Raw genomic sequence first — 49,969 nt, 5'->3', positions numbered from 1 at the left:
ACAGAATTGAATATGCAGCGATAGCAATGCCGGAGGCATTCAATGTTTATAAAAATCCAAGAAAAAAACTTTTGCAGACCCCAGCGGGGTCTTACTTGTTGCAGCAATTCTTACTTTTAAGAAAAAAGTGTTACCAGCAAGCACGATCTTCAAATTGCTTTACGAGACGTTCCGTGCCTTTTGTATGAAAATTCCAAACCGATAATGGCTGAAAACATTGGTTAAAATATTTATTTTAAATTAATTCTCAAAATAAAGCAGCTATGTGCGTGAGACGTGCACTAAAACAAAAGTACGCACTAAAGGGGCTAAAAATAAAAAGCCCCCGGCAAATAAATACCGAAGGAGCTTTTTAAGACCTTTAAGTTGCTGCAGACAATTAAAGGAGAGTATCGTGAGTCATATTTTATTGCTGTATTGTGATTTGTTTTACGGTTTACTTTGTGGAAAGTTTCGGTACAAAATAAAAATTGATACAGCTTATAAAGAATTGAGGTCTATGCCTATGCGAAAACCAAAACTGGTACGCTGTTGGGAACTTAGGGCAGTAATAAAATCCACTCTGATCACTCTGAAGATATTTTCTATGCCTACATCAATTTCAAGATAATCCTTATTGGCTTCCGAATAAATAAAATGCGCCCCTCCTACCAATTGTAAATTTAGTTTTCTCACACCGGGAATTTTATTGAGTAGAAAACCATCAAAATTGTGTTGGAAATGTGCTTCTACAAAATCAGAGATGGTACTTAAACGATAATAATGCAGCATTTGAAAGCCATCCGCATAGTTTTGTCCAATAATGGTTCTGTTGCCATCAAAATGCTTGAAATCGGGGAATTCTACCCGGCTTTTATTGAGGAAACTGCCCAGTTTCACAAGATATTTTGAACGTCCAAAAAGTCCCATTTTCACTTCCTGCTGGATGTCAAACTCCAGGAAATCATAATTTTGAACACTTTCAAAAATTCCTGGTACCGATTTTTTATAAGTAAGGCCGAATGTGGGCCATTTAGATTGGAATATAAGCTTTTGATCTGGCCGTGAGATGTACTTCTGTCCGGGTCTGTAAGAAGCTCTCAAGCGTAAATTAAAGGTATTATGGTCCTGATATGCTCCCCCCCATTCATTGTTTACAGGCTGATTGCTGCTATAATCAACTCCTTTTCTATCTACAACTTTAAGGTCTGATGTGTTTTCTAAATAATTCCGCTGTCCGTAATGGACTTTGGAAAAAAAGAAAAAACCATTGAACAACTCTTGACGCCAGCCCAAATTGATATAGCGTTCCTCAAAAATTTTCAGGTAATTGACCTCATAAAAAAGCGAATAAAAAGTATTCACCAGCTCATTAACAGGTGCATTATTATTGTATTGAAAAACATATTGGCCAAAATCAAACTCTACTCTCCCAAATGTTTTTGGATTATAAGTAAAGTCAGAAGCCAGATGGGTATTGAAATGCGTATTTTCCAAGCCATAGCGGAAAACCGGGTTTAAATTCAAAACCCTGGCATTTTTCAATTCTTTGCGAATGTTTAAATCAAGCCGGAAATTAAAACCCTCTACTGTATTGAATTGCACCAAATCCAGTAAAGACTTGGTCTGCAATGTCCATTTTTTATATGAGCGCTGATAGGTATATCCCAATATAAGTGCAGAGGGCGTAAAGCTATTGGCCATTCGGTCAACTGAATCGAGATAGGTTTTTGACTTTCGCAATTCTTCTAATTTTTCTTTTTTGTAGTAGTCCTGCTTTTCGGTCTCAGTTAATGGAATAGGTCGGTATTCTTCCCAGAAATCTTCTTTGAGCTGATTGGCTTTATCTTCAATTCTTAGCAATTCATTACTAAACATATCATCAGGCAGATCAGGATTGATTTTATAATTGCTGAAAATTCCAATAAAATAACCTTCCGCATTGATTTTGAGGATATTAAAATTAAAATCGAAACGCTGGGAAAGTGGCATCCACAAGGTATCGTTCAACTCAAAATAGTTCTGCCTGATTTCAAGTGTATCAATAAACTTCACCTGATTGGCCTTGGTCAGCATCAAATCCAATGAATGTATATTCCAGGTGTCTTCAACAATATAGATATAGCCACTAAACACAGGGTCATTCTGCCGCTTTGGAATAACCTTTATTTTATTGATCAAATGACCATCTTCTTCAAAAAATCCTTCTAGGCGATAATCGTAATAGAAGAATGCATTATCAGAAATAGGGGAAACAAACAAGCGATCTGTAAGAAAATCAAACTGGAAATTATTTTTGTAAAAATTAAACTCCTGAAAACCTCCTGTGCTGTTCCAGGTAAATGTTTGACTACTACCGCTAACCTTCGAGGATTTTACAATTTCTTTGGTTTTATTGGGGGCTTTGTAATAAAAGTCTGAAATAGATTCAGAGAGGTAAATAATTCCTGAATTATTAGAATCCAAAACACCTCCGATATTGATGCTTTGCCCCATGATTTTATCAGGAGCGCTCAAAATACGCTGTAAGCCTTTTACATAAGCCTCTACCTGATAGGCTTGCACTTGATTTAAATGGTATTCGCGCTTTTCAATGACTTTACGCATAATTGCATAGGCTGGATCTTCTGCATCAGCACTTACCACCACTTCATTGAGCTGAATCTCTTCTTCATTCATTACAAGGTTCAGTAGTTTCATACTGCTGCCAAGCTCTACTTCAATTTCTTTTCTTTCAAATCCAATAAACTGAAACTGAATATTGTATGTCCCTGAAGGCAGTTCAATTTTATAATAACCATCCTCATTTGTGGTAGTGCCTTTTTGAAGTGATGGGATAAATACATTTACAAAGGCAAGCGGAGCACCGGTTTCATCTTTCACGTAACCCTGAACCCCTCCTGCTAAAAGCGATTCAATACTGAAAAAGAAAACAATAAATAAAAATAGAATTCTGATAGTCACAATGTAAATCTACTATCTGTATTGATAAAAAATAAAATTATCGTGGAAATTCATTATTTAGAAACAGGTAAAACAAAATTAATTCCTGCCTGGAACTGATAATTCAGACGAAGATCAGAATTGGCATTTTTCACAGAAAACTTAGGGAAATCTTCTTTTGATGAAAAAACTGCTGCTGATGCAGCTGCAGAAAGAGAGATGTTTTTATGCACAAACCATTCGTAATCCAGTCCTATATTCAGCGCCAATTGTGAAGGTTCAAAATACTGACTTGCATTTTCTATTTCAGTATCGCTCATTGTCATGCTGGCAGATCTCAATTGTGCATAAGTAATACCGGTACTGAGACTGATACCATGCGGCAACTTATTGATTCCATTAAATGCAGCATATCTGAATTTCAATGCAAAAGGAATTTCAATGTAGCGAGCATTTATATTTCCTTCAGTAAATATTTTATCGTATCGATTGTCCAGGTAATTTACATCTAAATCGGATCTGTAAATCCCGGTTTCAAATGCCAGAAAGCGCGTGAAATTCCAGCCTATTTTTCCACCATAAGTAAAAGCACGAGCACTGCTAAGTGTGACATTATCTCCCAAAAACGGTTCAAATTGTCCTTCTCTTCTCAGCAATCTATTGTATTGAACTCCTGATGAAACGCCTACATAAAGCCCTTTCATCAAATCATTCAGCTCCTCTTTTCTTTGGGTTTTGCTTAAAGCATTGAACTGTTCCTTGTCATTTAGAATATTGTCTGCCTCATTATTTTCTATGTTTTGAGAATTGGTCAAAACAGCGGTAGAATTTTCAATAAATGAAGGGGAAAGGCTGGCAAGAAAAACGGGCTCCTGCCCTACTGCATCTGTTAAATCATCAGCAGGTGGGATTGCTCTTGCTTTTTGCGAAGTTTTTTTTCGATTTGAGTTTTCAGCACCTGAAAATTGGCCACGCAAAGTAGTATTTTGATTTGTTGCAGTACTGCTATTTCCTTGTTCTGCTTTCTCTATGTTACTTGAAACCTGGGGAGCACTTTTTGAACTTGAAATTGCCCAGACGGGATTGCTTGATGAAACAAGTTCTTTAATTTCAGTAGCCTCCGAAGCTTCAGCTATTGGGTTGTCTGAAACTGTTTCGCTGAAAGCAAAGTCATTGTAATATTCTTCTAAATCGTAATTGATGAATACATTGGTCAAAGTAAGCGGCAATAAAATCAGAAGTGCAGCAAAATACCAATGGTTGTATTTTCTCTTCTTTATATCCGCATCTAAATCACCACTCACCCTGTTCCACAAATCCGGATCGGGAGTGGCATGCATATCCCTTAACCCATCTCGAAATGTATTGTCGAGATTTCCTTTGTTATTATTTGAAGGGCGTTTAAAGCGCATTTATTTTTGATTTAGTTCTTTAAGATAAGCTTTTCGATGAATCAGTTGCACCTGAATTCTAAGAAACTCCGTCCAAAGAAATTTTTTGAGTTGTGGTAATTTTTCTTTGCAAAACCTGTCTTGCTCTTGCCAATTGAGACTTAGAGGTTCCTTCGGTTATGCCCATTAATTTAGCTATCTCCTTATGCGAATAGCCTTCTATGGCATATAGATTAAAAACAGTTCTGTATCCAGGAGAGAGCTCCTGTACAAGGTAAAGCAAATCTTGTTGTTCGAGACTGTCAAAAACTGTGTGGTCGTGAATTTCTATAGCTTCTCCTGCATCATTTACTATAGGGTAAAGATTAACGGATTTGCGCAAATGCTCTATGGAAGTGTTTACAAAAATTCTTCTGAGCCATCCTTCAAAAGAGCCTTCTTTCCTGAACTTGTTGATGTATTTAAAAACTTTCACAAAAGCATCTTGAAGCACATCTTCGGCTGCGTGGTAGTCTTTTGCATAACGCAGACAAATACCGAACATCTTAGGGGCATACTTGTTGTAAAGCCCATATTGTGCCTTGCGATCTCCGGCTACACAGCCTTTGATCAGGTCATCGTCTGAAACAGCTCCTATATAACTGATTTTCATGATTAATTGGGTTTATAGCCTTTTGAGAAAGTTTGCTTTAAATTTACAAAAAATTGCTTTTATATTTATTTAATCGTCTTGTTTTTTTAAAAAATTCAGAAATGAGTTAAAAGCTCTGCTCCTATGAGATAAATTTATTTTTTCATTCGCTGTCATTTCTGCAAATGTTCTATACTGATTTTCCGGTATGAAAACAGGGTCATAACCAAACCCACTCACACCTTTTGGCTTTTCAGCAATGCTTCCATTCACAATGCCTTCAAAAAAATGATACTGAATTCCATCCCAATAACAAATCACTGTTCTAAAACGTGCGGTTCTTTCATTTATTCCTTCTAAATTTTTCAGCAATAGCCTAATATTGTCTGCTGCATTTTTACTTTCACCGGCATAGCGGGCCGATAAAACTCCTGGGGCACCATTCAATGCTTTCACTTCCAGTCCTGTATCTTCAGATATGCAGGGCGTTCCTTTTAGCTTTATCAGATAATCTACTTTGGCTTGAGCATTCTCCTTTAGAGTATCAAAGGGTTCTGGAATATCTTCTTCTATGCCCATTTCTTTCAAACTTTTTACAGAATAGACACTGCCTTGAAGCAAATGATTGATCTCTTTTACTTTATTCGGATTTCCGGTGGCAAATAAAATTTCTTGTTTGTTCATAACCTGTGAGTTCGATAATTATTTAAAAGCTGAGCACTAAAGAATTTCCAAACTCAGGTTCATACTTTTACTTCTGTCAGATTGCGCATTTTCTTCCATACCTTATTTTTCAATTCTGCATTGCCGTGAAACTCGCTAAGTGCATTGGTAAGCAAAAAACAAGACCCGTCAAAAGGAATAATATTGTTTTTAAAATTATTGGCCTGAATACCAATATCTGAGAAATTGATGCCAAAAAGAATAAAATTCTTTGACTCTACCATTGTTTTCAACTGTCTCCACAACAATGGGTTTTCATTATCTATCTCGATCATTGCAGTAGTTGCTACTTTAGTTTCCAGTGCTTTTCTCATATTCTGGAGCAATAGTTTATTATCAGGATTAGGCAAGCGATGGTCGGTTTTATCAACTAAAATGATTATTTTAGCTGTTCCAATTTGCTCGATCTGCTCCTTATAAAATGCAGAAAGAGTATCGTTAATTTGAAATAATCTCCGGGAATTAAGAAAAAGCATATTTCCCGGTTGAGCTTCTATCAAGTTATTTTGGTTCATGAAGTTTGATTTCAGTGTTTTAGCGAAAACCTAAAAATTTAAGCTATGTCTTACAAAATTAAGATAGAAAAGAACAGCGTTTCTAAAATTCATGAAGTAGATTTCAACAATATTCCATTTGGCCGGGTTTTCTCCGACCATATGTTTGTTGTTGATTTTATTGATGGTGCATGGAAAGATTCCAGAATCATCCCTTTTCAAAACCTTTCTATGCATCCTTCAACTTCTGCGCTTCATTATGGACAGGCTATTTTTGAGGGTTTAAAAGCCTACAAAGATCATTCTGGGAACATCCAGATTTTTCGTCCCGAAAAGAACATTCAGCGCATGAACAGATCTGCTGAAAGAATGGCCATGCCCCAAATTTCCGAGGAACTGTTTTTAAATGCAATGACTGAACTGATAAAGCTTGATCAGGAATGGATTCCCACAAGTGAAGGTGCATCCTTGTATATCAGGCCTTTTATGTTTGCTACTGATGAATATGTTGGAATTAAAGCTTCCGACAACTATAAATTTGTGATTTTCACTTGCCCTGTACAGGCTTATTACAGCCAACCGGTAAAAGTGAAAATTGCCGAGAAATATGTAAGGGCATTCCCCGGAGGTACTGGTACAGCCAAGGCTGCGGGAAACTATGCCGGCACACTTTATCCTGTGAATTTGGCCAAACAAGAAGGCTATGACCAAATACTTTGGATGGACGCTAAAGAATTCAAGTATTTGCAGGAAATCGGCACCATGAATATTTTCATACAAATTGGTGATAAAATAATCACCCCTGATTTAAGCCAGGGAACTATCCTGGAAGGTATTACAAGGGATAGTGTTCTGCAATTGCTCCACGATTGGGATATTGAAGTTGAAGAAAGAAGAATTACTATTGATGAAGTAGTTGAGGCTTATAATAAAAATGAACTGAAGGATGCCTTTGGCACTGGCACCGCTGCCACAATTTCACATATTTCAAATATTGGCTACAAAAACAAAAATCTGATTTTACCTGATCCCGAAAGCAGAATTATTTCAAACCGGATAAAAGATGAGCTGAATAAAATCAAACTATCTCGCGCAGAAGACAAGTACAACTGGATGTACAAAATCAACCTTGAAGCTACTGTTTGATATAATAGTTAAAGTCATTCTTCGGGCAAGAAATAGCCGTCAGACGGCTTTTCTAAAAAGTTTCAAATAATTCATTACGCATTGATAATTCTATAAATCAGCCGTCAGACCGCTTTTCGGGGCGGACTCAAATATTGATTGCATCCTGCTTGTACCTTTGTTCCAAAAAAGCCATTTACCCATTTCAATGACGATAGACTTCCAAACTCCGATTAGCAATCGGAATTAGACTTGGGAAGTCTTACAAAAAACAATCACACCTCAAAACCCATAAGCTGAATAATCTTCACTGAATTGATCAGGAGCAAACTGTGGGTTCACTTTCAGATCGTGAAATTCGTATTTTTCAAACTGCCCTTTTTCATCGTGCATAATTTGCACTATGGGCAGCATATTGCTTTTATCAAGGTATAAAATGGTCTTCTTGGCATAAGATGTAGGTAGCTTGACTTGCTCTCCTTCAGGAAAACTGTCAAACCATTTTACATTGTCGTTTTTATCTATCACCAGGTAGGCATTAATTCCACGCCTGTCGGCAAGTGTATTCAAATTATCACCAGGTTTCACTACATAATCTTCATAAGTAAATGTTGGATCATAGAGTACAATCTTATAGCAGGAAATGCCATTCCATGTAACATCACCATCATACACAAATACCTGGTTGATCTCATCAGGGGATTTGGCTTCTTTTGCTGCACGGTTAAGTGCTTTAGTGACAATTCCGCCCAGGTATTCAAAACCCGTATTAAAAATTGTGTGGTGTTGGTCTTTGCGCAGTTGACTACCGTAAGGATCGAGTTTTAAGTTGGGCAACCATTTTTTAGCATTTACCAGTGCTTTGCCATCGAGTTCATTTTCTTTGTATAAAACCTCAACACCTTCATTGGGCGGAGAAAAATTTTTGACATAAATTCTCAATGGTTGTTTTTGAAAATGGGTAAGCATCTCATTGTATTGTGTCTTGCTTCCATTATCAAGCCTTTCCCATGCTTTTAGCGTGTAGGTGAGTGTGTTGACTTTTTTAATGGATTGAAGCATTTTATTTAAAAGCTCCTGCCCGGTAGGCTGGTCTTGCGCTTGTATAAAATGGACTGAAAAGCAGAAGAAAACAAGTGAAAAAATCAATAGATTCTTTTTCATATTATAGTGTATTTAAAATTTGAATGGTAGTAAAAAGTACATTGTAAAAACGACAATGGAAAATCCATAATTAATTTCAACCGGGAATATCAGCTGTTTTTATAAGGAAGCCCAACACTTTTCAACATAAAATGTAAAAGCCAGGCCGGACCGATCAGCAAAAACTGCAAATCCTTAAAGAAAGAAGGTTTTTTGCCTTCAATATTGTGCCCGATAAACTGCCCGATCCATGCGATTACAAAAATACCAACCGAAACCAACAAGTGATAGACCCAGTTTTCATCCAACATTTGAAACAATGTGGCATTGCCCAATACCATTAAGGCAGAGATAATTACAAAGCCGATAAACAATGGTATGGATAATCGGATGTAAAAAAGCAATGCTGCGGCCAAAACAATGGTCGCCCAATTGAGATATGTTGACGATTCAAAAATTGCCGGTGTGGGTATAATCCAAAGAAGGCCTACCAAAGAGAATACAATTAAGGGTATGCATATCCAGTGAATGAGCTTGTTGGTTTTGTTTTTATGGCTTTCGCCATATTCATCCAACCATTGATCTACTGTCTTCATAATAAAGGAGTTTTGTTCAAAAATATAAAAAAACCCTTAAACCTGCGTTCGGAAATTATTTATTGCTCAGAATGCCAGAAAATAGTGAGATTCGACTGGGAATATTGATGGAATAGCGGGCTATTTTGAGATATTTCCAGGAAGAAGATCGCTGTTTTCTGACATTTGAAATCCATAAAACGCAATTTGCTGCGTTGCATTTGCTTGGTTTATCCCGATAGACCTTCACAAATGGCGCCTTGCCTATTGCGTTTTAATGAATTTCTGAGCTTTTTAATAATTATCAAACTCAGGTTTACAGAAAAAGTTTCTGCAAGGGTTTTTATTTTATAAGCAATTGATAATTACTCTACAACATCATCGCATGGCGCACCATCTGCTCTTACGCGAAGATAATAGGTAAAATCCATATCAACTCCATTATTTACTGCAAGCGAGGTAGCTTCATCACTTATTGGGTTTTCAAGCACATTGACTTTAACAGTTACATAAACGCCCAATTTGTAGTCTCCTTCAGCTACAGTACTCAAACCACTTAAACTGATACAGCCATGTTCTCCCGGAGCAAAAGTTCTGTTAGAATTGGAGAACTCATACTCAATACCTTCCGGTAAATTAGTGAGAGAATCAATGGTAAGATATTCTACTTCAATATCATTGCCCTGAAACTGGATTACAGTAAAGTTTTTAATGTAAATAACTTCATTGTAATCTTCTCCCTGAACGATACATGCCAACTCATTGTGATTGGGCGCCAAACCAAAAGAATCTTCTTCAAAGGTGTATGCATCCCGGTCGCAAATATCCGAATCATGGTTTGCAGGTGCAATTTCGCAGTTTTCTCCTGTGTAACCTTCTTCACAGACACAATCACCATCTACACATTCACCATTTACACAAGTGATTTCTGCACAGAGATCTGTGTCTTCATCATCTTTACCGCATGCTACAATAAAAATTGACAGGATAAAAAATAAGCTTAATATTTTCAATAGATTTTTCATGATTTTTTACTTTTAAATGAAAAGCTGCCCAAAACAAATCGGGCAGCTTTATTAAATGTTTTATCTAAAAACTATACAACTTATTCAATAGCATTTGCAGTATCAACAGCTGTACACTGAGTTCCTGCTGCTCTTACTCTCAGATAATAAGCAAAGTCTAAATCCGAATTAGGCGCAACTTGATCAATTAATGCTGAAGCTTCATTGGATATCGTGCCTATACCTTCAATATCTACAGTTACCCAAATTCCTAATTTATAATCTCCAACTTGAGCAGTTGTTGTTCCAGTAATATAAATACATCCTTGTTCACCAGATGCATAAGTTACTGGCACTTCTCCTTTATCGAAAGCATAAGAAATACCTGTAGGTACATTTGTTAATGAATCTACTCTTAAAGAGTTAACTGTAATAGTTGAACCTCCAGATGTTTCAACAGTTGTGAAGTTTTTGATGTGAACAGTATCAATATAAGATTCATTCAAGAATATACATTCCAAGCCATCATAATCCGGCTCTAAACCATATTCTTCAGTAAATACGTAATCCCCACATTCATCAGTATTGCCAGTTGCAGGAGGAGTTTGACATCTATCACCAGTATATCCATCTATACATTCGCAATCACCATCGACACAAGTACCACCATTTTGGCAAGTTATAGCATCACAAGGATCTGTTGGTTCTTCATCATCACCACAAGCCATAAAAGCCAGTGAGACAACTAAAAATAAGCTTAAAATTTTCAATACGTTTTTCATGTTTTTTTGTTTTTGGTTAGTTTTTAATTAAAAAGTATTTGGTTCAAAAATAAATAATTATTTAACTCACAATTAAGACTTATCCACAAGCCCTTTATTGAATTATCACTTTTTTGGTCATTTGCTCGCTTGCTGTGTTCAATTGAATCAAATAAACTCCGGCAGGCAAATTATCGAAATTATAGCTTTTTCTATAAGAACCTGACACGCCATTCCATGATTCACGGGCAATTGTTTGACCTGTTGCATTGTATAGACTCAAATGAATCTGTTCAGGTTGCATCAATTCAAATTCTACCACAAAATTGCCATTGTTCGGGTTTGGATAAACATTGAAAGTCTCCAGCTTGCCTTCGATGTTTTCTACTGAAGTACAATTGCCATTGTATTGAAACTCAATTGGCTGACCGAATGCTCGGCATGAAGCCTGTACTGTAGGGAAATCTGCCGGTAAAGGTGGCACTGTAATGGTTACAGTTTTACTTTCACCCGGGTTCAAAGTTATTTCCAGAGGATCGAAATTAATCATCTGATCTTGTGAAATAAGGTTGCAAGTATCTCCACTAACGAAAACATTAAACGGAGGTAAAGTAACAGTCACTGCTCCTGTTCCATTATTGGTTGCCTGTATCTTCCACTCTCCATTTGGATTTCCGAGATAAAGGGATGTAAGCGGGAAACAAATTCCACCGGCAATATCCCACAATGCCTGGTTAATAGAATTGCCAAATGCAAATTCATCATTAATATTAACTGTATTGCCATTAGGGAAAGTAAATACCAATGGATTAATTGACCAACCTTGATCTCCAATAATATCCGGGCATATTTCAAGTCTTGGGCGACATCCTTCAAGGGTGTCCCATACTACAGTGTCTTGTACAACAGCCTCTATAGCAAATGGTGTAAGGTAATAAGTTCCTTCAGCTAAATCTCCCAAATTACAAGCGTCAAGATCAAAACTGCCATCGCTGTTAGATAAGAAAACCAGTTCATTATCTGCTGCTGCAGCAACCTGCGCATCTGTTTCCAACAACCCATCGGAAACAGGACTAATAGCCCAGGCAAGGTCACTTCCGCTTTTCAGGGCAAATCCTGAAGAAGTCACATTGTAGGATTGACCATCATTAGCTGAACAATTACAGGATAATGGATCAATCTGCAATAAATCAGCTACGCCTTCTACACATTGCTCGAAAGGAGCAGAAAATACCTCACATCCAATATCATTGGTGAAACTCACAGTAAAAGGGCCGGCAGAACCCAGAGTTTCAAATGTATCGGATTCTTCACCAGGAATTGCCACACTATCCAAATACCATTGTACCTGGAAGCTGTCAGGATTGTTTACATAAAGAAAAGAACCGTCAGTACTGATATTGATTATAGGAGTACTTACAGGTTCGATTATAACTTCTACGGTATCGGAAAATCCGGGACAAATATTGCCGGGTTCCAGCACTTCCACATAATAATTTCCGGGCACACCAACTTTAATGGTTTGGGAATCAGCTCCGAAAAGCTGGGTCGTATCCCTGAACCACTGGTAATAATCAAAACCGGGGCCAGCATCGAGCAACAAACTGTCTCCCTGGCATAAATCAAGGCCATCGGGCGCAGAAATTGTTGTTGTGCTCAAATCATAAATGGTAACTGTATCCTTGTATTCGGTGGTTTGAAGCACTCTCTTATTTACCTTAAATGCACCAGTAAAATTATTATGTATGAAACCATAAGTAGTAGTTGGAGAGGAAGTTGTAGGTATTATTGATGAAATTGCAGTTCCTAAATCATCATCTTGTGAACAAACCAAAGGACAACGGCCATCTTCATCAAATGCATTAAAGGAAATTGAAGTGTCTGAAATAGCAATATCCAAGCCAGTCCATGTTCTACTTCTACCGCTGGGGTTATTGGACGTAAGTCCAACCAAATCTGCTGCACCACCAGCATTAACATACATATAGGGTTCTGGATCCTGAGATGCAAATGCTTCTTCAACATCACCCCACCAGCCACCGCTTAGTGTTACTGAAACTTCAGAAATATAATACTCATAAATCGTCTGGGTCAATGTGATGGGATATACACCCGGTGAGTCAAAGAAGTAAGAAGCTGTAGGGCCATCTGCAGAATCCAGTCCGGCAAAATCCCATTCGTATTCTGTTGTAAACAAATTCGGATTGGGATCAGGGATTTGTTTTGCGAAATTAATATTGGCTTCTTCACAACCATTTGGCGGGGTCATAGAAATCACACCAGCAGAAGAGCCTGGCAAAACCCTTATAAATAATGGAAAAGTTTGATTCTGACATTGGCTGATCCCAGAAAGCGAACCACAGCCTTCAACCGTTACAGTCAAAACTTTTAAGCCTGGTGTAGCAAATGTTTCTCCACAAATAGTAACTGCTCCATAGCGGTAATCTTGAGGATAATAAGTATTGTTATTGGCGGCAGCAACGGAATCGGGCGTGTAATTTAAACCTATGGGCAACCCGGCAACACCCAATATTTGAACAGAGTTTACTGTTGCTGTACCGGTAACAGGACTTGTTACCGCTTGTTTTTTAGGCAATAAATACTGCATGAAAATAGTCGTATCCACGCCCTGGGTAAAATAAGCAGTATCAACATCTGTTGTGTCTCTGTCAATAGTGAAACCGAAATAGAAATCATCAGCTCCGGTCCAATAGGTGGGGTCAGGTGTTCCGTATGTACATGGCTGAGCATATACATTAACAAAAGCTAAAACAGCCGAAAGTAAAAGAGATAGTTTTTTCAAGTTCATGAAGTTCATTTTTCGTAAAAAAATTGTGGCAAATATAATGAAGGGATTTTTTTCAAGATCAAGTTTGATGTGATGATCGAAATTTATTGTTTTAAAATGCCTGAATTTTATTAAGCTATGTGAAAATACAAAAAAGAAACAAGTGCTTCTACAATTAAATTCCTAAAAATCACAAAGCATCATTGTGCGTGTAAAGAATGCGGGCATTATAAATGCATGTTCTCTTTTTTCTCTAAGAGTTGATCTTCCGTTTCTTCCCTATCGGGATCAGGCACACAGCAATCAACAGGACAAACAGCAGCACATTGGGGTTCTTCGTGAAATCCAACACATTCGGTACATTTATCGGGCACTATATAATAGATTTCTTCAGAAACAGGTTCTTGCTTTTCATTTACATCTATTTCGCGGCCATCTTCCAAAGTGATCGCTCCCTCCACCGTATTTCCATCGGCAAAAGCCCATTCTATTCCGCCTTCGTAGATCGCATTATTAGGGCATTCCGGCTCACAAGCTCCACAATTGATACATTCATCTGTTATAATTATAGCCATAAGGGCATTTTCTTTTAGTTAAATTTGCTGCAAAAATAAGCCTTGAAAAGCTCTAATTCAAGGCAATCAACACGAATATTGAAAAAAAGTTTGTATGCAGGCAGAAGAAAGAATTAAACAAATTATTGAATGGGGTGAATGTTTCCTCAATGAGAATGAAGGCCTTGAAAATGCTATGGAAAAAGCCTGGCAGGAGAATCGCTGGTTTATTCACGAACATCAAAAACAGGCACTCAAATCTATAAAAGAGCAAATGCTTTCAGCCAACAAACTTGAGCATTGGATTAATCACTACAACAGCGATTTGATGGAAAAACCCGCTAAAAATATAGCGCTGATAATGGCGGGAAATATTCCTCTGGTAGGTTTTCATGATTTACTGGCTGTTCTTATGAGCGGAAACAAGGCGCAGGTTAAACTGTCTTCAAAAGACAGTGCTTTATGGAAATACCTTTTTGCTAAAATGCAAGAAAACCAGCCTGCATTGCATGCGCAAATTGAAGTGGTTGAAAGGCTGAAAGATTTTGATGCTGTAATAGCCACGGGAGGCAACAATACTTCCCGCTATTTTGAATATTACTTTGGCAAATACCCACATATTATCCGTAAAAACAGAAACTCATTGGCAATAATCAGCGGCAATGAAAGCGATGCTGAACTGATGGCATTGGGAAATGATGTCTTTGGTTATTTCGGTCTGGGCTGCCGCAATATTTCACATTTGCTGGTGCCTGAAAATTACGATTTCAAACAAATGCTCGATGTCTTTGAAAGCTACAAATGGGTTTTGGACAACAATAAATACAAGAACAATTTCGACTATCAACTGAGCATAATGCTGCTCAATCAAATTCCTTTTTTACAAGGTGATGCTATATTGCTAAAAGCATCTGATTCTATTCCCTCTCCTATTGCTACTTTGCATTATCAGTTTTACAAATCAAGGGAAGAAGCTGAGCAGATTTTAAAGGCAGAGCAAAACAAAATACAGTGTGTGGTAGGTGAAAATCATTTGGGTTTTGGGACAGCTCAATCGCCCGGACTAATGGACTATGCCGATGGGGTGGATACAATGAAGTTTTTATTGGACATGAAAAAATGAGGAATGCTCATTTCATATGCGCATACCGACCCAAAGCCCAAAGCGGAAACACATTTCTATAGGCGGTATAAGTAATCATGCAATTGCCATTGAACACTCCGGAAATTCCCTGTTGCGACCAGTCACCGCTTTTTTCTTGCTTGTCAATTAAAAAACGAATGCCTTTGTCAGTCACTGTTTTTTCAGGATAATCAGCAGCCATTAAGGCCAATAAAGCCCAGGCTGTATTTACCACCTGTCCTTCTTTGTGTTCATGATAACTCTTATCTACACAAGATTGTGCAGATTCTCCCCAACTTCCATCGGGTTTTTGAATGCCTACCAAAAACTCACAGGCTTTTTGAATTTCATGATCAGGAAAACCTGCCTGATAAGATTTTGCTCCTGCTGCCAGCAAACCCTCAATTCCAAACCAGGTACCATAAGTGAAACATACTGCCCAGGAGCCATACCAGGAGCCATTGTTGCGCTGCTTTTTCAAAATAAATTCCCGGCCATTCCCTATGGCTTTTTTGATTTCTTCAGCCCTGTAATTTGGAAAAAAATGATTGTATTTTTTCAATGCCTGAATTGTAGCAGAAGTGCATTCCACATAACTGTATTCCACCATAATATCTGCAAATATGCCCGAAGGATTGAGCTTTTCCAGCCATTTGGAACCCCTGATGTTTTCATAGGTTGCCCAGCCACCATCATCGTTTTGCAATTTGAGCAGAAAGTCTATCGCTGGTTTATACCTTTCAGGATTAATTTTTTCAGCCATATTCTCAAGTGCAGGACTTTTTTCCAACAACAATGCGGATTTCATGGCCTCACTTGTACAATCCGTAATCGGCCAGTCATGCGATTGTGTTGAAAATGGCCAGCAACCAAAGCCATTGTCGCGGAAAAACTGCTCGTAATCGGGCTCGTTTTTTTGTATCTGTGTTTGATCCAGATAGCTGTATATTTTCTGAGTCGTTTCAGGAAATACACTGTCTAATTTGCATTCCAGCAAAGCCTGTGCAGCAAAAGTGGTATCCCATAGCTGCGAGCCATTATAACCGTTCATCTTCATGCCATCTTCCGCAACCCACAAATAATCCTTCCATCGCTGCACATGTTTTTTAAATTCAGGTGATTCTTTACCTTTTATATGCCAAACGCAAAGGGAATTCAGCACTTGATTGACCGGCCCTACATTGATATAATTGGTGTGCCGGTCTTCTGCATCAATGTATTTTTCCAGAAAATCGGTGGTTTTCTTTCTCAAAAATTTAGAATGGACTTTTTCATAGCCGTTCATAAAGAAATTGAAAAAATCCAGCCACTTTGATGGAGCTTTGTACAGGTCTTCCTCGCAAATTTTATCCCTGGCGCTTTTCCAGTCAATTTTCGAATATTTCTCCGTGTACAATTCAGTTTTCAATGCCTTGGTAATGGCAGTGGGTTCAGCTTTTAATTTAACTGCATAACAATAAGACATGGGCATATATACCATCCGTGCATGGTTCCAGTACCGGCTCGGATGAACCGGCAATGATTCGGGCAAAAGCCAGGCTTCGGGATAAAAAGTATTGTTGCCTTCCCATTCATACACGCCCAAAACAGATAGGTAGAACTTGCCCCACAAAGGCACTTCAGTTGCCCCACCATGCTGCTGAATCCACTTGCGCGCTTTTTTCATTGCGGGATCTAATGCTGCTTTTCCCAGCAAACGCAAAGCGACATATTGCAGAACAGTCCCAAACATGGTCGATCGGTCTTCGATGTGCAGCCCCCATCCCCCATCATCATTCTGGTGGTTCAGCATATAACGGATCATGAGTGTTTTTTCAGGGGAAGAAAAAGGTGTTTGGGTAATGTAGGACACAATCACCAGGCCGGGCAGTAGAAACAATGGCCCACCATAATCGCCCGCCCAATTGCCATCGGGCATTTGAAGCGATCGGTAAAAGTCAAAGCCTTTGTTTGCTGCCAGAAAGGCTACTTTTTTATTGGCATCGCTGATCTGTTCCGCTTTATTGATCAACTCATGACTGATCTCCCCTGCTTTTGCCTTTCGCCTTAAAAGTAAATCGGAGGAATTGGGATTCTTGCTTTTATCATAGCTGAATGCTGCTGATATTTCTTTTAAAAATGTCCGGCCTTGTGGCTTTTCCCAATCCTGCTCATTTTGAATTTCGCCTTTGAGGTCATTTGGCAGCTCAAATTTCCAGTATTGCCTGCCTTTATTGCTATATAGTTTCCAGCAATTCCAATAATAGCTTTTGTCTTTGGGAAGTGTTTTCCTCTCTTCTTTAAGCTGCGCAGTTTCCATTCAGTTTATGTTTTACAGGTCTAAAATAAGCGCGAACAACAAAGGGAGTGTTTGATTAAAAAATTAGGGTTCGGATAAAAAAAATCAGGGCTTGAAGCTGAGTACAAGTACTTTCTTAAACATGCACAAAACACAAGTAAAGCTTAGCTTTGCACTTTTAAAATTATGCGCCTCAAACCTGACTTTTTTAAAGACAATTTTCACCTGCTGCTGTTTGGGTTTTTGTTCACCTTTCTCTCAGGGTTTGGGCAGACATTTTTTATTTCCCTTTTTGTGCCAAAACTGCAAGCCGTTTTTTCGCTGTCAGATGCCGAGTTCAGCAGCCTGTATGCACTAGCCACACTGAGCAGCGCATTTACATTGAGTTGGGCGGGCCGATTTATTGATAAGTTAAAGCTGCCCATTTTCAGCAGCCGTGTGATGATTGGCTTTGTGCTTTCGCTTTTGGTTTTTTCACAATCTTATTATGTACCCGTACTTTTTTTCGCACTTTATGGCGTACGCCTTTTTGGCCAAGGGATGATGTCACATACTGCCATGACAAGTATGGTACGGTTTTTTGAAAAAAACAGGGGAAAGGCAGTAAGCTTTGCCGCATTGGGACACCCTGCTGGAGAGGCTATCTTTCCCATTATCATAGTTTCCCTTATGGCCCTATTTGGCTGGCGAATTTCCCTGATTTGCGCTGCTGTGGTAGTTGCAGTGGCTATTCCCCTTTCACTATATTTATTGATGCGGGGAAAAAGGTTTTCCAAATTAAAGCTGTTTGTAGCATCCGTTCAGAGCAAGGAAGATTTAAAGGAAGCGGCCATTTTAAAGATCTTGGGCAAAAAGTCCTTTTGGATATTGGCACCCAGTAGTTTTGCCTCGGGCAGCATCGGTACCGCTTTTTTGTTTTTTCAATTAAAACTTGGAGAAGTCAAAGGCTGGGACGCCACTTTTATTGCAGCCACATTTTCCTCCTATGCCTTTGGGAATGCCATGAGTACTATTGCTGCCGGTTGGCTGGCAGATCGATTTTCCGGGCGGGTGCTTTTTCCTTTTTATTTATTGCCATTCGGCATTGGATTGATATGCCTATTCTTTTTTGATGCAAAGTGGGTATATCTTGCGCTGATCAGCGGAATAGGCATTAGCAATGGCTTTGGCAATACCGTAAAAAATGCCGCTATGGCAGAAATGTTTGGCGTAAAGGTCATCGGTTCGGTTAGAAGCTTGTTTACCACGGCAATGGTATTTTCCACAGCCGTGGGTCCCGTGGTTTTTGGGGTTTTACTGGATTTTGACATCAGTTTTGAAAAAATAGCACTGGGATCTTTCTTCTTCTTCGCATTGGTGAGTTTGAATGCCTTGAGGGGTGTAGGGCTTGAGAGGAGTATCTAATGGTTTTATAGAAGTGTTGCAAATTGCACGTAAATCTTTAACAAGAGAAAAGAATACTAACCTGAATTCGGAAATTATTTATTACTCAGAATGCCAAAAAATTTTGACCCACATAAGCATCGTTAAAATTTCTTGCCATTGTGAGTTCCCTACCCGACTAAAGTCAGTCAGGCGGGCATGTGACCGCTGAAAATAAATTTTAACCACATGAAAAAATCCCTGTTAAAGCACGCATTGATTTTGGAAATTTATTTGAAGTGAAAACTGTCCGTGAAATGGGATGGGGTATCAACTTCCAATTTCTATCCTCTAACTTCTAATTTCCTCCAACAACATACCTCCACTGTATTTCCACCGTATTTCAACAAGCATCAGATAAATCACAAACTAAAATCAATTTCTAACTTCTAATTTCTAACCTCTAACCTCTATCTTCTAAAATTCACTGATCCTTCATAATCTCATGCCCCATCTTATCCCTTTTGGTTTTAAGATAGCGCTCGTTGTGCTTGTTACAAACCACTTCAAGCGAAATATTTTCCACTATTTCCAGTCCGTAACCTACGATACCCGTACGTTTTTTAGGATTGTTGCTCAGTAAGCGCATTTTGCTCACCCCCAGGTCTCTCAGAATCTGTGCACCAACTCCGTAGTCACGTTCATCCATTTTAAAACCAAGTGCTTCATTGGCCTCATAGGTATCCATTCCTTCTTCCTGCAATTTGTAGGCACGCAATTTGTTCAGCAGTCCAATTCCACGCCCCTCCTGATTCATGTACAATATCACACCTTTTCCTTCTTCTTCTACAGCTTTAATGGCTGCTATCAACTGATCACCGCAATCGCAGCGCAAAGAACCCAACAAATCCCCGGTAAGGCAGGATGAGTGCACACGTACCAAAACCGGCTCACCGGGTTCCCAAGTACCTTTAACCAAAGCAAAGTGCTCGTCATCGGTGGTCAATTGTCTGTATCCATGTACTTTAAAATCACCATATTTGGTGGGCATGTCTACATCCGACACTACTTTTTTAATCAGCCGCTCTTTTTCCATCCTGTATTTGATCAGATCTTCAATGGAAATGATCTTCATATCAAAGCGCTCGGCAATTTTAAACAATTCCGGGAGTCTTGCCATCGTACCATCTTCATTCATAATCTCCACAAGTACACCCACGGGATCCATGCCTGCAAGTCTGGCCAAATCTATGGTGGCTTCTGTATGGCCGGCCCTTCTCAACACACCGCCTTTTCTTGCTTTTAAAGGAAAAATATGTCCGGGTTTTGATAGTTCTGAGGGATGGATATTGGGATCGATCAAAGCCCGAACGGTCTTGGCCCTGTCACTAGCCGATATCCCTGTGGAACAACCGTGGCCTTTCAAATCAATGGAAACGGTAAATGGAGTGTCGTGCAAACTGGTATTGCTTCCAACCATTAGCTCGAGGCCCAATTCCTGTGCTTTACTCTCTACAATAGGGGCGCAAATCAAGCCGCGACCATGTGTAGCCATAAAATTGATTATTTCGGGAGTTACATTTTCCGCAGCAGTGATAAAATCACCTTCATTTTCCCTATCCTCATCATCTACTACAATAATGAGTTTTCCATTTTTCATATCTTCTACAGCCGATTCAATACTGTCTAATTTATTCTTCATAATGTCTTTTTGCTGATAAAAACCTTAAAAACTTTGCTCTTGTTCAAAATTCAGTGCAAAGGTACCATAAATAGTACTATTATCCATTCAAAAACCCTAAGCGCTATTGATAACATTAACATTTATAAAATCAAAACTGAAAATATTTCAAAACTATTGGTTCTGCCTAAATGTAATTCAAAGCTCTTAATTATCCGTATATTCACAGTTTTTTAGTACCAATACATTTTTCACTCATTTTATGAAATTCAAAGACCTTAAACTAAACAAACAATTACTCGAAGCCATTTCTTACATGAATTTTGTGGAAGCTACTCCAGTACAGGAAATGGCCATTCCGAAAATCCTTGACGGGCAAGACCTGATAGCCTGTGCACAGACCGGCACGGGAAAAACGGCAGCATTTATACTGCCGGTACTCAACTACATGGCCGAAAACAACAGCAAAGGCAACAATGCGCTGGTAATTGTCCCTACCCGTGAACTTGCATTACAGATTGATCAGGAAATTCAGGGTTTCGCCTATTTTCTGGGGGTATCTTCCATTCCTATTTATGGGGGTGGCGATGGAAGCAATTTTGACACACAAAAACGCGCCTTAAGTGAAGGGGCAGGAATTATTGTGGCCACACCCGGCAAATTGATCTCCCACATGAATATGGGCTATACGAATTTTAAAGACCTCAATTTCCTGATACTTGATGAAGCAGACCGCATGTTGGATATGGGGTTTTATGAGGATATTCAAAAGATCATCACCTATTTGCCAAAAAAACGGCAGAACCTGATGTTTAGCGCTACCATGCCACCCAAAATCAGGAAACTTTCAAAAGAAATATTGAATGATCCGGCAGAGATCAATATTGCCATCTCCAAGCCTGCTGCAGGGGTTTTGCAGGCCGCTTATCTTGCTCATGATGCCCAAAAAATCCCTTTGCTCAATCAATTGATTGCAGACAAGCCCAATTACAAAAGCATTTTGATTTTCAGCTCTACCAAGAAAAAAGTCCATGATATTCAACGGGCATTGAAAAACAAGGATTTTAAAGTAGAAAGTATTTCATCTGATCTGGAACAATCCGAAAGGGAAGATGTGCTGAACCGCTTTCGCTCCAAAAAAACAAGAGTACTGGTTGCTACAGATGTAATCAGCCGGGGGATTGACATCAAAGACATCAACCTGGTGATCAATTTTGATGTGCCCGATGATGCTGCCGATTATGTGCACCGCGTGGGCAGAACAGCAAGGGCAGATACTACAGGGGTGGCGCTTACACTGGTAAACGAAAACGATATGTACTCCTTCAAGCAAATAGAAGACCTGATGGAACAGGAAGTGATGAAACTGCCTCTGCCACCGCATATTGGCGAAGGTCCGGAATGGAAAGTGCCGAAATTCAAACCCCGAAAAAAAGGGTTTCAGAAATCAGGTGGAAAAGGGAAAGGCCGCTATAAAAAGTAAGATGTACATTTTTTCAGCTGCAAATACATTAATTTAACTCCTGTATGAAATTGCAGAACAGATGATTAAAAATACTTTAAGTCAATCCGAAAAGGAAGTTCAATTTTCCTCCTGGGTAAATGACTACAGTGACGCCATGTATTCCTGGGCTTTACACAAAACTTCAGATGAAATGGTGGCACAGGACATTGTTCAGGAAACATTTCTTTCGGCATATAAATCTCTGGACAAGTTTAGACAGGACAGCAAACCCAAAACCTGGCTTTTTTCCATTCTTAACAATAAAATCATAGACCATTACAGGAGAAAAATAAAATACATCAGCACAGATAACAATAAGCCATCTGAAAAAAAAGCCTTTGACCTGACCGAAAACCTATTTGATGAAAACGGTAAATGGAAAGCCCCGGAATCACAAGCTTTTATCGATGATGACATTCACCTTTTGGATGATGATGAATTCAGAAAAGTAATGGAGCTGTGCCTGGATGACCTGCCCGAAAACTGGCGCTTTGCCGTAAACTCAAAATACCTGCTTGAAAAAGACGGCAAAGACATCTGTCAGGAGCTGGAAATCACCCCGTCAAATTATTGGCAAATAATCCACAGGGCTAAGTTGATGCTCAAAAAATGTATTGACCTGAACTGGTTTAATAAATAACACCCTATAATGCTATGATGTCACTCATGATTTCCTGTAAAAAAGCCGGTGAGCTGATCGAAAAAAAAGCTGTTGACAAGTTGTCAATGGGCGAATTGCTTCAGTTAAAATCCCACTTAATACTTTGCGGTGTATGCTCGCGTTATGAAAAATTCAGCCATTTCATTGAAAGTTACCTGCTGAATACTTCAAACATCCCAGACAAGAAAAATGCAAAGTTGCCTGATCATGTCAGGAAAAACATTTTAAAAATCACCAGCAACAAAAGCTCATAGCCCAAATGTAAGAACCAGGCCCATCACTAAACCAGAGCCCTGCTTTCTATGGTATATATGTACAGAATAATCATCCCACTAATCCTGTTGTTTACTGCAACAATGCAGCTATCAGCCTCTGAAAATGATTTTTTCAAAACAGCAGGCCGTTTCTTTGACCAGTATGTGATCGATAATGCAGTGGACTATGATCGCTTAAAGCAAGATCAAAGCTTGCTCAAAACACTTTTAAACAACATTGAAAATTTTGACTACCAACAGAAAGACAGAAATGAGCAAAAAGCTTTTTTGATCAACGCTTACAACATACTGACCATAAGCAATGTAATCAATCATTACCCAATCAATTCACCGCTGGAGATAAGCAGTTTTTTCGACAAGAAAAATTTCAATGTAGCAGGCAGAAAAGTCAGTCTTGACGATTTGGAAAAGTCATGGCTGATGAAAGATTTTTTTGATCCACGCCTGCATTTTGTGCTGGTTTGTGCTGCAAAAGGCTGCCCTGAAATTGTTGATTACGCCTATCTCCCCTCTTCCATCGAGCAGCAGTTGGAAAACCGAACCCGACAGGTCATCAACGATCCCGGTTTTTTAAAGATAAACCACTCCGAACAAAAGGTCTTGTTTTCTGAGCTTTTCAATTGGTATGAAAAGGATTTCACCCAAGAATACAACTCCATAGAGCAATACATAATGAGTTACCTCGAAATTGAAATCCCCGATAATTACAAATGGATGAGCTATCCATACGACTGGTCGCTGAATACGCCTGCAAAAAACCAGGGAACAGATTCGGTAAAAAAAAAGAATAATCTGCAATTATACACCAGCTCAGTGCTGTACAGTAAGGGGACTTTCGAATTAAGACTGTTGAATAATTTCTACACGCAAAACACTTTCTTTGATGAAAACAGGACAAGAATAGAGGACAAGCGCTCCACTTACTTGACAAGTTTTTTCCAGTTTACTGCCGGATTGCACCCGCGCATCAATATTGGCGCAGATTTTATCTTTAAATCTGTACGGCAGGTAGAAGATCGCAGCGAAAACCCTGTGAAAATCCTGCGTTTTGGAAACAATGAAATAGCCCAAACCCAATTGGCATTTGCAGGGCCGAGAATTAAATTTATTCCCTTTAAAAAGCTCAGTAATTTTTCGGTGCAGAGCACCTTTTATATTCCAACTGCAAAGGATATGGAAGGCAGTGAATCGGGAAGACCCTTTTTGGATTACGACAAGTTTTTTTGGTGGAACCAGTTGTTTTTTGACCAAAGACAGGGCAACTACCTCAATCATTTTTTTGGACTGGACATCATTGGAAGGTTTGGTGGCAAAAGCCAACTCGAAAATCTGGTTCAATCGCCTTTAACCTATATCATCAGTGCTTTTCCCACAAAAAGACTGACCATTTACGGCCTAGGCCAGTGGTTTCCCACTTTTTCAAAAGACAGTGAGGGTAAATTCGGCATGTCGCAATATTTTATTCAAATCGGAGTGGGCACCAAAGTATATGTGATTGAAAATTTAGAACTCGAACTCTCTTTCAATCACTTTCTGAAAGGCAGAAATGCCGGTGCTGGAGAGGTGGTCAATCTGGGCGTGCGCTATGTGATTTGGTAAGCCAAATGTTATAAGCTCCTTTTCTTTTTTTCATTACTTGTAAGGATTGGTTTTTTGCTGCGACTATTCTGTCAAACAAAAACAAAAAACCATGAACAGTAAAAAATTCATCATTGGCTCGCTGGTATCAGGAGTGATGATCAGTGGAGGAAGCATCAGCGCTTCAAATTCATTAAATTTTAAAACCCTGGGTTCAGGTGGAGAAATCAGATCCACTCTTTCTAACGAAGCAATAAATCACTCTGATGAATTGTCTTTGGAATTGACTTGCGGTGAAAAGGACAGTAAGAAAGCCCAAAAATCAGAAACCAAAGATGCCGAGGCCAAATGTGGTGATGGCAATTGCGGGGATGATGCAAAAAAGGCAAAAACAGAAAGTAAATCTGCCGAGGCCAATTGCGGTGGAAAAGAAGACTCAAAAGCCGACAAAAAGAAAAGCGAAAAAAGCGAAAGTAAAAGCAAAGAAGCTACATGTGCATAATTGATGATTAGATATGATGCCGGTAACTATTGCCGGCATCATTCATCATAAAAGCAAGGCTATGGTTGGAATAGGATTTAGAAAAGATTTTTCACGCGAAGTAATAGATGCTTCAGGAATAAAACCGGATTTTATAGAGCTGGCTCCTGAAAACTGGATAGAAATAGGCGGCTACTGGAAAAAAGAATTGAAGAAAGCATTGGAAAAATATCCGCTTTACACACACGGCCTTTCTTTATCAGTAGGTAGCCCCGATGATTTAGATTACGAATTTTTAGCAAAAGTCAAAAAATTTCTAAACGAAACCGGTGCACTGATCTATTCTGAGCATTTAAGTTTCTCTAAATGTTCTAATGCACACCTATATGATCTGCTCCCTATTCCTTTTACAGATGATGCAGTAAAACATGTTGCCTCAAAAATCAGAAAAGTACAGGATTTTTTAGAACAAAGGATTGCTATTGAAATAGTCAGCTATTATTCCCCTGTTGCAGCCGAAATGAGTGAAATTGATTTTGTGAATGCTGTCTTGGAAGAAGCCGACTGCCTACTGCTACTTGATATCAACAACATTTATGTAAACAGCTTCAATCACCAATACAATAGTAGAGAGTATATTGACCAACTGCCCTTTGATCGCATAGCATACATGCATATGGCCGGCCACGAAAAAATCAGCGATGACCTAATTATTGACACACATGGCAAAGCAATAATCGACCCTGTATATGAACTTTTCGATTATGCCATAAAAACCACAAATTTAGACCTCCCTGTACTTCTTGAAAGAGATTTCAATATTCCGGAAATGAAAGATTTACAATACGAAATAAATCGATTGAAAAATATAAAACGCAATGCTCTAAAATCTATAGAAAATGCAGTTGCTTAAAGAATCAACCCTTCGATATCAAAACAAGCTCGCCTCATTTTGTAAAACAGGAATACTTCCTTCTATACCAGGTGTAGATGAAAAGCATGTTCATCAATACCACCGTCTTGTTAAAGGTGTTTTTGATGACAGCTTGACAAAAGCTTACCCTCTGACACACAGTTTATTAAGTAAAGGGGAATGGGACAGTTTAGTAAATGAATTTCGTATTTCTCACAAAAGTCAATCTCCACAAATATGGCGAATGCCCTATGAGTTCTTTACTTATTTCAAAGGAGAATCCAATCTAAAAATCGTAAAAAAATATCCCTTTATTATAGACCTGCTTCTTATGGAGTGGCTTGAAATTGAAGTGTATATGATGGAGGATGAAAAAACGCCAGACTATTATACTGAAAGAGATCATAAAGAACAAGGGCTTATACTAAACCCGGAAATAAGAGTTTGCTCTTTGGAATTCCCTGTACACTTAAAAAAAGCAAAAGATATTAAGCCTTATGATAAAGGACTTTATCTGCTTTCACTGCACAGACATCCGGAAAGTGGCAATGTTATTTTTACTGAGCTTGGTACAGCCCATGTATTGCTTATGGAATTGCTTCAGTTTCAGGAAAGCATTCAAGTCAATTATGAAGACATGCTCGAAATATTTATGCGTTATGCAGCAAAAGAAGAAGCTGAAAAAGCATTGGAAATATTTATCACATCTGCACTAAAAAGCAGATTAATCCTTGGATTTTTTAACCCTAAATATATTTAATCATGAGAAAAACCAATTTATTATTAATGGCGTCAACCTTAATCAGTTTAATACTCATTCTTCAGGCTTGCGACAAAGATGATGATACAGAACCGAATGAATTTATTGCAGAATCATCATCCTTTTCTGATTTCGAAACCTGGTCTTTAGATCATACTGCTGAAGGGTATGACCCCGCAATTGGTTCAACGCACGGGGGAAATGATAGTACTGTTACCAGAGAAGTGTTTTTTAAAGACGGACAAACCCCATCTTCCAGTGAATACCCTGTAGGTACTATAATTGTCAAAAAAACAACAAATACAGGCGAAACGATTGAACAATACACAGCAATGGTAAAAAGAGGTGGTTCTTTCACCCCGCCAACAATGGATGGGAGTGGTTCATGCTGATGGCAGCATTGCAGAAGATCCAAACTCAGGCGAAGTAATGCGCGGTGCACTATTGATGAATGGAATGTGCGGCAATTGCCACAATTCAGCCTCAACTGATTTTGTATTTTCTAAATAAAACCCTGGCCTGCCCGGCATAAGGCAACAGAATAATAAATATTGCCGGGCAGGTCAATTAAAACACTTTAGAATGCTTGCAATAGCAATTATTGCCCTTGTATTGATGAAGAATGAAGAACTATGGAAACACAACAAAATTTTAAAAAAGTAAAGGAAGCAAAAGGATTGAAAGTTGGTGAAAAAGCACCTGACTTCTCTGCCATTAACCAAAATGACTCTGTTTATCAATTATCAAAGGCTTTGCAAAAAGGGCCGGTAGTATTGATATTTTATCGCGGTCAGTGGTGTCCGATCTGTAACAATCATTTGAGTAAAATTCAAAAACAATTGCCTCAAATCTATGAGAAAGGCGCTACTGTGGTTGCAATTTCACCTGAAAAATCAGAGTTTTTAAAAAAAACCATGAGCAAAACCGGTGCCGAATTTACATTATTGTACGATGAAGGCTATAAAATTTCTGATGCTTTTGATGTGACATTCCGACCAGACACTATTTCCAGGGCAATATACAATACATTGCTAAGAGCAAATTTAAAAGAAGTGCATTCTGATGACAGCCAAAGATTGCCCATTCCTGCTACATACATAATAGGAACCGATGGAAAAGTTGTATGGAGACATTTTGACCCGGATTATAAAAAGCGTGCTAAGGTGAAAGATATATTAAATAACTTGCCCTAATATTGTTTATGAATTTTTATATTTTACTACAATAGCTTGTTCAACTTTACTTTAGCGGTATTAAATTTCAAAATGCTATAACTGAATCCAATGCATAAAAACGCACTCATCATATTTGTAAAAAACCCTGTAGCCGGAATGGTGAAAACCAGGTTGGCAGAGGGCAGTAGTATTGACCAGGCATTAGAAATATACCTTCAGCTTTTGAATTATACTTTACAAATCTGCAAGAAGCTAAGCAATTGTGAGAAATATGTTTTTTATTCGGATAAAATAGATACCGGTGATGCCTGGGCAAAAAACGGCTTCCACCAAAGACTGCAAAAAGGAACCGATCTGGGAAAAAGAATGAGCCGGGCATTTGAAGAAGTGTTTTCCCTGGGACACAAAAACTGCATTATAATTGGCAGCGATTGTCCGCAGATTAATACAATACACCTTGATACCGCTTTTGAAAAACTGGACAATCACGATGCAGTAATTGGTCCCGCAAATGATGGGGGTTATTATTTACTTGGGATGAAAAAGCAGCACAGGACTTTGTTTGAAAACAAAAAATGGAGCAGCACTTCAGTTTTTCTCGACACTTTAAAAGATTTAAAGGCTTTGCAATTAAAAACCTATATATTGCCCGAACTGATAGATATAGATACTATGGAAGATTATATTGCTTTTCAGCAAATTCAGGAAGACAGTAAAACAGGAATGGCATGAGAAGAACAACTTTATTTTTTCTAATCATCGCCAGCCTATTCCTGTCCTGTCGTTCGGTGAATTTTAAAGGCAGCGGCACTTCAGCTCCCAATCACGATAACTGGACTCAGTTGTTAAAAAAACATGTGGCAGAAAACGGAGCTGTAAATTACCCTGGTTTTATAAAAGACAGCAGTGCACTCAACACCTATCTTGAACTATTGAGCAACACCCCGCCCGATGATGATAAATGGAGCCGGGAAGAACAAATTGCCTACTGGATCAATGTGTACAATGCTTTTACCGTAAAATTAATCATTGATCATTATCCTGTGGAAAGCATCAAAGACATCGGTAGTAAAATCAATATTCCTTTTGTTACGACTCCCTGGGACATTAAATTTTTCAAAATTGGAGAACAGCAAATGGATCTGAACCTGGTAGAACACGGACAATTGCGCAAAAAACTCGAAGAACCACGCATACATTTCGCCATTGTTTGCGCATCGGTTTCCTGTCCTAAATTACGCAGAGAAGCCTTTGAAGCCAAGAGCTTAGAGCAACAATTGGATAATAGTGCCAGGGAATTTTTAAGCGATACTCTGCGCAATCAGGTTTCGGTAGAGCAGCCCCGCATTTCTAAAATTTTCAAATGGTTTACCGGTGATTTTACCGAGGAAATGACTTTGATTGAATACCTGAATCAATACGCTCCGGTGAAAATAACAGAAAATACAGAAATCGAATACATGGAATACAACTGGGCTTTGAATGAAAAAGAGAATTTTAAATAAAGCGAGGATCAAGAGTCCTCTCGGAAAATAAAAACCATGATGTATAGCGGTCAGACCGCTTTTCAGAGTTGGTTCAACCTTTAACTTGATAATAAATGCAAGAGCACATTGTCATAATTGGAAATGGAATTTCGGGCATTACCTGTGCCCGTCATATTCGCAAAAACAGCGACCACCGCATTACGGTCATTTCTGCTGAAACCAAACATTTTTTCTCGCGCACTGCACTCATGTACATTTATATGGGACACATGCGCTACGTGGATACCAAACCCTATGAGGATTTTTTCTGGGAGAAAAACCGCATTGAACTGTTTTATGGTTTTGTTGAAAATGTGGATACCGACAATAAAAAGCTTTCTTTAAAAAACAGTGCTGAAATCAGTTACGATAAGCTGGTAATTGCCAGCGGCAGCAAATCCAATAAATTCGGCTGGTCGGGCCAGGATTTGAAAGGCGTACAGGGCTTGTACAGCTATCCCGATTTGGAACTGATGGAGGAAAACACCAAAGACATTTCCCGTGCAGTGGTTGTCGGGGGTGGCTTGATCGGCATAGAGATGGTGGAAATGCTGCATTCAAGGAATATCCCTGTTTCATTTTTAGTACGGGAATCCGGCTTTTGGAACAATGTATTGCCACCGCTAGAGTCAGAACTTATTGGCAGGCATATCCGCGAACACGGCATTGATTTGCAATTATCCACCGAACTGGAATCCATAGAAGGCGATGAAAACGGAAAAGTAAAAGCCATTATCACCAAGTCTGGCGAAAAAATTGAGTGCCAATTTGTAGGGCTAACAGTGGGTGTACATCCCAATATTGAATTTCTGAAAAACTCAGGGATTGAAACCGAAAAAGGTATTTTGGTCAATGAATACCTGGAAACCAATATCGAAGATGTCTATGCCATTGGTGACTGTGCACAGTTTAAGGAGTCGCCCGGATACAATCGCAGAAACATAGAGCAGGTGTGGTACACCGGTCGAATGCATGGGGAGGCTTTGGCGCAAACCCTCAGCCATAAAAGAACAGCCTATGCGCCCGGCAATTGGTTCAATTCAGCTAAATTTTTTGATATAGAATACCAAACCTACGGTTGGGTGATGCCGAAGCTCCAAGACAATGAGCAAGATTTTTATTGGGAAGACCTATCTGGCAAAAAAGCCCTGCATTTTGTTTTTGATAAAACCGACAAAGTTTTCAAGGGTATAAATGCTTTGGGCATACGTCTGCGGCATGAAATCATGGATCGCTGGCTTACTGAAAAAAGAACGGTGGAGTATGTTTTAGAACACCTGAAAGATGCCAATTTTGATCCTGAGTTTTATAAAAAACACGAAAAAGAAATTGTTGAAAAATACAATGCAGAAAACAATGCCTATGTGAAACTGAAAAAGAAAAGCCTGATGAATATTTTCAAATTGAATTAACATTAAACTCATGAACTATTATGAATGAAAGCATTTCCATAGCCAACCCCGATTCCGCAGGATTAAACCTTCAGCAAAAGCTTGCCCTGGCCACAGGCTCTATTGGCATATTAATTCTACTGGTGACCATTGCAGGAGTTCATCTTAATTCGAATATTTTTCTACCCCTGTCGATTGCTATGCTCTTTGCAGGAGCAGCATGGTATGCACATGCATCCTACGGCAAGCAGCCCGAAGGGATTAAAAACAATGGTGTTTATCATGCCGCACTCACCAACAAAGGGGCAATAGCCTGGGCCATCGGAATAGTCCTTACCGGGTTTTATGTCCTGCTCTACTGGTTTCCGGCATCACTCGGTCTTGCAAATGAAAGCAGTTCAAATACCGGTATCATTGCGCTTTTTGATCCATTGAGCCAATTTTTTACAGGCGAGCCTGCCGATCAGTGGTTTGTGTATGGTACGCTTTATACTGTAGCCATTCTGGCTATGGGTTATAAATTTTTATTGAAATACAGGCACAATCGCTATCAGACAATTCGCACCCTTTCGGTCATGTTTTTTCAACTGTTCACCGCCTACTTGATACCACAAATTTTAGAAGGCATGCACGATGACAAGGCTTATTTTGCCAAAGACATCAAAAATATATGGCCTTTGAACCACTATTTTTTTGAAAGCTGGCACCTGGACAATATGCTGAGTGGAGGCAGCCTGGGAATGTTTTATTTGGTATTCGGGATTTTTCTATTTGCAGTAGGCACTCCCATATTCAGTTATTTCTACGGCAAACGCTGGTATTGCTCCTGGGTATGTGGCTGCGGTGGACTGGCAGAAACTGCCGGAGATCCTTTTAGACACAATTCCACAAAAACACTACGCTCCTGGAAAATCGAACGATGGATGGTGCATGGTGTATTGCTGCTGATCACAATTGTCACCATAGTAGTTTTATACGGCTATTTCACCAATTCTGATAGATTTCTTGGACTTAGCATTTATGAATATTTCACCCGCCCCTATGGTTTTGTAATAGGTGCGGCTTTTTCAGGTGTTGCCGGAGTTGGCTTCTACCCTATTTTAGGAAATCGCGTGTGGTGTCGTTTCGGCTGCCCTCTGGCAGCATATATCGGATTGTTTCAGCGCTTTAAATCGCGCTTTAGGATTACCACAAACGGTGACCAGTGTATTTCCTGTGGCAATTGCTCTACCTACTGCGAAATGGGTATTGATGTGAAAGCCTATGCACAACGCGGGCAAAATATTGTTCGCTCCTCCTGTGTGGGCTGTGGAATTTGCTCGGCAGTTTGCCCAAGAGGTGTATTAAAGCTTGAAAATGGGCCGGAAGAAGGCCGGTTTAACCATAATCCTGAATTAGTTGGTAAATTACACGAGCCAAAGGCTTTTGGAATTTCAGATCAAAAATAAAGCAAGCTCAGCCGGCATCACCAATGGAAATAACAGCAGTAAAAATATTTGTTTCGGTCATTATTGCCATTTATACAATTGCGCTTTCGTTTATATTCTTTTATAGCTTAGCCCAACTGCACCTGGTTTACCAATACCTTTTCAAAAAGAAAAACCTTAAAGCTGCTCAGTTTGAAGACAATATTAAGCAGGAGCATTTCCCTTTTGTGAGTGTTCAACTCCCTATTTACAATGAAAAACTGGTCGCTTCAAGACTTATAGATGCCATTGCCAAATTGGATTATCCTACAAATAAATTGGAAATACAAGTATTGGATGATTCTACAGATGAAACTTTTGACATTATTGCCGAACGGGTCAGTTATTGGAAAAACAAAGGATTTGACATCCTGCACATCCATCGAACTGACAGAAGCGGTTTTAAAGCAGGCGCACTTGCACATAGCCTTCAAATAGCCAAAGGTGAATTTATAGCCATTTTCGATGCCGATTTTTTGCCCGAAAAGGATTTTTTATTGAAAACCATTCCCTGTTTTTTTAATCCTGAAATTGGGATGGTGCAAACACGCTGGGAGCACATCAATAAAAACTACTCTTTGCTGACTCAAATGCAGGCATTTGGCCTGGACGGACATTTTGTAGTGGAGCAAAGCGGAAGGAACATTTCCAATTCATTTATCAACTTTAATGGTACTGCCGGTGTGTGGCGCAAGAAATGTATTGAAGACAGCGGCAATTGGAATTTTGATACACTTACAGAAGATCTTGATCTCAGCTACCGGGCACAAATGAAAGGCTGGAAATTCAAATATTTAGAAGATGTGACAGCTCCGGCAGAACTGCCCCCTGTGATGAGTGCCCTTAAATCGCAGCAATACCGCTGGACCAAGGGCGGTGCCGAAACAGCCCGAAAGCATTTTTGGAATGTTATGAAATTGAAAATGCCCTTAAAAACCCGGTTTCACGCCATTTTTCACCTGCTCAACAACCTGGTGTTTATCGCTGTGATTTCAAGTGCCATAGTAAGCGTACCCCTGGTTTATTTCAAAAACCGGTTCAGCTATCTGGATGATATAGTCAATTATGCATCCATTTTTATCCTCAGCTTTTTGGCCATAGGTGCTTTGTATTTTGTGTCAAATTTGAAAAATGAAAAATCCATTTCAAAAGCATTAGGGAAGTTCATGATTAAATTCCCCTTATTCCTGGCCATATCCATGGGGCTTTCACTGCACAATGCAATTGCCGTAGCCCAAGGTTACATCGGTAAAAAAACACCTTTTATCCGAACACCCAAATTCAATATTACCCAAGAACACAAGCTGATTTCAAAAAGCAATTATGTGCTTTCTTCCATTAATTTGATTACAATACTCGAAGGCCTTTTGGTACTGTATTTCTCTTTTGGGCTGGCAATGGCTGCCTATTTTGGGGAATACAGCCTCATGCCATTTCTCTTTATGCTTTGCTTGGGGTTTGCGCTCGTATTTTACTATTCTCTTTTCAATGAAAAATTTAAATCTTAAGAAATGTCTGATCAGAGCATTGTCGTTATTATTCCAGCTTTCAATGAAGAGAATGCTGTTTCTAAAGTCATCGGGGATATTCCCAAAGATTGGGTATATGAAATTATAGTTGTCAATAACAATTCAAATGATGCTACTAAAATCAAGGCAGAAGATGCAGGAGCTACAGTATTGGAAGAGCTACGGCAAGGCTATGGTTTTGCCTGTTTGAAAGGGATAGCCTATTGTGCTAATTTGAGTGAAAAACCAGATATTATTGTTTTTCTGGATGCCGATTATTCAGATTATCCGGAAGAACTGCCAAAAATTGTACAACCCATTATTGAACGGGATTATGATCTCGTTATAGGTTCGCGTGCACTCGGAAGCAGGGAATTGGGAGCCATGATGCCACAGCAGATTTTCGGAAATTGGCTGGCTACTTTTTTAATCAAACAGTTTTACGGCATGAAATTCACCGACCTGGGGCCATTTCGCGCCATAAAATTCGAGAAGCTTATACAACTAAACATGCAAGATACCACCTATGGTTGGACTGTAGAAATGCAACTGAAAGCTGCCAAACAAAAGCTGAATTGCACCGAAGTGCCGGTGACTTACAGAAAACGCATTGGCCACTCAAAAGTCAGTGGAACGCTCAAAGGCTCCTTTATGGCCGGGTATAAAATACTCTATACCATTTTTAAGTATTTGTAAACCGGGATTATTATTTTTTAGCAGTCTGTAAAAGCATTTCTTCAAGATAATTCAGCCTGGTTTCAAGATCATCTGTTTTGGTTTCCTGCCCACAAAGTGCCTGGGCCATACTTTCCATTTCCTGCTTTTGATTTTCAATAAGCGCTTGTTGTTCTTTGATCGCTTCTATTAATACAGGCACCAAATGGCTGTACTGAACGGATTTATAGCCATGATCATCGATGCTCACCAATTCAGGGAAAATTTCTTCCACTTCCTGCGCTATTACACCGATTTCTTTCCCTTTAGAAAAACCTTTATCAGGAAACTCATCAACTTTCCAATAATAATTCACTCCGCGCAATTGCTTGACTTTGTCTAAGCTGTTTTCAAGCGCATTAATATTTTGTTTAAACCTTATATCAGAAGTTTCATTGATGCCATTGGACTTAAAACGACCTGCTAATTCGGCATTTCCACCTCGTTTTACAGTAAAGCGATTTTGGTAATCACCTACAACAAAAAGATTATTCACATCAAAAGTTCTAACGGTATAACCTGAAGGAATAGAACCTGCTGTCCAGTCAACCGGAATCCAACCGCTGCTTTGCAAATTATTTACAATAGAGTAATCTACACTTCCTGTACGGCTAATATAAACTTCTAAATACATGTTATCATATGTCCCGTTTCTCATTATTCTGACTTGAGAAAAAGTAGGAGTAGTACCGTACTTACTGTGAGACAATACCGTAAAACTCATATTGCCATCGTTTCCATAAGAGATTCCTGCTATGAATTTCAATGTGGAATGTCCGCCACCACTAATATAATCCCTCAAGGTAAATTCGGCATTGGCTCTGTTGCCGGGGTTGTAAGCTATACGATACCAGTTTCCGGCAGAAACTGAACCTTCATTATACTCTCCTCTACCCTCTTTTTCCCAGGTAGCCACACCTGTTCCGTCTATAGCTCTTAACACTTTTCCTTCTGCAGGACTTCCCCCGCGAATTCTAACTTGCCCGTTTACATCTAATTTTTGCGAAGGACCGGTTGTACCAATACCTACATTGCCTGAGGTGTTGATTATTCCTCCACCTCCAGAGGTCCAGGAAAATTGATTCCCTCTTAAATGTACATTGTCTCCGCTGGCATCTCCAAGATAAGTATTGTCTCCATACAGATAAGTATTGGAGTTATTGGTGTAAAAATCCTGATTAATTCTTACTCTTGAACCGGCATCATTGTAAAAATAACCTCCACCGGTTCCAACATAAAGCCTGTCTTGGGCATATGTATTGCCTGCAACTGTAAAATCACTTGCTACTCTTCCCTGTCCTGAAATTCTGAAGTCAGCATTCTGGTCGCTTGCAAATTGGTTTTTAATATAATTTTCGCCACCGGATGTACTTACTCCAAGTAATGCACTTATAGAAGGCTCTTTACCGTTGACCTCTTCAAAACGCGGATCCCAAAAATATTGCTCATGTCCTGCCGAGCTATTGTAATACAAATAGGAACGATGTCTTTGTTGAGTTGCTGAAGTGGCAAATTTAAAATCGGTAGTTGAGATTACTTTTTCACCCGTTTTACTGTCATAAATCCCTCCATAACTTGTAGTAGAAGGATCTCCACTACCGTGAATATACCCTACGATCAAATACCATTTGTCCAATTCCGGCAAGTCACCGCTCCAGAAATAAGGATTACTTTCTGAAGTTCCATTGAGATGGTTTAAGTCACTACCCAGACACCCCAGATAAGTATTTCCCCCAGTACCTCCTACTTTTTTAATCCATACAGAGACACGGTAGGTTTTAGTATGATCGATAGGAAAAGTCTGAGAGTTCCAACCTCCATCACCATTGTTATCGGTGCCTTTTCCAAGCCATGCAATTACTCTGTTGCCATGAGGGCCTTCATGCCAAACTCTTTCATTTTCACTTGTAGCACCATTCTGACTAAAAACACCTACACTGCCAGTTCCAATACTCCATGAGTGAGATGGCACATAATTGCCCTGGATAATGCCACTTACATCTTCAGCATAACCGTCTGTAACTATATTAGATCGCACATCACTACCTCCCGCTATCTGAAATTTATACAAGGGACTGGCAAGCCCAATTCCAACATTTCCATTGGAATTTAAAACAGAGATTCGGGTTGTGCCATTGGTCTGCAGACTTAAATCATCTCCGGAGTGGCTTCCAATAAGTCCGCCATCAACAGTAATGCCTTCATTGAAATAAAATCGTGTTCTGTCGGTTTCAAAATGCGACCAGGACCCATTCTTTGGACCTATGTCAACATAACCATTTCCGGTACTTATACGCACTGCACCGGATTGATTTCCACGTAAGGATCCGTCAATATGAAGTTTTTCCAAAGGGCTTGGCACACCAATACCTACATTTTGAGCAGATATCAATTGAGCAAGAAGCAAAAAAGAGAGAAGAAAGTAGATATTTTTCATAAAAGGAATTTTGTCCTTCTGTAAAATACGAATTCAAAACACTAAATTCAAGTTTTTGTAAAAATATCTTCTCAAAATTCAACTTAAAAAACACGCTTAATGACTCGTTATTTTTTGGTAGTTATTATCAAAGCATCGCCCATTTCAGGTATAAATTGTTCGATTTTCTCGGCATAGTCTTTCTTTTGGTTGATCCAAAGTGTAGTTCTCGAAGCATCACCTTCTACCCTTGACAGAATTTCTACTTTCCAGCATTTGTTGTTGTTTACATCTTCCCTGCCCAATACTTTCAATTTCATTTGTTTGGATTTCATTGTATTCATATCGGGCATTTCAAATACCAACTCAAAATCTTCTTTTAGATTAAAGCCTGCTATAAGTTGATCCAAACCGGGAGCATCAGCTATATAAGCAGCATCCATTTCAATTTCATTGTCCTTGCCCAATATATTTATAACAACCTTATCGGGAGCATAGCTAAATGATAGCTTTTGTCCTGATTGATCGAGTTTTCTTTCAACAGGTACAAAATTTTCAGTATAAAACATTTCATCCACTATTTCTCCCATCGGGCCGGTTGTCAGGTCTTTTACCAGCCAATTGTTCTCATCGTATTTTTCAATGCTGCGCGTCATTTTCATAGGAATTTCCTGTCCCCTGGATTTCAGCATAATATCGTATTCAAAACTTTGTTTTTTAAGAGAATTATTAATTTCCGGCAATTGACCCACAGATGCTTTCTTTTCAATAGGCTCATAAGTCACATCATCAATATTCACACGTATTTCTTCCAGTCTTTTAGCAACATCTTCAGACATTTCTTTCTGGTATCTGCCCCCTAATATTTCTGCTAAAAACTTTTCTGTTTCTGCAAACATGGCCATGCGATTGACTGCTTTGGCAAATCCATGCCCCTCATCGTCTGCAAGCAAATAGTCCACTTGTTTGTTTTTATCCCTTAATGCAATTACAATTTGATCGGCTTCTGCCTGTTTTACACGCGGGTCGTTTGCTCCCTGAATAATCAAGAGTGGTTTTTTGATCTTGTCTGCATGAAACAATGGACTGGCCTCTCTGATTCTTTTTTGACCTTCTTCTGTTTCCGGATCGCCTATCATGCCATAAAAATAAGCCCTGCCGGCTTCCCAATAGGCCGGAATAGATTCCAAAAGCGTGAAAAGATTACTTGGCCCCACTATATCGACCCCACAGGCATATAAATCCGGAGTAAAGACCAAGCCGGCCAAAGTAGCATAACCACCATAGCTACCACCCATAATACCTACCTTAGAAGGATTGGCTATACCTTCTGCGATTAAATGCTTTACGCCCCAGGTGATATCATCCTGCATGAGTTTTCCCCATTCTAAATCTCCTGCATTTAAAAAAGCTTTCCCATAGCCACCGCTAGCCCTGAAATTGGGCTGTAGTACTGCATATCCTCTATTGGCCAAAAATTGAACAATTGGATTGTAGCCCCAGTTGTCACGTGGGCCTTTTGGACCGCCATGCACCAGCACCACAACAGGCAGGTTTTTTGCTTCTTTTCCATTTGGGATAGTCAGGTATGCGGGAATTTCCAGGCCATCGCTGCTCTTGTAACGAATTGGCTGCATTTTGGCCAGGTGTTCTTCCTGCTCTTTCAGCTCAGGACGAGGGGTGTACTGAAAAATAAGTGAATCTGATGCCGTATTAAAGAAGTATGATTCAGAAGGGTATTTATCGCCCCAAACTGAAATCAGGAATTTAGAATAATCATTGGTATAACTTTGAAAACTGATCTCTCTTTCAGGGAATTTTTCTTTCAAAAAATTGTAATTCTTTTCCCATTCCTTGTTCTTCCAATAATAGCGTTTTTTATCGTCAGTATATGATGTATAAACAATTTCACGGGTATTGTCATCCAGCATCATCCCACCAAAATCAACTCTTTTTTTAGGATCTTCTTCAATTTTTTCCAGCTCCTTAGTTTCAGGATCCATTAAAAATAGCGTGGATAAATCCAGATCTCCTTTATTGCTAACCAGGTAAAATTTAGAATTGTCTTTGTTCCATCCTGCAACATAAGCCTGCTCGGTTACATCCGTTTCATAAATTGGTGTAGTATTGCCGTGCTTATCTAATCTCAAAATAGTTGTATTCCCTGCTTCGTCTGTTCTGCTCAACAGCCTTAAACTATCTTCCCAGTCGAATTCATAACTGGTCACCCGATCCCTGTTTTCATAGAGCTTTATCATTTCTCCTGAAGAAATTTCTAATGAATACAGGTCGTGCCAAGCCTTATCCCTGTCGTTTAAACCAATCATCATAAGGTCGGGGTCATTGTCACTTACTGCATAAATACGGGCAGTTACATCTTGGACCGGTGTAAGATTTCTGGAATTGGGCACACTTCCTGCTTGCGCTTCAGCCATAGGGTTCACTGCAAATACATTGATATTTTCATCGCCATCTTTGTCTTTGGCATAAAGGATGTATTTTCCGTCTTTTGTCCAGAAATAACCGTATAGCGGTCGCGGACTGTCCGTCAGTGGTCTTGCCGCTTCAAATGGGGCATCAAACTTTTTCACCCAAATATTCATAATCCCGTTGTATTCCTTCATAAAGGAAATCCACTTGCCATCAGGACTGAGCTGACCGCTCGAAATTTCAGGGTTTCCAAAAAATAAATCGCGATCCAGTAAAGGAGTTTCCTGGGCGTGTAATTGTATAGATAACAGAATTAAAACGAAAGAAAAGCTTCTAATTAAAAATTGCATACAAAGTATTTTTTAAAATCATTAGATATTGGCCAAAGATAAATGTATTAAACCAGTTGTTGAAATCGGAATTATTTTACTAAAGTTTCGGAGTTCTCTTTATTTTGAATAAGCATATGATAAAGCTGTATTGATTTGCCATAAATCACTGGTTTTAATATAATTACAAACAAATTCAATACTCCAAAAAGTAAGAAATCATTTTCAGGTATAGGGATGCCCTGAATTCACTATTCATGCCTGATTTAACCAATGCTTCTGACAAGTGCTGCCATTGACATTTTGTCCGTACTTTTTTCTTGAAAAAAAAGTACCCTGCCTTTGCCGGTCAGGCAGGCAAAAAATTCAAGGCTGCGACCAATTGAACTCATAAAAGCTACGCAACACTGCATTATTGCGACTAAACTCGCTACGCAATTAGCGGGAAATTTTTTCAAAATTTTCCGATTGCTGTGCTTCGGACAAAGTCGCAATGGCCACTCCGTTTATGCTTGTTTTATGGCTCAACTGCTCAATGCCATTCTCTCCCGGATTACAAATTATATTGAGTTAACTGATCCCTTGACTAATGTACCTCGTAGAAAAATACCTCAGGATAAACTCTGCTCAATTTTGCTTCGAAACTTTAGTTATTTTACTTTTCAGTTTTTTGTTTTTATTGATTTTTCGATTAATAATCAGTGCTTTGTACACCAGATTTTTTAAAACTTAAAATTCCAGGTCAGTGAGGGCAAAATCGGAAACAGGGAAACCTGCTTGGCTTGAATTTCGAGATTTTGATCTTCTATGCTGCCCTCTACATCATAATAGATAAAATAAGGATTTCTTCTGCTGTAAACATTGTAAATTGAAATCGTTAAATCAGAATAATATTTCTCGCGGGGAATAATATAAGTAGCGGAAATATCCGCCCGGTGATAGGCCGGCATCCTATATGCATTGCGATCACCGTATTCATTCACTACCTGTCCTTCTATAAAATAGCGCCCTACAGGAACGGTTGTGGCCTGCCCGGTTCCATAAACAAATGTAGCGCCCAAGGACCATTTCTCATTGATTTTATAGGAAGCCACAACAGAAAGGTCATGTCTTCTATCAAATGTAGCGGGAAAACGCTCCCCTTCATTGATGTCCGGAAATTCACGCCAGGTCCAGCTCAGCGTATAGCCCAGCCAACCATTAAAATCGCCTCGGGTCTTTTTCACAAAAAACTCCGCCCCTGTTGAATAACCGCGCCCAAAAACAAATGCATCCTCAATATCTGTATTCAAGGTAGGCACATAGCTTTCCCCATATTCTATTTGATTGCGCATATCCTTGTAATACAACTCTACTGAAGTTTCCAGCAGGTCATTCAGGAAATTGCGGAAATAGCCCAGCGAATACTGAAAGCCTATTTGCGGTTTTACTATATCCGTACTCGGCACCCAAAGGTCTGTGGGCAATGTGGAAGTAGCACTGGTGACAAGATGTATGTATTGATTGTTCATCGTAAAACCACCCTTGAGGGAAGAATGATCATCCACAGTAAAGCGGAAACTCATCCTCGGCTCCAGCCCCCAGTGTTGCGCAATATTTTCACCTTTGGTATAAAAGCGCTGATCAATAATTTCTCCTGTCTCATTATTGTAATAAGTACGGTTAAGCGGCCCTACCAAAGTAAACATAGAAGCGCGCAGGCCAATATTCACCTTAAACCTGCTGTGCAAACTGATGTCATCTTCCAGATAAGCAGCCACCTCATGGGCGTATTTCTGACTCAGGCTATCGGTTTGAAACTGCGCTTCACCTGCGAATCCTGTAGCGCTGTATGGTGTAAAAACATGATGGGTATAAAGTACACCAAACTTCACAGAATGATTGGGATTGGGGGAATAGTCAAAATCCATTTTGGCACTCAGGTCGCGAATTCCTGAAAAGAGGTCAAATCGCACATCCTTGAAACCGGAACTGACCTCAAAGCGATAGTCATTGTAAATGGCCGATAAATTCATGAAAAGCTTGGAATTGAACAGGTGATTCCAGCGAAATGTGGCCGTTCTGTTGCCCCAGGGAATATTGATGTCAAAAAACCCATCGCCCGAATCATAATTGAACACATCCTTTCCAAAATAGGCACTGAGGTAAAAGCGGTCTTTGTCCGATACTTTATAATTGACCTTGGCATTCAGGTCGTAAAAAAAATACTTGTTGCCTGAAAAATCCCCACCTTTAATTTTGTCTAAAATTGGGTAAAAAGCTTCCAGATAGGTCCTTCTGCCCGAAACAATAAATGACGCTTTGTCTTTTACAATCGGTCCTTGCACTGTAAGCCTTGACGCAATCACACCAATGCCCCCTTCCACCTGGTATTCTTTGGAGTTGCCATCTTTCATAGTAATGTCCACTACCGATGACAATCGCCCTCCATAGCGGGCCGGCATTCCACCTTTTATCAATTTCACATTCTTCAGCGCATCGGAATTGAAAACCGAGAAAAAGCCAAATAAATGTCCTGTATTATAGACCACCGCCTGATCCAGTAAAATCAAATTCTGATCGGGACCACCACCGCGCACATAAAATCCCGAGCTGCCCTCTCCTGCCGATTGCACACCCGGTAAAAACTGAATGGCCTTCAGTACATCCACCTCGCCAAACAAGGCAGGAATGGATTTCACGCTTTTCATAGACAATTCCACCGTACTTATCTCCGTACTTTCCACATTTTTATCCTGTCTTTCACCCGAAATCACCACTTCATCTTTCATTATGGCCGCATCATTCAGCTCCACATTCAGCCTGGTGTTTTCTTTCAGGGCCACCTGCTTTGTTGTGCGCTCAAATCCGAGAAATGAAAACTCAAGCGTATAATTGCCTTCCGGTAAATTCAGCGAATAAAAACCAAACTCATTGCTTGTGGTGCCCTGGTTCAATTCTTTAACCACTACATTCACAGCAAGCATACTCTCCCCCGTTGCCGCTTCTTTCACATATCCGCTGATGGTATATTTCTGCTGCGCGAAAAGCCATTCGGCAGAGCAAAGCACAAGCAAAATCGGGAGCACAGTGATAACAAGATTTTTGACATTCATGCCAATGGAAACTAAGTTTTAAACACTAATGGAAAGTTGCTATAAAGCAATGCAAAATTCGGAAAAAGCTGGCACAGATACTAAGATAAATAACAGTACCCCAATCTTTTTTTAAAGAAGCCATCTAAATTCATCAAGCCATCAGCAAATCAGCACATTAGCACATTAGCACATTAAAAAATCAGCAAATCAATTCATCAAAATGGCGTGCCTTTCAGGCCGGGCTAATCCGCTCTATCTTTTGGGGCGATGGTAAAGTGTTGCAAATGGGCTTTGGAAAGAGCTTCCGCTGGTCGCTTTCCCAACCCGAATTATGCATTGGGACTTTGTTATGAAGCTTGAAAGCACAATAAAATCAGGCTGTTTGGAAATTTTAGCATAGCATCGCTATGGTGAAATTGAAAACTGCAACGAAGTGTCTGATTTTGAAGTGATTTCATGCTACAATAGATTTCCTAATGCATATTTCGGGTTCAGAGCCCGCAACACTAATGCCCCGCCCCAAAAGGATGCCGCTTCTATCCCTCACGCGGGTTTGCGTTTTTGAATACGACAATATTTAGATGGTATTTTTCATATCTTTATTTATGACATCAACCCAGGAATGATGAAAAAGATAATTTTAAGCCCAGTGAAACACAGGGGAAAGGAAAGGGTAAAAATAGAGTTTGAAAAGGACGAAGAAATCTTAGGCAAACTCAGAAAATTGTTTAATGACCTGCGCTGGAGCAGGACACACAGAAGCTGGCATGTGCCCTATTCCAAAGATATAAGCTGGCAATTGCTAAGGGCATTCAAAAAGGAAGCATGGATAGATTATACGCAATTGTTAAAAGAAAGAAAAACAGAAAAAAGCCCTGATAAGCCTAAGGAATTACCATACCTGGATGCTGGTAGAATGGAAAAAATCAGTGCCTTCAAAGCTTATCTAAGATCAAAACGCTACAGCGAGAATACCGTTAAAACCTATACGGATGCTGTCAATACTTTTCTTCGCTTTCATATAAACAAGCCAGTAGAATACATAGACAATGCAGATTTTATCAAGTTCAACAATGAATATATCCTCAAAAACGGATACTCGGCTTCTTATCAAAACCAGGTGGTAAATGGCGTGAAGCTGTTCTTTAAAATAGTGGATAATAAACTGATGGATGCCGCATTGATCCACCGGCCAAGACGGGAAAAGAAGCTGCCCAATGTGCTGAGCAAAGAGGAAGTGAAGATTATATTGGAAGCTCAAGGCAACCTGAAGCACCGAGCCATGCTCAGCTTAATATATAGTTGCGGGCTAAGAAGAAGTGAGCTGCTGAATATGAAAATAAATGACATTGACAGTAAAAGAAACATAGTCCTTATAAGGCAAAGCAAAGGAAAAAAAGATCGCATTGTGCCTTTGTCGCTCAAGATACTACACATGCTCCGTGAATATTTTAAAGCATATAAGCCTGAAAAATGGCTTTTTGAGGGACAGTTCAAAGGGAACCGGTACAGTGAAAAAAGTTTGGAGAATGTACTTAAACAGGCAGTAAAAAAAGCAAAAATCACAAAACCTGTTACCTTACATTGGTTGAGGCATAGTTTTGCCACACATTTGTTGGAGAGCGGCACAGATTTACGCTACATACAGGAGCTATTGGGTCATAATAGCAGCCGTACAACAGAAATATATACCCATGTAAGTACCAAAAGCTTACAAAAAATAAAAAGTCCTTTTGATGATTTATAAAAAAATGTAAATTTACAGTAAATAAACCCTGACACCACTTGCGTTTATACAACAATCTTATGTGTAAGCTATAGGAAGTTTTGTGAGGGGTATAAACAAGTTGTGCCTCATGCAAAAACGACAGTAGAACATTAAAATGAGTGAACTTCAACCAATAATCGACATCATTCAAATCGTTCGTGAGAAAATTACGGACGAAACAGATGTTATTTGGGCAGGTTATGATAACCCAACCGAGTTACAAGACGAAATTGACAAAGAATTAAATGAACTAAAAAGTGGTAATTTAGAAATGCTTGACAAATTCAAAAATCGATTTTTACCGACCGCAACATTTCAAGAAATTTCTTTATCAAATGGTTGGGGAGACGAATTCATTAAACTGTCGGACAGATTTGACAAATTGTATAAAAGAGTAAGAAAATGAAATTGTTTGCAACACTCTTAATCGTTACGACTATGCTATCGTGTCAGACAAATAATCAGTCTGACAAAAATGACCTTGAGTTTAATAGTGAAAAATGGCAAACAGGAGACATGCGGACTAAAGGAAAAATGACGGCCAATCTTCTTAGCGACAGCTTACTGATTGGGAAAACCAAAAATGAAGTACTTGAAATGCTTGGCGAACCAGACCAAAAGACAGAGGTTATATTACATTACACGGTTGACCCAGGAATTGAATACATGAGTGGACCATGGACTTATTGGCTTTCAGTGAAAATTGACTCCACAAGTGGAAAAGTGAATGAAGTATGGATGGCAGACTGACGAAAAATAAAAAAGCACGAAGGCACAACAGCGTATATAACTAATGGCGGGGGAAGTGGTAAATTCAAGCTTTGTGCTTTTAAGTAAATTTGGTGCAAGCCGACAAGAAAGCGCTTCGAAAACCGCCACTAGTCATATACGCAAAACGTTGTAGCCAATGCTGAAAATAACCAATTACTAATAATGAATGACGAATTAGCTAATCACTTCCTTTCAAGTAAAAAAACTTGGAATACAAAAACCGAGACTGAGTATATCTGGTTTGACCAACCCTATCACTTATACTTAGAACATGAACAGGCTATGGCATACATAGAGATGATCGAAAAGGATAATTTTGCTCATTCTCTACATGATCCTATTGTAAATCTTATTAAAGAACAAGTTAATAACATTCTTCCTAACAGCTTAATAAAGCTGGAATTTTACGACTTGGGCCCGGGTTTACCTAAAAAGTCTATTCCGATAATAGAAGGAGCAAATAAGAGGAAAATACCTCTCAAATATATCCCTGTAGATATTTCCAAAAGTTTCTTAGAAATCACAGCGAATGAAATGAAAAAATATGGAATTGTCTCCAATAGTATTAACTGCTTGTTTGAAGAACTACCTGAACATATTTTACCAAAGAATGACTATGACATAACTAGGATTTTTCAAATTGGTTTGACATTTAATAACTACAGACCAAATTACATTTTGAGCCTACTAAATAAATTGATGCAAGTCAATGATTTCAGTATAATCATAACTGAGTTCTATAGCAAAGACAAATTAGAGAGCATCTTAACACCATATAAAGACACCTATGCTGAAAAATTTAATTGGCTAGCACTTAATCTTTTAGGTTTCAAAAAACAAGACTTTAAATATGAGACAAAATATAGGAATCAAAGAATTGAAATGGGTTTTCGTCCATGTAAAGTAATCAAATTCAAACATCTTGAATTAACTCCCAAGAACTTAATTGTAACAGCAATATCTTATAGATACACGGAATATGGATTAACAAGAAATATTCAAACACACTTTAAACATTTTGAGATGTTGCAAAAAGGAAATTTAGCCATATACATAATCAAAAACTGAATTCATGTCACAAATCGAAATAATCGGTACAGGCATTTCGATATTACTAGCTGTAATAGTTGCCTTGATATCAAAAGGGAAAAATAGGAAAGTTGATTGGGGAATAACCTCCGCTTGGCTTTTAATAGGTTTACTGGTTACTTCCCATCTAAATCAACGTGAGATTATTAATAAGAATGCAGAATTACTCAATCTGTATGGCGAATTTAAGAATAGTCCCAGTACAATCGAGTTAGCAAGAAATGAAATAGAAGCTAAGAAATCTTTATCAGATATGAATATCCAGTTTTTTCAAAGGATTCTTAATCAAAAGCACAATAGGTACCAAGATAATATGCAAACGTTAAGTTCTGGAGCCATTACATATAATACAGATAACCTAACAGAGTTGGGTGAAATGTACAATGATGTTATTGAAATATTTCAAGTTGCTAGTCCAAATTCAAAAATAAGGGCTACAAGCTATGTGAATGTAGAGCAATGGTGGACTAATGAATTTGGAGAAGACTATAAAAAAGCTAATAATGAAGCAATAGAAAGAGGTGTTGAGTTAACCAGAATATGGATATTTAAAACTGATGATGATTTTAAGAATAGCAAACCCGAAATGACATATCAAAAGGAAACGCTGGGTGTTAATACCTATTTTGTTTATGAAAGAGATATACAGGATTTGAATGAAAGTAAAATTGATGTACTCCTCGTAGACAATAACGATGAAAACAATTCCTTATATGGCGAATTAGAGTTGACTCCTTTGAGGAAAATGATATCTGTATCTTTTGGTTCTAATAAGGAACGAATGAATGAGTTGAACAATTATTGGGATAATTTAATCGAAGTTGCAAAAAAGTTCTAGCCATGACTTCAATTCTAGTTTTTTCAATTTTCTCGATTGTCTTAATAATTGTTGGTACTCTAGCTGCAAGATCAGTTGATGAAAATAATAATGAGTCTTATTTTGTAAATAATCGGCAATTTGGGAAATACCTTGTAGCTATTAGTGCTGCAATTACGGGAAATACTGGATTTATTATCACCGGTGCTGTAGCACTTGGCTATATGTTTGGGCTATCTGCATTGGTTCTTCCACTATCTTGGCTTTTAGGTGATATTTTATATTGGCAAGTTTTTCCTGATAAGTTAAATCTTATTTCAAGGAAAAACGGCGGGCATACTATTGCTTCTTATCTTTCAAATGACTTGATAAAGGCAAGGGTCCTGCGGATTTTTGTAATAATTATTGTTACCTCAGCGATTGCTTTTTATACTGCCATGCAATGGATTGCTGCGGGTATAACCTTCGCTACATTTTTTGATGTATCTAGTATAAAGTTCGGAATACTTATTTCGGGTTTTGTAGTCCTACTATATAGCTTTAAAGGTGGCCTAAAGGCTTCAGTTTATACTGATATATTTCAAGCAGTTTTTGTTACAGTATTAATTTTTGTAATCTTCATCAAGGCTTATACATTACACGGTTCATTTGCAAATTTTATCAATGAAAGTAACAAGGTTTCTGTTGGCTACATGCAAATTCGAACGAATTATACGACATTCAGTTTGATGGGCTTTGTCTTAGGTTGGGCGTTTGCTAGTATTGGATTTGGTTTATCACAACCACAAGTGATTATTAGGTATTTTGCAGGTAAAAGCCCTGCTATTGTTAAAAAAGGAATGTTTACCTATTTATTTTTTCTTCAATTTACTTGGTTAGGTCTTACATTTTTTGGGGTTTTTGTTAGAACGCTTTTGCCAGAACTTTCTGGTTCATACCTTGAAGCACAAACTGCTTTACCTGAGTTTGCCAGGCAGAATTTCTCTGAATTCACAGCCGCCATAATTATAACTGGTATGTTTGCCGTTATTTCATCTACCGCTGATTCTTTCTTGATTTCAACATCTAACTCTATAAAAGTAGATTTATTCCCGAAAAGCAAACTCTCAAATGCTTACATTACATTGATATTAGGTGTTTTAACAGTAGGTATTGCCCTTCTTATCCCAAACCCGTCTGTTGAAAAAATTGCTAGAAATATTGTTACACTCTTAGCGGGTATGATTGGACCTGCAATGCTTATAAAGACACTGAAATTCAAACACAATCAATCCTCATTGGTAATTTCAATAATTATTTCAACTGCATTTTCTTTTGTATGGTGGATAACAGTTGATAAACTTGGAGATAAGTATTTTGGAGATAGTTTCTGGACTAGCTTGACACCTACAGCCGGTGCATTTCTAATTGGAATAATAGTAAATTACCTAGTATATAAAGCACTGGCTACAACATTGTATAAGCGTAATGCGGGCTGAAGTGCTAAATTTGAGCATTATCGCTCCTATTAAACTTTATGTTGTGCGGACAGTGAATTGCTCCGAAATCCCGCACTACGCTTATACTTGGCCGTTGTGGCACATTTAAAAAAACAAAGAAATGAATAGAATAATTGACCAAATTCCAAAAGATTTAAATAAAAATAACATTGAAAGTGCTATATCTAACTATTATGGTTTGCTCAAAAATATACCTTTAAAAATAGAATCAAAAAATGTTTTGAAAATGCTAACTGATTTAAAACGAAAAAAAATTGAATATGGTCCTTACCCAAATGTTACACTTTTTGAATCTGCAAATAGAATCATGTCTGACTTGACAATATTACACGGGGTTAAAGATTTATTAAACGGCTGTATTAATGAAATTGATTTTGACCAATATACCGTTGAGTTTGGACATGACAACTATCACGAGAATGACATCACCGCAACAAATGGACAAATAAAACTAATTGGGGAAGGATTTAACGTAGCTAAATCATTTTTTCAATCGAAAAAAGCAAGTGCACTAAGGAAAATGCGAAGACAAAAAAAACAAAATGACAAATTATTGTTGATTTATAATTCAGATGCGGTATCGGATAGCTACAAGCCAGAACTTAAACAAAACGAATTTCACTTGAAAGTAAGCATAAATTTTAGTTTATGAAAAATTGTATAAATAAAGAAATTGCACAATATTTTATAACAGATTCGATCGACTTTTTAAATAGATTCAAAATTTTTGAAAAGCACTCAACGCATATTGGTTCAAGAAGTAAATTATTGACTGAGCTACTATTCTCTACCGAGTGCATTTTAAAGGCTTTAATTTTTATTGAAAGTGATTTGGACGAAAAACAGACTTACAGAAAAGCGAGAAAAGCAGGACACAATATCAACAAACTTATAAATAAACTAAAACCAGAGTCACAAAATAAATTTAAAACTCTAATTAAAACTGATTTAAGTAAATTTGCTGTTTATAATCGTTATCAACTCGAATCTGAAATTGACTTCCGAGAAGAAAGCGGAGTTTTAGGTAAAAAATATTATAATACAATAGCCAATTTTAATTGGTTGAATAGAGTTTATGAAGAAATAGAAAAATTTGTAAAGTATGTTCAAAATAAAATTCCAATAAACCTCGAGCCAATTAATTTTTCTGATATAAATATTGATTTAGAACAAGAAAAGCACTACCGAATCATAAACATAAGATAAAGAAAGTCGAGTAGGTAAGGGGGAATCTCACCCCCAAACCTCTCACAGAACCGTACGTGA

Annotated in this window: 43 protein-coding genes; 27 read left to right on the top strand and 16 right to left on the bottom strand. The window is 38.6% G+C overall.

The annotated features are described in order from the left end of the window. Positions 1-188: hypothetical protein (locus WD048_15460; GenBank protein ID MEX0813615.1), on the top strand; the 188-nt coding region annotated here is incomplete at its 5' end. A gap of 292 nt (positions 189-480) precedes the next feature. On the opposite strand, the gene WD048_15455 is transcribed toward WD048_15460, so the two are convergent. From WD048_15455 to WD048_15435, 5 genes are all read right to left on the bottom strand, one after another. Further along, a complete protein-coding gene (locus WD048_15455) occupies positions 481-2,943 on the bottom strand; it encodes a DUF5686 and carboxypeptidase regulatory-like domain-containing protein (protein ID MEX0813614.1) in 2,463 nt (820 codons plus the stop codon). 53 nt (positions 2,944-2,996) lie between these two features. Next, a complete protein-coding gene (locus tag WD048_15450; GenBank protein MEX0813613.1) occupies positions 2,997-4,334 on the bottom strand; it encodes a hypothetical protein in 1,338 nt (445 codons plus the stop codon). A gap of 58 nt (positions 4,335-4,392) precedes the next feature. Next, complete coding sequence (locus tag WD048_15445; GenBank protein MEX0813612.1) at positions 4,393-4,965, bottom strand: RNA polymerase sigma factor; 573 nt, start codon at positions 4,963-4,965, stop codon at positions 4,393-4,395. A gap of 69 nt (positions 4,966-5,034) precedes the next feature. After that, a complete protein-coding gene (gene rdgB / locus WD048_15440; protein ID MEX0813611.1) occupies positions 5,035-5,628 on the bottom strand; it encodes an RdgB/HAM1 family non-canonical purine NTP pyrophosphatase in 594 nt (197 codons plus the stop codon). Positions 5,629-5,687: 59 nt separating this feature from the next. Beyond that, entirely contained in the window at positions 5,688-6,182 is a 495-nt protein-coding gene (locus tag WD048_15435) for a hypothetical protein (GenBank protein ID MEX0813610.1), read from the bottom strand. A gap of 45 nt (positions 6,183-6,227) precedes the next feature. Between WD048_15435 and WD048_15430 the strand changes: the two genes are divergently transcribed. Then, entirely contained in the window at positions 6,228-7,307 is a 1,080-nt protein-coding gene (locus WD048_15430; GenBank protein MEX0813609.1) for a branched-chain amino acid aminotransferase, read from the top strand. Between the two features lie 261 nt (positions 7,308-7,568). On the opposite strand, the gene WD048_15425 is transcribed toward WD048_15430, so the two are convergent. The 6 genes from WD048_15425 to WD048_15400 form a co-directional block, all read right to left on the bottom strand. Continuing rightward, positions 7,569-8,450, bottom strand: a complete 882-nt coding sequence (locus WD048_15425; protein MEX0813608.1) for a DUF1571 domain-containing protein — start codon at positions 8,448-8,450, stop codon at positions 7,569-7,571. Between the two features lie 89 nt (positions 8,451-8,539). Beyond that, positions 8,540-9,025 (bottom strand): Mpo1-like protein, encoded by a 486-nt coding sequence (locus WD048_15420; protein ID MEX0813607.1) that lies wholly within the window; start codon positions 9,023-9,025, stop codon positions 8,540-8,542. Positions 9,026-9,369: 344 nt separating this feature from the next. Next, a complete protein-coding gene (locus WD048_15415; GenBank protein MEX0813606.1) occupies positions 9,370-10,029 on the bottom strand; it encodes a hypothetical protein in 660 nt (219 codons plus the stop codon). Between the two features lie 80 nt (positions 10,030-10,109). Continuing rightward, complete coding sequence (locus WD048_15410) at positions 10,110-10,790, bottom strand: hypothetical protein (GenBank protein MEX0813605.1); 681 nt, start codon at positions 10,788-10,790, stop codon at positions 10,110-10,112. A gap of 94 nt (positions 10,791-10,884) precedes the next feature. Beyond that, complete coding sequence (locus tag WD048_15405) at positions 10,885-13,578, bottom strand: T9SS type A sorting domain-containing protein (GenBank protein MEX0813604.1); 2,694 nt, start codon at positions 13,576-13,578, stop codon at positions 10,885-10,887. Positions 13,579-13,784: 206 nt separating this feature from the next. Next, positions 13,785-14,132 carry a 4Fe-4S dicluster domain-containing protein gene (locus WD048_15400; protein MEX0813603.1) on the bottom strand — a complete coding sequence of 116 codons (348 nt, stop codon included), beginning with the start codon at positions 14,130-14,132 and terminating at the stop codon, positions 13,785-13,787. Positions 14,133-14,226: 94 nt separating this feature from the next. Between WD048_15400 and WD048_15395 the strand changes: the two genes are divergently transcribed. Further along, positions 14,227-15,234, top strand: coding sequence for an acyl-CoA reductase (locus tag WD048_15395; protein ID MEX0813602.1), 1,008 nt, complete (start codon positions 14,227-14,229; stop codon positions 15,232-15,234). Positions 15,235-15,241: 7 nt separating this feature from the next. Here WD048_15395 and WD048_15390 read toward each other — a convergent pair whose 3' ends face one another. Then, the gene (locus WD048_15390; protein ID MEX0813601.1) at positions 15,242-17,533 is read right to left on the bottom strand and encodes a terpene cyclase/mutase family protein; all 2,292 of its coding nucleotides are present in this window, start codon (positions 17,531-17,533) and stop codon (positions 15,242-15,244) included. A gap of 165 nt (positions 17,534-17,698) precedes the next feature. Here WD048_15390 and WD048_15385 point away from each other — a divergent pair, with 165 nt between their 5' ends. Then, on the top strand, positions 17,699-18,916 hold the full coding sequence (locus WD048_15385; protein ID MEX0813600.1) for an MFS transporter: 1,218 nt from the start codon (positions 17,699-17,701) through the stop codon (positions 18,914-18,916). 442 nt (positions 18,917-19,358) lie between these two features. On the opposite strand, the gene WD048_15380 is transcribed toward WD048_15385, so the two are convergent. Next, on the bottom strand, positions 19,359-20,576 hold the full coding sequence (locus WD048_15380) for a bifunctional 3,4-dihydroxy-2-butanone-4-phosphate synthase/GTP cyclohydrolase II (protein MEX0813599.1): 1,218 nt from the start codon (positions 20,574-20,576) through the stop codon (positions 19,359-19,361). 241 nt (positions 20,577-20,817) lie between these two features. Between WD048_15380 and WD048_15375 the strand changes: the two genes are divergently transcribed. The 15 genes from WD048_15375 to WD048_15305 all read left to right on the top strand — a co-directional run bounded on the left by WD048_15375 (position 20,818) and on the right by WD048_15305 (position 34,489). Then, positions 20,818-22,038 (top strand): DEAD/DEAH box helicase, encoded by a 1,221-nt coding sequence (locus tag WD048_15375; GenBank protein MEX0813598.1) that lies wholly within the window; start codon positions 20,818-20,820, stop codon positions 22,036-22,038. A gap of 61 nt (positions 22,039-22,099) precedes the next feature. Beyond that, the gene (locus tag WD048_15370) at positions 22,100-22,699 is read left to right on the top strand and encodes a sigma-70 family RNA polymerase sigma factor (GenBank protein ID MEX0813597.1); all 600 of its coding nucleotides are present in this window, start codon (positions 22,100-22,102) and stop codon (positions 22,697-22,699) included. A gap of 14 nt (positions 22,700-22,713) precedes the next feature. Beyond that, positions 22,714-22,974, top strand: coding sequence for a hypothetical protein (locus tag WD048_15365; GenBank protein ID MEX0813596.1), 261 nt, complete (start codon positions 22,714-22,716; stop codon positions 22,972-22,974). A 102-nt stretch (positions 22,975-23,076) separates the two neighbouring features. Further along, a complete protein-coding gene (locus WD048_15360; protein MEX0813595.1) occupies positions 23,077-24,594 on the top strand; it encodes a DUF547 domain-containing protein in 1,518 nt (505 codons plus the stop codon). 91 nt (positions 24,595-24,685) lie between these two features. After that, on the top strand, positions 24,686-25,075 hold the full coding sequence (locus WD048_15355) for a hypothetical protein (GenBank protein ID MEX0813594.1): 390 nt from the start codon (positions 24,686-24,688) through the stop codon (positions 25,073-25,075). Positions 25,076-25,136: 61 nt separating this feature from the next. Further along, complete coding sequence (locus WD048_15350; GenBank protein MEX0813593.1) at positions 25,137-25,967, top strand: DUF692 domain-containing protein; 831 nt, start codon at positions 25,137-25,139, stop codon at positions 25,965-25,967. Next, positions 25,954-26,727 carry a putative DNA-binding domain-containing protein gene (locus WD048_15345; GenBank protein ID MEX0813592.1) on the top strand — a complete coding sequence of 258 codons (774 nt, stop codon included), beginning with the start codon at positions 25,954-25,956 and terminating at the stop codon, positions 26,725-26,727. The genes WD048_15350 and WD048_15345 overlap by 14 nt, the downstream gene beginning before the upstream one ends. A gap of 26 nt (positions 26,728-26,753) precedes the next feature. Further along, on the top strand, positions 26,754-27,119 hold the full coding sequence (locus WD048_15340) for a hypothetical protein (protein MEX0813591.1): 366 nt from the start codon (positions 26,754-26,756) through the stop codon (positions 27,117-27,119). A gap of 240 nt (positions 27,120-27,359) precedes the next feature. Further along, entirely contained in the window at positions 27,360-27,920 is a 561-nt protein-coding gene (locus WD048_15335; protein MEX0813590.1) for a peroxiredoxin-like family protein, read from the top strand. Positions 27,921-28,010: 90 nt separating this feature from the next. Beyond that, complete coding sequence (locus WD048_15330; protein ID MEX0813589.1) at positions 28,011-28,634, top strand: TIGR04282 family arsenosugar biosynthesis glycosyltransferase; 624 nt, start codon at positions 28,011-28,013, stop codon at positions 28,632-28,634. Continuing rightward, positions 28,631-29,407, top strand: a complete 777-nt coding sequence (locus WD048_15325) for a DUF547 domain-containing protein (protein ID MEX0813588.1) — start codon at positions 28,631-28,633, stop codon at positions 29,405-29,407. The genes WD048_15330 and WD048_15325 overlap by 4 nt, the downstream gene beginning before the upstream one ends. 95 nt (positions 29,408-29,502) lie before the next feature. Then, positions 29,503-30,840, top strand: a complete 1,338-nt coding sequence (locus tag WD048_15320; GenBank protein ID MEX0813587.1) for an FAD-dependent oxidoreductase — start codon at positions 29,503-29,505, stop codon at positions 30,838-30,840. Positions 30,841-30,860: 20 nt separating this feature from the next. Further along, on the top strand, positions 30,861-32,267 hold the full coding sequence (locus tag WD048_15315; protein MEX0813586.1) for a 4Fe-4S dicluster domain-containing protein: 1,407 nt from the start codon (positions 30,861-30,863) through the stop codon (positions 32,265-32,267). A 23-nt stretch (positions 32,268-32,290) separates the two neighbouring features. Continuing rightward, positions 32,291-33,793, top strand: a complete 1,503-nt coding sequence (locus tag WD048_15310) for a glycosyltransferase (GenBank protein MEX0813585.1) — start codon at positions 32,291-32,293, stop codon at positions 33,791-33,793. A 3-nt stretch (positions 33,794-33,796) separates the two neighbouring features. After that, positions 33,797-34,489: a glycosyltransferase family 2 protein gene (locus tag WD048_15305; protein ID MEX0813584.1), complete on the top strand. Its 693-nt coding sequence runs from the start codon at positions 33,797-33,799 to the stop codon at positions 34,487-34,489. Positions 34,490-34,499: 10 nt separating this feature from the next. Here the strand turns inward: WD048_15305 and WD048_15300 are convergent, their stop codons facing one another. The 3 genes from WD048_15300 to WD048_15290 form a co-directional block, all read right to left on the bottom strand. Further along, a complete protein-coding gene (locus WD048_15300) occupies positions 34,500-36,944 on the bottom strand; it encodes a tail fiber domain-containing protein (protein ID MEX0813583.1) in 2,445 nt (814 codons plus the stop codon). 107 nt (positions 36,945-37,051) lie between these two features. Further along, positions 37,052-39,703 carry an alpha/beta fold hydrolase gene (locus WD048_15295; GenBank protein ID MEX0813582.1) on the bottom strand — a complete coding sequence of 884 codons (2,652 nt, stop codon included), beginning with the start codon at positions 39,701-39,703 and terminating at the stop codon, positions 37,052-37,054. 701 nt (positions 39,704-40,404) lie between these two features. Continuing rightward, positions 40,405-42,777: a TonB-dependent receptor gene (locus WD048_15290; GenBank protein MEX0813581.1), complete on the bottom strand. Its 2,373-nt coding sequence runs from the start codon at positions 42,775-42,777 to the stop codon at positions 40,405-40,407. A gap of 607 nt (positions 42,778-43,384) precedes the next feature. Here WD048_15290 and xerA point away from each other — a divergent pair. The 8 genes from xerA to WD048_15250 all read left to right on the top strand — a co-directional run bounded on the left by xerA (position 43,385) and on the right by WD048_15250 (position 49,909). After that, a complete protein-coding gene (gene xerA, locus WD048_15285) occupies positions 43,385-44,506 on the top strand; it encodes a site-specific tyrosine recombinase/integron integrase (protein ID MEX0813580.1) in 1,122 nt (373 codons plus the stop codon). A gap of 136 nt (positions 44,507-44,642) precedes the next feature. Next, positions 44,643-44,933 carry a hypothetical protein gene (locus WD048_15280; protein ID MEX0813579.1) on the top strand — a complete coding sequence of 97 codons (291 nt, stop codon included), beginning with the start codon at positions 44,643-44,645 and terminating at the stop codon, positions 44,931-44,933. Positions 44,934-45,043: 110 nt separating this feature from the next. After that, on the top strand, positions 45,044-45,277 hold the full coding sequence (locus WD048_15275; protein ID MEX0813578.1) for a hypothetical protein: 234 nt from the start codon (positions 45,044-45,046) through the stop codon (positions 45,275-45,277). A gap of 183 nt (positions 45,278-45,460) precedes the next feature. After that, the gene (locus tag WD048_15270; protein ID MEX0813577.1) at positions 45,461-46,366 is read left to right on the top strand and encodes an L-histidine N(alpha)-methyltransferase; all 906 of its coding nucleotides are present in this window, start codon (positions 45,461-45,463) and stop codon (positions 46,364-46,366) included. A 4-nt stretch (positions 46,367-46,370) separates the two neighbouring features. Continuing rightward, positions 46,371-47,225, top strand: coding sequence for a hypothetical protein (locus WD048_15265; GenBank protein MEX0813576.1), 855 nt, complete (start codon positions 46,371-46,373; stop codon positions 47,223-47,225). Positions 47,226-47,227: 2 nt separating this feature from the next. Next, a complete protein-coding gene (locus tag WD048_15260) occupies positions 47,228-48,682 on the top strand; it encodes a hypothetical protein (protein MEX0813575.1) in 1,455 nt (484 codons plus the stop codon). A 121-nt stretch (positions 48,683-48,803) separates the two neighbouring features. After that, complete coding sequence (locus WD048_15255; GenBank protein ID MEX0813574.1) at positions 48,804-49,355, top strand: hypothetical protein; 552 nt, start codon at positions 48,804-48,806, stop codon at positions 49,353-49,355. Beyond that, positions 49,352-49,909 (top strand): hypothetical protein, encoded by a 558-nt coding sequence (locus tag WD048_15250; GenBank protein ID MEX0813573.1) that lies wholly within the window; start codon positions 49,352-49,354, stop codon positions 49,907-49,909. The genes WD048_15255 and WD048_15250 overlap by 4 nt, the downstream gene beginning before the upstream one ends. Positions 49,910-49,969 lie beyond the last annotated feature (60 nt).

This window comes from Chitinophagales bacterium (genome assembly GCA_040877935.1).
Classification (GTDB): domain Bacteria; phylum Bacteroidota; class Bacteroidia; order Chitinophagales; family CAIOSU01; genus JBBDNB01.
Note: the sequence above shows the minus strand (reverse complement) of the source record. Positions and strands in the feature narration are given on the sequence as shown.

Excerpts from the sequence above, each read along its gene's own strand:
- WD048_15450 (MEX0813613.1), bottom strand. The coding sequence starts at position 4,334 with ATGCGCTTTAAACGCCCTTCAAATAATAACAAAGGAAATCTCGACAAT.
- WD048_15445 (MEX0813612.1), bottom strand. The coding sequence starts at position 4,965 with ATGAAAATCAGTTATATAGGAGCTGTTTCAGACGATGACCTGATCAAA.
- rdgB (MEX0813611.1), bottom strand. The coding sequence starts at position 5,628 with ATGAACAAACAAGAAATTTTATTTGCCACCGGAAATCCGAATAAAGTA.
- WD048_15435 (MEX0813610.1), bottom strand. The coding sequence starts at position 6,182 with ATGAACCAAAATAACTTGATAGAAGCTCAACCGGGAAATATGCTTTTT.
- WD048_15430 (MEX0813609.1), top strand. The coding sequence starts at position 6,228 with ATGTCTTACAAAATTAAGATAGAAAAGAACAGCGTTTCTAAAATTCAT.
- WD048_15425 (MEX0813608.1), bottom strand. The coding sequence starts at position 8,450 with ATGAAAAAGAATCTATTGATTTTTTCACTTGTTTTCTTCTGCTTTTCA.
- WD048_15420 (MEX0813607.1), bottom strand. The coding sequence starts at position 9,025 with ATGAAGACAGTAGATCAATGGTTGGATGAATATGGCGAAAGCCATAAA.
- WD048_15415 (MEX0813606.1), bottom strand. The coding sequence starts at position 10,029 with ATGAAAAATCTATTGAAAATATTAAGCTTATTTTTTATCCTGTCAATT.
- WD048_15410 (MEX0813605.1), bottom strand. The coding sequence starts at position 10,790 with ATGAAAAACGTATTGAAAATTTTAAGCTTATTTTTAGTTGTCTCACTG.
- WD048_15405 (MEX0813604.1), bottom strand. The coding sequence starts at position 13,578 with ATGAACTTGAAAAAACTATCTCTTTTACTTTCGGCTGTTTTAGCTTTT.
- WD048_15400 (MEX0813603.1), bottom strand. The coding sequence starts at position 14,132 with ATGGCTATAATTATAACAGATGAATGTATCAATTGTGGAGCTTGTGAG.
- WD048_15395 (MEX0813602.1), top strand. The coding sequence starts at position 14,227 with ATGCAGGCAGAAGAAAGAATTAAACAAATTATTGAATGGGGTGAATGT.
- WD048_15390 (MEX0813601.1), bottom strand. The coding sequence starts at position 17,533 with ATGGAAACTGCGCAGCTTAAAGAAGAGAGGAAAACACTTCCCAAAGAC.
- WD048_15385 (MEX0813600.1), top strand. The coding sequence starts at position 17,699 with ATGCGCCTCAAACCTGACTTTTTTAAAGACAATTTTCACCTGCTGCTG.
- WD048_15380 (MEX0813599.1), bottom strand. The coding sequence starts at position 20,576 with ATGAAGAATAAATTAGACAGTATTGAATCGGCTGTAGAAGATATGAAA.
- WD048_15375 (MEX0813598.1), top strand. The coding sequence starts at position 20,818 with ATGAAATTCAAAGACCTTAAACTAAACAAACAATTACTCGAAGCCATT.
- WD048_15370 (MEX0813597.1), top strand. The coding sequence starts at position 22,100 with ATGATTAAAAATACTTTAAGTCAATCCGAAAAGGAAGTTCAATTTTCC.
- WD048_15365 (MEX0813596.1), top strand. The coding sequence starts at position 22,714 with ATGATGTCACTCATGATTTCCTGTAAAAAAGCCGGTGAGCTGATCGAA.
- WD048_15360 (MEX0813595.1), top strand. The coding sequence starts at position 23,077 with ATGCAGCTATCAGCCTCTGAAAATGATTTTTTCAAAACAGCAGGCCGT.
- WD048_15355 (MEX0813594.1), top strand. The coding sequence starts at position 24,686 with ATGAACAGTAAAAAATTCATCATTGGCTCGCTGGTATCAGGAGTGATG.
- WD048_15350 (MEX0813593.1), top strand. The coding sequence starts at position 25,137 with ATGGTTGGAATAGGATTTAGAAAAGATTTTTCACGCGAAGTAATAGAT.
- WD048_15345 (MEX0813592.1), top strand. The coding sequence starts at position 25,954 with ATGCAGTTGCTTAAAGAATCAACCCTTCGATATCAAAACAAGCTCGCC.
- WD048_15340 (MEX0813591.1), top strand. The coding sequence starts at position 26,754 with ATGGCGTCAACCTTAATCAGTTTAATACTCATTCTTCAGGCTTGCGAC.
- WD048_15335 (MEX0813590.1), top strand. The coding sequence starts at position 27,360 with ATGGAAACACAACAAAATTTTAAAAAAGTAAAGGAAGCAAAAGGATTG.
- WD048_15330 (MEX0813589.1), top strand. The coding sequence starts at position 28,011 with ATGCATAAAAACGCACTCATCATATTTGTAAAAAACCCTGTAGCCGGA.
- WD048_15325 (MEX0813588.1), top strand. The coding sequence starts at position 28,631 with ATGAGAAGAACAACTTTATTTTTTCTAATCATCGCCAGCCTATTCCTG.
- WD048_15320 (MEX0813587.1), top strand. The coding sequence starts at position 29,503 with ATGCAAGAGCACATTGTCATAATTGGAAATGGAATTTCGGGCATTACC.
- WD048_15315 (MEX0813586.1), top strand. The coding sequence starts at position 30,861 with ATGAATGAAAGCATTTCCATAGCCAACCCCGATTCCGCAGGATTAAAC.
- WD048_15310 (MEX0813585.1), top strand. The coding sequence starts at position 32,291 with ATGGAAATAACAGCAGTAAAAATATTTGTTTCGGTCATTATTGCCATT.
- WD048_15305 (MEX0813584.1), top strand. The coding sequence starts at position 33,797 with ATGTCTGATCAGAGCATTGTCGTTATTATTCCAGCTTTCAATGAAGAG.
- WD048_15300 (MEX0813583.1), bottom strand. The coding sequence starts at position 36,944 with ATGAAAAATATCTACTTTCTTCTCTCTTTTTTGCTTCTTGCTCAATTG.
- WD048_15295 (MEX0813582.1), bottom strand. The coding sequence starts at position 39,703 with ATGCAATTTTTAATTAGAAGCTTTTCTTTCGTTTTAATTCTGTTATCT.
- WD048_15290 (MEX0813581.1), bottom strand. The coding sequence starts at position 42,777 with ATGAATGTCAAAAATCTTGTTATCACTGTGCTCCCGATTTTGCTTGTG.
- xerA (MEX0813580.1), top strand. The coding sequence starts at position 43,385 with ATGAAAAAGATAATTTTAAGCCCAGTGAAACACAGGGGAAAGGAAAGG.
- WD048_15280 (MEX0813579.1), top strand. The coding sequence starts at position 44,643 with ATGAGTGAACTTCAACCAATAATCGACATCATTCAAATCGTTCGTGAG.
- WD048_15275 (MEX0813578.1), top strand. The coding sequence starts at position 45,044 with ATGCGGACTAAAGGAAAAATGACGGCCAATCTTCTTAGCGACAGCTTA.
- WD048_15270 (MEX0813577.1), top strand. The coding sequence starts at position 45,461 with ATGAATGACGAATTAGCTAATCACTTCCTTTCAAGTAAAAAAACTTGG.
- WD048_15265 (MEX0813576.1), top strand. The coding sequence starts at position 46,371 with ATGTCACAAATCGAAATAATCGGTACAGGCATTTCGATATTACTAGCT.
- WD048_15260 (MEX0813575.1), top strand. The coding sequence starts at position 47,228 with ATGACTTCAATTCTAGTTTTTTCAATTTTCTCGATTGTCTTAATAATT.
- WD048_15255 (MEX0813574.1), top strand. The coding sequence starts at position 48,804 with ATGAATAGAATAATTGACCAAATTCCAAAAGATTTAAATAAAAATAAC.
- WD048_15250 (MEX0813573.1), top strand. The coding sequence starts at position 49,352 with ATGAAAAATTGTATAAATAAAGAAATTGCACAATATTTTATAACAGAT.